A 57,671-nucleotide genomic window follows, 5' to 3' on the forward strand; every position below is an offset into this window, starting at 1 on the left:
GTAAGAAGATATACGGGAGGCGTAAGGAGACGGTAGAGCGCAGCTTTGCGGATGCGAAGGAGCTTCACGGTCACCGCTATGCCCGGATGCGTGGAATAGGTAAAGTATTTGAGCAGTGCCTTCTTTCGGCAGCAGTGCAGAATATGAAGAAGATAGCCCTTGTGCTGTCATATTTGCTTATATATTTCAGAGAAATGATTGAAATATGGGTTATTAGTGATGAAAACCAGCTTTCGGCTGCAATATAAATCGGAAAAACAGAATTATGAGGCAAGAAAATAAGAAACGCCGTACTTCTCAAGAAATACGGCGTTTGTCATCAATCTGAGGCTCCCCGAGGGGAGCCTCTCTCTTTAAAATCTGTAATTCACTTCCATGCCAACGGTTCTTGGTTCACCCATATAGTTGAACGCTGTGCCTGAACCGCCGTCGCGCATCCATGTAAAGTATTCCTTGTCTCCAAGGTTCCTCACGAACAGATACACTTCGTATCCCTTCTGCGATTCATATCCGATTTTTGCATTCATTATTTCGTATGCATCAACGGATTTTTCAGATGTGTTTGCCTTTGTATAATAGGTTCTGCCTGTGTGCCTGATATCGAATATGCCCACAAGCCCTGTGGAATGTCTGTATGATACTCCCGCCGTACCTGTGAATTTCGGAGCGCCTATCATATATTTGCCGTCATAGTTCACTGAATCGACGACAAAATCATCATATTTCGCTTCCATGAGACCCGCTGTGGCGAAGATATCCAGTCCCTTTGCAACCCGCGCAGCAATATCCGCCTCTATACCTGTGGTGTGTGCTTTACCCGCGTTTTTAACTGCGAAGATGGTGGATGAATAAAGCACCTCAAGCACCTGCATGTCATCGTAATCGGTGTGGAAGATATTCGCGTTGAACATCACTCTGTTGTCGAAAAATTTGGATTTCATACCAATTTCATAGTTCATAGATTTTGTTTCGTCGAAAGATGCATGGTCTTTGTCGGCAGTTGTATAGTTGAAACCGCCGGGTGTGTAGCCCTGCGACACCAGCGCGTAAAAGTTAATGTTAGAAGAGGGGCTGTATGTCAGAGACATCTTGCCCAGAGCGGCAGACCAGTCCTTGTCAACTGTGTAGCTGTCGTCCGACATCACTGTTCCGCCTGCTGACATGATAAGTCTGTAGTCCATCTCCCTTTCGGTTCTTTCATATCTGCCGCCCAGAGTCAGTGCTAATTTGTCGGAAAAGAGCGGAAGCGTTGTTTCTGCGAAAGCGGCAGCGGTGGTTGAATCCGTAACGGGTTTCCAGTTATATTTGTAGGTTGTCACAATATAGTCGTACATGCTGGACATCTCGTTCACGTCCATTTTGCTTTTATCGTAATACAGCCCGCCGAGCCATTTTATGCGGCTTTTATCCGATGAGGTGAAGCGTAACTCCTGAGAAAACGTCGGCAATTCAAAATCCTGCTGTCCCATTATGTATGCGCCGGACTGATAACCCATAAGGATAACTTCATCAGTATCCACATTTTTGTACGAGCTGACGGATGTTATGTTCACACTGTCCAGAGCAAAATCCATATTGAGCTGTAACGTGTCGGTTTTTGATGTTGTGTCGTCATATCTGCTTTTGTCGAACCCGCTGTAAATATCGTATGTGGGGGTGTCGGAAAAAACAGTGGGAGTGCTGACACCCTTCGCGTCGTTGTGGGTGTATTTCAGCATTATGTCGCTTTTTTGTGTGGGGGTTGCCCGCAGTTTTGCGGAATAGTAGTATTTTTCCGATTGATCGACATGCTTGGTTCCGCCGGGAGTCTTGTCTTCTATATATCCGTCGGTTTGTTCATATCCGCCTGAAAGTCCGAAATACAGCTTATCCTTCTGTATTGGACCTGAAACGGCAAACTTTGTCCTGAAAGTGTCGCGTTCCTCAACGGTGAACCCGATATTTCCTGTGTAGATATTCGACGGCTTTTTGGTGACGACGTTGATGGCACCGCTCATGGCGTTTTTGCCGTAAAGGGTTCCCTGCGGTCCTCTGAGAACTTCAATGCGTTCGATGTCCTCGAACGTGAAGTTATAACCGAAGTTGCTGTCGCTGGGCAGTCCGTCGACGTTCATAACCATAGGGCTTGCCGCCAGAAACTCGTTGGATGTCATACCTCTGGAAACTATCCATGTCTGGTTCAGACCCCAGTTGGTATCTATCATGACGTTCGGGACATATCTGCCCAGATCAGCCATATTGTTCATCCCTGCGTCCTGAACGAACGTATCAGTCATAACGTTCATCGGTGCGGCGACCTTCTGTGCGTCCTCCGCCCTTTTTTCCGCAGTAACCGTAATTGTCTCAAGCTGCAGATCATCTGCAAAACAAACGCTTGATAACAGCGTCAAAATGGCCATGACGCCAATAATCCGAAAATGCCTCATAGTTCTAACCTCCTGAATATTAGGCATTTTCATCGTACATTTTCCGTTATGTTTTCTCTGCTCTCAAACGGATTGAAAGTTGTTTTAAACGGAGTACCTTATTCGGCTTTGTGTTATGTCGCTTTTGACATGGAACAGCATCTGCCCGGGGGTAACGTTGAAGTGTTTTTTGAAGGCCTTTATGAAGTGGCTGACGTTGGTATAGCCCACCGTCCACGCTATTTCGCTTACGGAGTATTCGCCTGTTTCAAGCATCATCTTTGCTTTTGCCATGCGCTCTGTCTGGATGAAACCGTATACCGTTACGCCGAATACTTCTTTGAAGCCTGCTTTGAGTTTGAAATCGTTTATGCCTGAAAGCCTTGCCAGCTCGCTTATGCTTGGCGGAGTATCAAGATGTTCGGTGATATACCCGCAAAGGTCGCGTAATTTGTCCACTTCTCCCGGCTGTAGAACGGATTTTTTTATCTGTTCACAACCTGTCAGGAAAAAATCTGAAAAAACGCTGCTGAGTATCTCGAAAACCTTTGATTTTATGAAAAGCTCCCTCTTGGGAGATGCCAGCGAACAGCCGAGTATTGACCTTGCCGCGCCAAGCATGAGAGGTGATGCCGGAACTGATATTTCGTAAAAACTGTCGTTGTCGCCGAAATAGTCCAGCATATCTTCCCTAACAAGGTGCATTTCGTCTTTGAAATGCACTCTGGCAAAGTTGCGGTCGAACGCTATGCTTACAGCCTGCGTCGGCTTGCCTTTGGTTTTTATGGTTCTGCCGGAAGTGTTGTTGGATTTTGAAATGATAAGAGAGTTGCTCTTTTTATTCTCTGTCATAATCTCTTTTCCGTTCTTGTGAAAAAAGGATATCAGATCCGATTCCAGAGTTATGCCGAAACCGATGGGACACTCGCTGACATCGTATTCCATGACCATTTCGACTTCCGAAGGGATGTCTATAATGTAGACATAAAGCCCGCTTTGTATCTGCAGCTGTTCGACATATTTGCTTAAACCGAACATTCTGAAAATGTGATTGCTGACATTGATACTGTCGTATTCCCCCGCGCTGTTTCTGAGCCTGTAAACAGCCACGTCCTTTTCTGTCACAATATTCATAACGGGGAAAGTTTCCTGCATCCTCACATCCTCCCGCACAGCGTAATAATTTGATAATAATTATCATACGATACTGCTGTCCGTGTCAAGAAAATAATGATATTGACTATCAAAATCACTTGATATTATAATCCGTATACAAGGGAGGCGTTTTATGGCTTGTTCTTCTTGCAGTGTTGTTATGGATATCGGCTCAAACGGTGCCGTGTCAGTTCAGACCATACCTGAACCGATACTCAAACATGAAAATCTCGGACAGTATATAGAGACAGTGTACGTTCAGCCGGGGGTGATACTCTATGTTCTGCGCATCCCCGCAGAAAAGGCGGTGGACATCAGCTTTGACGTGCGCGGCGGGCTTCTGACATTTGAGTGCTGGCTGAAAGGCAAACTGGAATACAGATTTAAGACCGAAAGCGGCGGAATGGGATTCGACCATGCGCAGGCGGGGTATGTCATGGCTGGTACGGCAGCTGTGGAGACGGGGTTTCTGCATAAACCTGCCGGAATGGCTGTTGAAATGGTTAAGCTGTCTTTTGAGCCGTCTGTGTTTGAAATGATACTCGAAAGGGTGTACGGGCTTAAGATACAGGATGCACCGGAGGTATTCTCTGTTATAACAGACAGCCGCAACAGATTTGTAAAACTGCCTCAGACGGCTTCTGTCGAGGCGGCGGCGAAGAGCATAGCCGAGTGCAGGCACATGAAGCCGTTGAGAAATCCTGTGATAGCCAACCTTGCCAACGGGCTTATATACACTATTCTTTCGGATATCCTTCTGCGCCGCAGTGCAGGTTCTTTCGGTATACAGCCGGGGGATCTGGAAAAGTTTTACAGCATAAAATCTATGATAGACGAAAACCTGTGCGAGCCGCTCTCTCATTGCCAGATAGCAAAACGGGCCGGCATCAACGAGTTTAAACTGAAAAACGGCTTTAAAGAGGTGTTCGGCACCACCGTTAACGGATATATGACCCAGCAGAGGATGAATAATGCACGGAAAATGCTGGAATCCGGCGGAACCAGCGTCAGTGAGGCGGCATGGAGCATCGGATATACCAACGTCAGCCACTTCATTTCCGTATTCCGCAAATATTTCGGCGTAACACCGGGCAAGTTTCTTATGGACATAAAGCTCAAACTGGGCAGTCATGCCGTCGGTACTTCCGTTTAGCATTATTTCTGCTCCCTTTGCAGGTAGAATTGAGGCGGCGGGAAAATATACTCTGCTTCATTGAACAAACGGAGGTTCAGATGAGCAGATTATTTTTAGCAGTCTTCCTGCTGATAGCCGTTTCTGCGGCGGCGGAAGAGGTGGTTCTCGACCCCATAGAGGTGACCGCCAATAAGATGTCGCAGGACGTGCAGTCCGTGCCGGCGGGGATAACTGTATTTACTGATCAGGGTATTGCGGACAAGGGCATCACCCAGACCAAGGATGTCTTTGAGCGCACACCGAACATGTATCTCACCAAAATGGGGCCGCTCGGTTATGAGAATATGGCGTCTGTGAGAGGCATCACATCGTTTATGACGGGCAGTCCCGTTTTAAGCTTCTATGTGGACGACGTTTACTATCCCGGGTTTGATATAAACCTGCTGGACGTTGAGCGCATAGAGGTTCTGCGCGGTCCGCAGGGTACCATATACGGCAGAAATTCCGAGGCTGGCGTTATCAACATCATCACAAAACAACCATCAAACGAATGGAGCGGCTCACTCGGCGCTTCATACGGCAGTTACAACACCTACGAAACGAATTTCAGCGGCAACGGGGCGCTTGTAAAAGACAGGCTTTTTGTCCGCACCGCTTTGAAATACACATCGACAGACGGCTATTTTGAGAATAAATATGACGGTTCGGACGACGTTGACAAGGCAACTGCATTCGACGGCAAGCTTGCCCTTACGCTTGTTCCAGACAGTGCATGGAAGATAGGGCTGAAAATCGACGGGCAGAAATACGACAGCAACTATGCCGAGTTCAGCACTTTCGACAGCGTTAAGGACGGCGATTTCGATGTTGACGTGAACGAGCCTGGCAGTGTTGAGCGGGACGCATACGGAATATCGCTGAAAGCTGACCGTGACGGAAAGGGCGGGAAATTCACGTCCATTACCAGTTTCAGGAACGAGAAATATGACAGCCTTAACGATCTCGACTTTACTTCGTATGACATGATGGAGCTTTCCACCTATAAAAAGACCGATTCATTCAGTCAGGAATTCAGATATGTGTCAGGAGGCACTGCATCTCCCGTCAGATTCACATCCGGTCTGTATTTCTATAAGGAGAAAGAGGAACAGGTGGTCGGTTTCGATATGATAGCCTACAGCGTTCTTTCCATGAGATACGGCGATACGGACACCACAGGCGCGGCTGTGTACGGACAGGCTGACTATACAGTCGGGAAATTCGTTTTGACGGCGGGTCTTCGATATGAGAATACACAGAAGGATTTTGACTACCGCTGGTCGGGCGGAAATATGATCGGCTACACCGACACAGACGGCTCCACAGACAAGTCATTTGACGCGGTTCTTCCCAAGGCGTCCGTAACCTATAACTTCACAGATAATTTCAGGGCGTTCGTCAGTGCATCCAGAGGTTTCAGAAGCGGTGGCTTTAACCTGAACTCCGACGTTGGCAGGGAATATGATTCCGAGTTCACATGGAACTATGAAGCGGGTGTTAAGGCGGAACTTCTGAACAGGAAGATGATGGTCAGCGCGTCCGTGTTCCACATAGACTGGACGGATATGCAGGTTGAACTTCCTTCCTATCCTGACTTTGTGATAGAGAATGCGGCGGAAGCGAAAAGTCAGGGCTTTGAGGCGGAGATAAGATATCTCCCTGTCGGCTGGGCGGAAGTTTATGCCGGCGTGGGTTTTGTGGACGCGGAGTTTGAGGACTATGAAACCACTTCGGGTGACTATTCCGGTAACAAGGTTCCGAACGTTCCGGCAAATACCTTTAACGTCGGAACAACTTTAAGGTTTCTTAACAACTGGTTTGTGAACACCGAAATGACGGGTGCCGGAAAGATAGAGTATGACTCAGAGAATTCTATGCACCAGAACTCATATCAGGTGGTCAACGCCAAGATAGGCTATGAGACGGAACGTTTCGACGTGTATCTTTGGGCGAAAAACCTGTTCGATGAGGCATACGCAACAAGAGCTTTCGAGATGAGCGGCGAATGGTATGCAAGGGCAGGCGACCCTCGAACCATCGGCGTGAATATGAACTACAGATTCTGATAAATCATATGTGCGCCGCACTCTTTGTGGCGCACTTTTTCTATGCATTATTATTTTCATTATTGCATATTCGGTTTTTTAATAAAACATCACAGCAGTATCAGCCATATAAGAAATAATCCATTATTTAAAAGTATATTACACCGATTTCCGCGGCAAAAAGCATGTTGACACCTGTGCAAGTCTGAAAGATATTAGAAAATACAACGGTTTAAGGCAGGGCTTTGATTTATTTTCTAAACATAGGAACGAGGAAAATTCAATGCCGTGCGGAAATAAACAGAGCAAACAGACAGAGTTCAAAGAGAATAATAGTCAGATAATACAGTCACATGTGGAGGCGGTGAACAAGTGCCGCAGCCATGAATGTCGTGCCAAGGTCTTTCCTCTGCTCTATCAGATGAGCAGCGTCATAGCGGAAAGCTCCGACCTTTCACACACTCTCATAATCCTCCGCCGCATAATGAAACGCGAAATGAAGATGGTCTGCGGGATGATATGCCTTTGCCACCAGCGCACCGGAAGAATCTTTATACACGACAGCTTCGGATTGACGGAAGCGGAGGAGTCAAAGGTATATATGACATGGGCGAGGGCATCACGGGTAAGGTTGCCGAGACCGGAAAGCCTATCATGCTGTCCCGCGTGAGCGACGAGCCGACTTTTCTCCACAGAACCCGCGAACTTAAATACGGCATAGATCAGGAGCTCTCCTTTATCTGCGTTCCCATAAAGCGCGGGCAGAAGGTGCTTGGCACTATAAGCGCGGAGCGGATATACGACAGCGCAAAACTTCTTGAACAGGATGTCGAACTGCTCTCCACCTTCGCAGGGGTCATAGCCCCTGTGGTTGATCTGTACCTCATGGAGAACGTCGACAAGCCTATGCTGGAGCGGGAGAACAAGCGCCTTAACGACGCTCTTAAAAAGCGGTTCAGACCGTCCAACATCATAGGCAATTCAAAAGCCATGACAGAGGTTTATAACTATATAGGCAAGATAGCTGCCACAAAGACCACCGTGCTTATTCTGGGCGAAAGCGGAGTAGGCAAAGAGCTTGTGGCAGGCGCGATACATTATAACAGTCCCCTTTCGGAAGGTCCGTTCGTTAAATTCAACTGTGCGGCGCTTCCTGAAAATATCATAGAGAGCGAGCTTTTCGGTCACGAAAAGGGTTCGTTCACAGGCGCCGTTGCGCCCCGTATCGGGCGTTTTGAAGAGGCACATGGCGGCACAATTTTTCTGGACGAGGTGGGCGAGCTTTCGCTTGCCATGCAGGCGAAACTGCTTCGTGTTTTACAGGAAAAGACGTTTGAACGGGTGGGAAGCAACAAGCCTGTTAAGGTGGATATACGCATCATAGCCGCCACAAACCGCAATCTGTCGGATATGGTGACAAACGGCACCTTCCGCGAAGACCTGTATTACAGGCTGAACATCTTTCCCATCACAATACCGCCGCTGCGGGACAGGGACAGCGACATAATCATCCTTGCCGATCACTTTGTGGCACACTATTCAAAAGAGCAGAAGAAAAAGGTGAAACGCATCTCCACACCTGCCATAAACATGCTGATGAGCTACCACTGGCCGGGCAACGTGAGGGAGCTTGAAAACGCCATCGAGCGGGCGGTGATACTTTCGGAGGATGAGGTCATACACGGTTATAACCTTCCGCCTTCGCTTCAGAAACCGGTGCTTTCGGACACGGCTTCTCAGGGCGGGCTTGAGGCAAAACTTGCCGCGGTTGAGTATGAGATGCTTGTGGAAGCGCTCAAAACCCACAACGGAAATATATCCGAAGCCGCCGAAGAACTTGGCGTGACACGCAGGATATTCGGTCTGCGGCTTGCCAAATACAAAATAGATTACAGGACGTTCCGCTGAGATACGGGTCTTTCAACTACTGCAATCTGCCGCCGTGGGTCATTGCGTCGAGGCATTTCAATGAAAATCCTCAGACAATAGAGATTCAGGGGGTAAGGGAGAATAACCGCTTCCTGTTTGCGAAGCTGAACGCAATCCCGCACAGGGAGGAGAGGGCGCAGTTCTTTATGGATTATATGTCGGTGAGGTTTCACCTGCACCACTGGGAGGAGCAGAACACCGATGCCGCCAGAATGAGTATCCGCAACAGTTATATGCGCTTTCTGAAAGGCTGGATGATAGATTCAAACTCCATCGCCGGAGCCGTTCTCAAACACTGGGTTGAAAGACGTATCGGCATCAGCCCAACATACCACAATGCCTGCATAAACGATGTGAACTCGGACGAATATTACCGCTATATGGTGGATGCGATGAACGGAAGCGTTCACACCAGCGCCATAGATTCCCAGCTCGACCTGCTGTACGAATACTGTCAGTTCGAGCTGAGAAAGTTTCGCCCCCGTCCTGAGCTCTTTACGTTGTTCAGGGGAACCCACGATGCGGAAGAATATGAAATTCTGGAAGAGCTCGGCGGACGGGAGCAAATCGTACGTCTTAATAATTTAGTTTCTTTCACAGACCAGTCCGAACGCGCATGGGAGTTTGGACGCACGGTCTGGCGGACGCTTGTTCCGCCCTCAAAGATATTTTATTTCAGCGGGCTTCTGCCCGGAAGCATCCTTAAGGGCGAAAACGAGTATATGATAATCGGCGGCGAATACCGCGTTAAAAGTATGCGTTAATGAGACTGCCGCGCTGCGCTCGCAGAGACGAATAATTGTCTTCGCGAGGAGCTTCAGCGACGACGCGATCTCATACTATTTTTTTTAAGCAGGTCGTCACATCCGGCGCACTCAACCCTTCTGGGCATAGTTGGCAGCGGAACTTCATATTTCGGGGTTCTTGTACTGCGGCTTTTCAGCCCTTCAATATAATCCGCCGGAAGCCCTTTTTCCTGCGCGCCTGCAATGATGATATCCATATACGGTCTGGAGGGGGGCAGCTCCACTCCGAGCATATTCTTTTTATACATAAGTGGGTAATGGCTGTTTCCGTTTACGTCTGTCACAACGACCGGATAGTGGAAATACTGTCCCGCCCCGTCAAGCCGCACATCCTGATATGCATCCATTTCAAGCCCTTCGTATGAGGACATTCTGTAAACGACGCCCCAGACGTCCTGTTTTTTGTCCGGCACAAGTGTTTCCTGCGCGCCGTCCCATATGTGGGTATAGCCGAAGAACGCCAGCCTGTGTCCTGTCAGCTTTGCAACGGCAACGAACTCCGGCGCGAAGCATCTGGTTTTGATGTATTTTTCAAACATATCTGCGCCATAGGCGAAATATAGCCTACAGTCTCTGGAATAGTTGTCAACCACAGCAGCCTCCTTTGCGTCTGCTTCCGCCGCCGCACGAACTGAGCGGAACGGACGGAGCGCATGAAGAACAGGCGGAGTTTCCGCCGTCTTTCGGAACCACAATGACGCGGATTCCGTTTTTACTGAGTGTTTTTGAATGTACTGTAACGTTCAGTTTTTCCGCATCACTCTCCAGCCATCTCGGGACGTGTTCGCATATTATCTCAAGGCTTTTGTATCCGCCCCTCATGAGAAACGGCAGAAGTATCTCCCTTGAGTTCAGCTTCGTGTATGTTTTAAGTGTTTCCACAAGATTTATGTGGTATTTTCCGGCACATTCACTGCCTTGCAGTAGGGGCTCGGGAGCGACTGCCATAGATTCCAGCAGTTCTCTTTCCTCTTCCGAGGCGACGTATCCGAGAACGTCATAAACGTTCCCTTCGGAGCGCCATGTTTTTATGCCGACGCTTTCAAGTATGGCGTTCATAACGCCTGTCATATCCTCGGCGATCAGTACCGAGCAGCCGCCGAACATACCGACGGTATCTTTAATGATGGACTGGAGCTGTTCAAGGTCTTCCGCCTCGTTCACATCCATAGAGAGGTCTGCAACCTCCGTCCATTCGTCCTCAATCTGATCATAGAGCCTTACGCTCCCTTTCTGTTTCAGCCCCGTAATGGTGTTTTCGGGGTCAACGTATGCCGCAAGACGCATGGGTCACCTCGCATTATATGCCGTGTTTCTTACCCTTGATGGATTCAATGTCGATGCGTATCACCGCTGTGCCTTTAAGGCTGTTGAGAGGGTACTCGAACTTTTTGTCGGTGAAGAGCGCGACTATCATATCCAGCGCTTTTATTTTTTCCGCCTCGTCTTCAACGAAAACTGCGTTTCCAAGCCCGATGACGGTTCTGTGTTTTGCTTCAAAATCGCACGCCTTATCGCTTTCAACCACTCCGTTGTCAATTGAAACGCTGAAGCAGACGAGGCTGTTCTTTTTCATTATTTCTATTTTCGTTCCTGCAAGAGCAGAGTGGAAATATACTGCTACGCCGTCGTAAGCATAAAAGACTGGAACGGTGAACGGTATGTTGTTGTCCGCAAGGGCTAGGTTCATCACCTGTCCTTTTTTAAGTATCTCGGCTATCTCCGCCGTGTCGGTTATCTCGCGCTGTTTTCTTCTCATTGGTCCGTGGTTAGGGTGCATAACAATTCCTCCGAATAATAATTTAAAAAAGAGCGGCATCCGGGGTGAAAAGGGATGCCGCAAAGCAAACCTTACCACATGGCGAGAATCCACTCTCTGTCCTTCTTATACTCCATGTCGGTGAAAAGTACATTAGCCATCTCTTCCGCAAGCCAGACAGCGCCGTTGTAACCCACTTTGGGGTGGCGGTAGTAACCTGCTCTGTCGTATACGGGGAAGCCCACTCTTACCATCGGAATGTTGTTATCCACAGGTATGTAGCGTCCTTTTGAGTGACCGAGGATGAGGTCAACCTCAAGTCCTTTGTTCTTTATTCTGTCTTCAAGCTCCCAGAGGTCGGCGTTTGTAATGACCTCCATGTCAAATTCCGCGTGTTCCTTGATAGCGAGCAGACGCGGGTCTTTGGCATAGTTGGGGTTCTCGTCGCCTATCAGCAGAAGTACGGGTTTCATTGAAAGGTCGAGGCAGAACTCCGCAAGACCGATGGCAAGATCCGGATGTCCGTAGATTGCCACTTTTTTGTCGGCGAAGAACATGTGCGCGAGATCCTGAAGCGCGTCGATAGCTTTTCCGCGTTCGCGCACCAGAGATTCGGGGATAGGTTTTCCGGTGAGCTTTGAAACGTTTTTAAGGAACGTGTCCGTGTTTCTTATACCGATAGGTGTAGGACCTATGATTGTGGGTATTTCAAACTTGTCGCGGAGATACTCGGCGGCTTTTCCGCCTTCGTATTTGTTCAGCGCGATTGTGCCTATGGCGTTCGCAGTACCCTGCATATCTTCAATTGTTGTTGTGCCGTGGGAGACAGCGCTCTTGTCGGGCATAAGGGGAGAGTCGAAATTCTCTATCTCGAAAAGGACGGTGGCATCCACATCCATCATTTTAAGCAGGTGTTTCAGTTCGGCAACATCGCCAGGATCGACCCAGCCTGTGATGAGGTTCAGCTTGCCGTTGCACTCGTCAGTTTTAGTTGCGAAGTGTTTTACGAAAGCTGTGACAGCAGCGTCATAACCTGATGTCTGGGAGCCTTTGAAACTGGGGGTGTGTACAGGGAGGAGATGAACTTCCCTGTCGGCGTATTTTGTTGCCAGAAGACCTTTTTTAAGTTTTCTGATAACGCCTTCCACGTCGTCACCGATGATCTCTGTTGAACAGGTGGTGATGATCGGTACGACCTTGACATGGGGATAACGTTCAAGGAGAACGTCAACCGCTCCCTCGACACGGTGTACCGCACCGAGAACCGCCGCGTCTTCGTGGAGTGAAGAGGATGCGATGTCAAAGTTTTCGTTAAGGTGCTGTGAGAACAGCAGACGGACGAACATGACACAGCCCTGACCGCCGTGAACTATTGCCGTACAGTCTTCAATGCCTATGCTGGCATATTGCGCGCCCGCCGGCTGGCAGGTGACCATAGGGTTGATTATACCTGCTCTTTTTTTGCTTTTTATTTCACATGACATAATTAGCTCCTAATTACGCTTCCTCCCTCCTTTAGCAAAGGAGGGTCGGGGTGGATTTGATTGATTATTTAATGTAAATCCCCCTTAATCCCCCTTTTATAAAGGGGGAAATAAGGGTATTTTTAATACAGTTTCACCGTAAGTTCTTCGTTGAGTGAGCCATGGATGGTGACGTAGTCTATACGTTCTTTAAGCCCGTCCATCATCACTGCGATGTCCTCTTTGCCCATCTCATTCACCCACGGAAACTTGGTCTTAAAACCGTCCGCAAGGCATTTTGCGTCCACCCAGTAGCATTTCAGCTCAGGTGTGCTTATGTCGGGCTGTTCACCCAGAAGCATTGTTTTAGTGATACCCAGAATACCGTTGTTCTGGTTTTCCCTGTCCCATGCTCTTGAGTGAAACTGCCAGAGGCATCTCTGCATGATATAGTTTTCAAGAATTGCAATTCTTTCTTTCATTTCCATTTCAGTCTCCTCAAACAACCGCATCAGCTTTAGGTTCAGGCGCAGGGAAGTCATATTTCTTACCGCGGAGAGGTGTGACGATGTCCATCTTTCCTGTGTACATGTTCTCGGTGTGCAGTTCTTCTCTGGGAACGCCGGGATCGGAAAGCATTGTGCGGGTTTTGAAACCTGTGTCGGTGTCAAAGTCGTCCTTGCTGATGTCTATGGCAGCGAGGTTCATAACGGGCGAATAGATAGCGTTGTAAAGGTCGCGGGCAAGTCTGACCCAGCCCTCGAAACCTTTATAAGGTCCGTTATGGTATGCATGTATGTTCAGGTAAGGTATGCCTATCTTTTTGGCGACCTCACCGGGGCGCATGCCCGTCAGGATGCAGTCGGGTTTAAGCATCTTCATAGCTTCAAGAGCTTCAAGCTCGTTGGGATCGTCGATGGCAAGCGCGCCTTCGGAGCATCTTGCTATACCTTTTTCAAAGTCGCCCTGATGTCCGAATTTTGAATAGACGGAAACGACCTTAACGCCCATCTCCTCTTCGATAACGTGCGCCCAGTGCCACAGCTTTGATCCGCCCGGCCACAGGCATATCTTTTTGCCTTTAAGGCGTTTTGCGTACCAGTCGAGTTCGGGTTTCCATCTTGCCACTTCTTCGTCGATGATTGCTTTGGCTTTTTCAACGCAGTCGTCGCCGAAGAACATAGCCACTTTCATGAGAGATTCAGCAAGCAGGTCAAAACCGAAACCGTCGATGTCCAGACGGGGGGTGCCGTAACGCACTCTCAGCTCATTGCAGATATATTCTGCGGAGCGTGCGCATTCCAGAACGTTCAGGTCTGCTCTGTGCATTGCGCGCAGATCGTCGTATGAACCGTTTCCTGTGAACATTGAGATGACCTGTATGCCCATTCTGTTGAAAAAGTCGGTCATTATCTCGCAGTCGCCCTGAATGTTGTAATCGCCTACATAGTTGATGGTGTATTTGCTTTTTATAACAGGCTCGACAGTGCCGACCTTGTTGTTTATCCATGCGATGTTGATCTTGTGGTGACCGCCTGTCTGGCTGGTTCCGCCGAAGCCGGGCGCGTTACATACGAATATGTCGACGCCTGGGCGTTCTTTCATAACCTGTTTGGCAATGGCGTCCATGTCGTCGCCGATCAGCGCGGAAGCGCATGTCTGATACAGGGTCATTCTGTTGATGTTAGGAAACGCATCAAAAGCTTCATGAATGTTCTGTTTCAGCATCTTTTCCGCGCCGAAGACAACGTGTTTCTCTTTCATATCGGTTGCGAACGTGTATTTAAGCTGATAATTGTCATTATCGCTTATGTACCTTTTTGTCTGCCAAGTGTCGTATGTGCAGCCCATGGGTCCGTGGCTCATGTGGATGACGTCCTTCATGGGTGTGCCTATAACGTGTTTTGCGCCGCAGTATGCGCATCCTCTCTCTGTGATGGTGCCTGGAACCGTGTTCAGGTTGCCGAGGGGAAGGGCGGAGGTGATATCTTCGCCAGGTCCTTTTATTACTGCGTGTTTCTCTCTGTCGGGCAGCATCTTGCTGCATTCAAAAGTATGATAAGGCATGTTCAACCTCCCTTAGTCGATGAGACCGTATTTTGCCACCATCAGCTCAAGTTCGCTCATGGGAAGGGGTGTGGGGATAACGAACATTTCGTTCTCTATTATCTTTTTAGCAAGGGTTGCGTATTCTTTTGCCTGATTACATTCGGCATCGAACTCAACCACTGATTTTTTGTTGAATTCCGCTTTCTGAACAACGTTGTCTCTGGGAACGAAGTGGATCATCTGTGTGCCGAGAGCTTTTGTGAACTCCTGCATAAGCTCAAGCTCACCGTCAACTTTACGGCTGTTGCATATGATGCCGCCGAGGCGAACGCCTGATTGTTCAGCGTATTTCAGAAGACCTTTCGCAATGTTGTTAGCCGCGTAGATAGCCATCATTTCGCCGGAGCAGACGATGTAAACCTCTTCTGCTTTTCCGTCTCTGATGGGCATTGCGAAACCGCCGCAAACAACGTCACCCAGAACGTCGAAGTATACGAAGTCAAGGTCGTCGGTGTATGCGCCAAGCTCTTCCATAAGGTCGATGGCAGTGATAACGCCTCTTCCTGCGCAGCCTACGCCGGGTTCGGGACCGCCGGATTCAACGCAGCGGATGTCTTTGAAACCGCTTCTGACAACGTTGTCCACAGTGATTTTGTCTTCACCTATGTCGCGTAGAAGATCCATAAGAGTGTCCTGAGGCATACCGCCGAGGATAAGTCTTGTTGAATCCGCTTTGGGGTCGCATCCGTGGATGAATACCTTTTTACCGTAAAAATGCGCCATAGCGGCTGCTGTGTTCTGCTGAGTTGTGGATTTGCCGATCCCGCCTTTTCCGTAGAATGCAATTTTTCTGCTCATTGCCGTCTCCTTTGATTTTTTACCGATTTGTAATTTGTTATCGGTCTTATGTTTTACGGGAGTATAAAAAGCAGTATGTGTGCCACAAAACGCAAACAAAACAGGACTGTTTTGGTATGCAATAACGCTTTAGGCTTGCATGTCAAAGGGTTGAAAAATTTTGAAAATTGTAATGTTTATTACAAATCAGATGAGTATCGAAGTGTTTTGTTGTAATGTTTATTCCATTTCGGTACATTCTCTGTTTTTTCTGTACATAAATGTACAAAATCAGGTTTAACGGAGAAGTACCTCAACCAGAGGTGCCGCAAGTACGTTCACCGCACCCACCAGCACCATTGTAAGCCCTGAAATAGCGCCGACCTCGCTGTCTATCTGGTGCGCTTTAGCAGTTCCTACGGCATGCGCTCCCATGCCGAAGAGACTGCCTTTCGCTATTGTTGACTGCAGGGGGAGCGATTTGAGCAGTAACTCGCCTATGGTTGCGCCGAAAAGTCCTGTTATTATCACGAACACTGCTGTAAGACCGGGTATTCCGCCTAACTCGCCGGAAACTATCAGCGCAAAGGGTGTGCTGAGAGACCGAGGCAAAAGACTTATGCGGAGCTGGTCGCTCAGTCCGAACATGTTAGCGAGGAACCAGCTTGAAAGCATGGCTGTCACACTGCCCACAAGTACGCCGCCCATGAGTATCAGCCAGTGTTTTTTTATCAGCTCGCGCTGTTCGTATATGGGAATCGCGAACGCAACTGTCGCGGGGGCGAGCATTGCGAGCATCCAGTGGGTACTGCTGATGTATTCCTTGTATGGTACTCTGAAAGCCAGTACCACTATTATGAGCAGTATCGGGGCTATCATAAGAGGTGACGACCACCACGCATGAAAGCGGCGGTTGACCAGCTTTCCCGCATGATAAAGTGCAATGGTGAGCGCAGACCAGAATATCAGGTGCACAATGTTCATGAGTTCTCCTTAGCCTTGCCTGCGGGCGAGATAACGGTAGACCATATCCACGAACAGAGCAGTTACCGCCATCACTATCGCGGTGCTCAGAAGTATCACGGCAACTATCTTAAGCCCCAGCGTGCCGAAAAGTTCAGGGTGATCAAGGACAACAGGAACCGCCGGAACGAAGAACAGGAGCATTTCGCCCAGAAACCATTTTGCGCCGAGCCGCACGCTGTGGACACTGATCTGTTTTGTGACAAGCAGTGCCACAACGAGGAACAGTCCGATGATACTTCCCGGAACGCTGATGCCCGTCGCTTTTGCGGCGGCGGTGCCTATGAGCCAGAAGAGCATGATTATGCCTATCTGTGTCAGCATATTTGTGCGGCAGTGCCTGCGAAGTACTATTGAACCTGTTCTGAACATCTTTTTACCTCTGTTTTTGTGAATACTCTTGAAATATAGTACCCGATGATATATTCGTAAAATGAATTGTAAGAATATAAATAAGTCATAAAAGGAATATATATGGAGCTTAGGAATATCAGGGCGTTTGTTGAAGTGGTCAGACAGGGCGGATTTTCAAATGCGGCAAAGCGGGTCTTTGCAACTCAGTCTACCGTGAGCAAGGCTGTGAAACAGCTTGAAGACGAGCTTGGGGTTCTGCTTCTGGACAGGATAGGGCATAGCGTTAAGATGACGCAGGCGGGCGAGGTGGTGTTCAGACGCGGGTGCGCCATGCTTGATCATGTTGTTGAGATGCAGTCGGAGCTTGAGGAGCTGCGCGGAATGAAGCGCGGCACACTGCGTATGGGTTTTCCGCTTCTGGGGAGCAACACTCTGTTTGCGGATATCTTTGCCGTGTTTCGTCAGAAGTATCCCCATATTGAGATACAGATGGTTGAGCAGGGCGGCAAACGACTTGAAGAGATGCTTCTTGCCGGTGAGCTTGACCTTGCGGCGTCACTTCTGCCTGTGGACAGCGAAGAGCTGGACTGGCAGGAGGTCAGGAGCGAACCTATGGATCTGCTGGTAGCGAACGATCACCCGCTGGCGGATGAGAAAATTGTTGGTTTTTCAGACCTTAAAGAGTATCCGTTCATACTGTATGCCCACGGGTTTGCGCTGAACCCTATGATACTGGAAGCCTGCAAGGGTAAGGGTTTTACACCTGTTATAGCGGCGCAGTCCAGCCAGATAGAGTTCATCATAGGGCTTGTTGCGGCAAAGCTGGGGATCGCTCTTCTGCCAAGGATGATAGCTGCCCAGCATCCTCACCCTAAGACAAGGCTTGTTCCTGTCGGTGATCCTTCAATTTTCTGGCGTATGTCGCTGATGTGGCGCAAGGGTGCCTATCTGCCGCCTGCGGCACGCGCATGGCTGGAGCTTACGAAGGCTCATTGGGGATAGAAAGATAACATGAATTTGATATATCTATAGATAAAATATGACTATAAAATAGTGTGTTATATTTTAAAGCAAGAAAATCATAGGTTATAACCTATTGATATATTTCGCTCATATGTTAATAATGCCTACCATTAATAGTTGCAGATAAACATTAAATATTTTTTATTAAGCAGTATCCGTATCGAAAAGTCCGCGGTTTTCGGGCATATGCGATAGAGAAACATAATATAAATTCTTGACAAATGGTTGAAATAAATATAACTAAACACAAAGATAGTTTTTTAATATAAGTAATTCTGAACATATGCTTTTTTAGTTAAAAAGCACAATAATTTATTTGTTTTTTTATTGGTAATCCACTTTTCAGAGGACTTTTATGTCTAACTTATTGTCTGTTGACCCTGTCAGCCGTATTGAGGGACACATGAGTGTCAGCACGGCTGTTGAAGGAGGAAGGGTCTCCAAGGTTCGTATTTCCGGTAATATGTACCGCGGACTTGAAAGACTCCTTTTGAACCGCCATCCTGTGGATTCGGCGCGCATTGCCCAAAGGGTCTGCGGAGTCTGCCACGAGGTACACGGAATCTCCTCCATTACTGCGTTGGAGCAGATATACAGAGTTGTGCCTCCGCACAACGGGCAGGTTCTGAGGGATATGATCCTTGGACTGCACATCGTTACCGACCACCTTCTCCACTTCTACAATCTTTGTTCCCCCGACTACATAGACTACTCAGCCGCCGCCGGATATTCCGGAAGGGATGCCGAAATGAAGAATATATCCGACTGGATAAGCTCTTCCGGCACGAAGTTTGTCATCAACAAAACTCCGGGGGACTATATAAAGGACAAAGGCACCGCAAGGCGCTTTGCCCTGCATTATTTTCAGGCGCTTAAGATACGCGCGGAGGCAGCTTCCGGTCTGGCACTCATCGGCGGGAAGGTTCCATTTATCCATGCGCTTCTGCCGGGCGGAATCACGACCGAGATAACTCCAGATACGCTCATGAGATACTACCGTGTTCTAACCGAAACGACGGATTTTGTGAACAATGCTTTCATCCCCGACGTTATGGAGCTTGCGGAGCGCTATCCGGAATATTTCAAGATCGGCGGAGCATACGACACTTTCTATGCCCACGACTCACTTAAATATAAGAAAGGATACCTTTTTACATCCGGCGTTATCATCGACGGCGAAAAACGTAAATTTGACTATAAGATGGTGAAGGAACTTCTCAATTCTTCATATTACAATCCCGACGGCAGTCCTAACGAATCTGCTAAGGGCGCATACAGCTGGATAAAGTCCCCTCGCTATAACGGATATCCCCTTGAAACGGGACCCATAGCCCGCGCGGCTCTGTCTAACGATGCAGGTTTCAGACAGCTTATCGCCAGATACGGTCAGACGTCTATCCGCTCATCTGTTATGACAAGGCTTCTTGCCCGCGCATACGAATCGCGCAGAATATGCAACTATCTGTTTGAGCGTTCGGAGGATTTTGTTATCGGTAAACCCACGATAGCACATGTTGACCTGCAAAAGAAGCTCACGGGCGAAGGCATAGGTTTTTCACTTGCCGCCCGCGGCGCGCTCATACACCACATCAAGGCGTATGACGGAAGGGTCACTGATTATAAAATGATAGTGCCGTCCACATGGAACTTCGGTCCCACGGCGGCAGGCAAACACGGCGTTGCGGAGAAGGCGGTTCTGGGAACCCCTGTCCGTTTCGGCGGCGACAGCGGCTCAATAGAGGTCGGCAGGGTCATAAGAAGTTTCGACCCCTGCACGGCATGTTCTGTTCATTGAGGTGCGAAAGATGCTGAGCAGAAGAGATTTCATCAAAAGATGCAGAGATATATCGGTAGCGGTCATAGGAGCGGAGGTTTTCGCCACGGACATAGCCGAAGGCTTCATGAGGATAGCGGCTTCAAAGCGTCCCCAGATAGTTTTCGTTCAGGGGCAGAGCTGTACCGGCTGTTCCATCTCAATGACATACGGCAATGAATCGGATTTCATAGATTTTGTGACTAGGTTGGTCAGGGTGCAGGTGCATCCGAACCTTTCCTTCAGTCAGGGTCACGGCTACATACAAATGCTTGAAGAGGTTACATCCGCAGGCGGTCATATCCTTGTGCTTGAGGGGAGCATCCCCCAGCGCATGAAAAAGGCATGCCTTCTGGGTGAGGAACCCCTTTATGATGCTCTGAAAAAACACCTTCAGAAAGCTTATGCCGTTGTTGCCTGCGGAACCTGCGCGGTTTCCGGCGGAATACCCGCATCCGGCAGAAACGAGACCGGAGCCATTGACATCGACCAGTATATGCGCCAGTGCGGCATAAGCAAACCGCTGATAAAAATCCCCGGCTGTCCGGCACACCCCGACAGGCTCATGGGAACGGTGGCATATATTCTGGGCAGCGGGAAGATGCCTCCCATGAAGGACGGCGTACCCCAGCAGTATTTCGGCAACCTCATCCACAACAACTGCGGACGTTTTCAGTATTTCTCGCAGGATATCTACCTTAAAGATTTTGAGATTGATAAACACTCCTGCCTTCTGAAAAAAGGATGCAGAGGCACCATCACAAAATCCGACTGCCCCACAAGGCGGTGGAACGGAGGCGTGAGCGTCTGCGTTGAAAGCAACGCCCCCTGCGTCGGCTGTACGCATAACGGATGGCCTTTCAAAGAGAATATCTATTACGAATCGCGGAACATTGAAGACCTTCCGTGGACAGACTTCAAAAAGAACGTACTGGGGATGGGTAAGAAATGATAAATTTTGATAAAAAATACCGCTTATCTCTCAAACATAAGATGGCAATAGCAACCGTTCTGATCATTGCGTTCACCATCTTAGGCACCATCGTCTTTGAAAATATCAAACTCAGGATGATCGAAAAATCCCTTAACAGATATATGAACTACCTTAAGGACATGATATACATGTCCACCTTTGACGCCCTTAAAAAAGGGAACATGATGACGTTCAACAATCTTATTGAGGAGATCGGCAAATATGAGGACGTTACCGAGTTTTCACTGATAAAGCCAGACGGAACAATCAGCTATTCGTCGCAGAGTAATAGGGTTAACACAAAAGTGGACACTGCGATCCTTACAGATAAAGAGGATATGCATCCGGAAGGTGACAACAACGTATATCTTTTCCCTGTAAAAACCATCGGTTACTGCATGCGCTGTCACACGGAATGGCAGGAAGGCGGAATCAACTCATATTATTATGTTAAACTCAGCAGGAAATCGCTGAACAACGTTCAGAGCATGTCTATGATATCGGACATCTTCGTGGTAATAAGCGGCTGTCTGATGATATTTGTCATATATTTTCTTGTGTCCAAGCTTGTCATACGAAACGTGGGCAGACTTCAGGACACCATTGTGCAGGCGGCGGAAAATCTTGACCTCAGCCTTGAATCTGACATTAAGACCAACGACGAGATGGGTGAGATATCCGACAGATATAATAAGTTTATGCACGTTATCGGAAACGACATACTGCACACATTCAGATCCATTTCAAACATGATGGAACAGGCGCTTCCGCTGACGCTGACCACCATGCAGATAAAAGAGATGAACACAGAGACCATGAGGCTTGCCGGAGAGGTTGCAGCTGCCAGTGAGGAGATAAGCGCCACTGTACGGGATTCTGCGGAGAACATCAGCGATTCATCGGTTAAGGCGGAGCAGACACTTGAAATGTCGAAGAAAGGACTTGAGGTTATGCTTGAAACCACGGCTATATCAACTGAGGTCGGCAATATTGTCAGCCTTCTTGCTGGGGAGATGAACGAGCTTCTCGGTTCCTCCAAAGAGGTTGGGGATATCGTCATGGTTATTACCGATATCACGGAACAGACAAACCTGCTTGCGCTCAATGCGGCAATTGAAGCGGCGAGGGCGGGTGAAGCGGGACGCGGATTCTCTGTTGTTGCGGACGAGGTTCGCAAGCTTGCAGAGAAGACCAACGAGTCTGCATCCAATATATCAAGCGTTGTTAAAGCTATGCAGACCAAAGTGCAGAGCGCGGTTGACAACGCAGACGACGTTATGAAAAAGGTCAGAGTTCAGCTTGAAAGAGTTAACGATGCCAACGATAAATTCATGACAATACAGTCTTCTGTTGAAGACCTCAGCTCCAACATGACGCACATATCATCTTCCGTCCAGCAGCAGTCTGCGGCAATGACCCAGATAGCGGCGAATATTGACGAGGTTGCCCGCATGAGCGATGCCAACTCCGGCAGCATAGATGCTATGGTGGGCGGCGTTGAGACCGTTGTGGGACTTCTTGACGAATCAGAGAAAGAACTTAAAAAATTCACTCTCCAGTCCGTCGTCCTGCCCGTGATACACGCTAAGGTCAGCCATGTGCTTATGACCAAGAACATATATCACGGAGCGATGTATAAAAAACCGGTAAGCCTTGATAGCTACGATAACTGCGCTTTCACGGAGTTTTACAGAGGACGTGGCAGGGAGGTATTCGGAAACGACCCTGACTACAGAGAGATTGAGACGGTTCACCGCTCTCAGCATGACACTGCGGAAAAAATTCGGATCAGAATAGCCAAGGGCGAAACTGTTACGGATGAACTTGATATCCTTCAAGGTCATACGGAGAAGCTGGTTTCTCTTATGAATGGATTGATTGAGAGATATATGTAAAGAACTTTAAGGGCAATCGGAAAAGACACCGGTTGCCTTTTTTTTATTAATTATTCGTTTTATCCAGATTTTTAAGCAGCTTGTGGAGTGTTTGGCGTGTTATGCCGAGAATTTTTGCGGCATCGGTTATGTTGCCTTTGCTGTGGTTTAAGGCTGAAGAGATCAGAATGGATTCCATCTTTTTTATGGTGGGGAAATCTCCTGCATAATAAAACGGTTCGGATAGATTTTCTTTGGTACCTGTGCGTGGGTTTATATCGTGTCTGCGCATGAAGGATATCATGTCGCGGCTGTTGAGTTTTCTGCCGCGCGTAACCATGGCGAGGTCATTCATTATCGCCTGAAGCTGGCGAACGTTTCCCGGAAAACTGTAGTTTCTTAATATATCACCTATCCCCTGCGGCAGTGCCGCCGACATCAGACATCCTGATTCAAGAAGTGCCTTGTTGTAAAAATTCAGCGCCAGAAGCTCTATGTCGTCCTTCCTGTCGCGCAGAGGCGGGATGGTTATACAGTGGGTCGATATACGGAAAAGAAGGTCTTTTCTGAATTTTCCGGCTTTGACGTTGTTTTTAAGGTTAACACTCGTTGCGGCTATGATGCGCACGTTGGCTTTGACGTTGCGGTCTGTTCCCAGAGGCATGTAGACCTTTTCCTGTAAAAGTCTCAAAAGTTTTATCTGTGCCGATTCGTTCAGGTCGCCTATCTCGTCCAGAAACAATGTTCCGTTCTCAGCTTCAGCAACAAGCCCTCTGCGAGGTTTTTCAGCCCCGGTGAAGGCTCCTTTTGTATGACCGAAGAGAGTGTCGGTGAACATGTTGTCGTCCAGACCGGAGATGTTTACGGCGACGTAGGAACCTTTCTGTCCGCTTGCCTTATGAACCGCTTCCGCAAAAAGTTCTTTGCCTGTTCCTGTTTCTCCCGTGATAAGAACGGGGAAGGTACTTTCAGAGACGAAGTTCAGATATCTGAATATTTCGAGCATTTTGCTGTTGCACGTTATTATATTGCTGAAGAAAGAATTATGTTCGATTCTGCCTGTGGATGGTATTTGAAGTTCTGAGCTGTATCTCTTGTATACCTCAAGGGCGCGGAGTATTACTTCGGCAAAAGCGTCCTTTTCAACGGGCTTGACAACGAAACTCACCGCTCCTTTTTGGAGGCAGCGCACGGCGGATTCGGTCTCGTTCTTCTCAATCATCATCACAACCGAAGATTGCGGAAAACTTTGCGAGATGATTTCAAGTATTTCTTCACCATTTTGATGCGGCATATTCATATCGAGAAGAATGATGGCAGGATCAATTTTATCGGAGTCTTTCAGAAATTCTCGCGTATCATTGAAAGCTACTATGTCTGTTGCCCCTAACTGTCTGAGGCTACGGACATACATATCGGTCAGTTCTTTTTCATCATCAATTATAACAACTTGTGAGATCATGTAAAGTCACGACAGAGGAAATTAGCTGCTCCTCATCCCCCTATTTTTATTGAATTTATCTTTTCCGGTCTATAAAAGCTAAATCGTATTTGCCGATCATTTAATAAATATTAATAAGATAAACTTGCTCCCATTTTCACCCGCACATACAGCACCGGTGTCAGAAAAAGCAGTTTTTATCTGAACTGCAATCCGATTAACTACCAAACAATATGCCAATATTAGAGAAACGTTACTGGCTGTCAGTTTAGTTTACTTTATTAATCGTCTGAAATGCGGTGTAAACAAAGTTTTTAGATAATTCTGTTATTTCAAACTCTGCATAAACAGGTCACACATCGTGCTAAAAATGGTGATAGGTTTTTTAGAATATTTCTTACTATTTCAAACGCTATTGCATAATTAAACAGCAGTGCTTTGTCTGTTACCTGTTTTTTTTTTGTGATTTCTTTTCAGTATTTTTTTTTGTAAGTATGCGTTTTTGTTTTTGAAACTGTTAAATGGCTTATAAATAATAAAAAATTTGTTATTATTTCCGGAGACGTGTAAAATTTTTCTGTTTGTGTCATGTTCTGAGTTCTCCGCGTGAGGGCATTTTTAAGGCAAATATCGGAACCTGTTTTCAGTGTATATCATTCTTTATTAGTAGAAATCTGTGTTATACGCAACGAATTATTTGGTGAACGAAGTTATGTGTAATTGTAAATTTTTTTTACACACTACAAATTAATCAGTATTGTCTGATGATTATAAAATTATTGTAATGTTTTCTTACACAGTTGTACGTTTTGAAAACCCATGACACCCGATAAACAATGAAAATGCGTTTGGCACTGTTATTGCAAGAAATTATGGATATGAAATGGATGGTTTTGTTAATGAGCCTTGAACCGGATTTGTCAACAGGGTGAAGCACACAGTAATCAGTTTTTGATAATAATTTAATTTTGCCCTGCGGTTCTTACCGACCCTGCGATTTTTCTTTTACCTGCTTGTGTCAAGGATCACAGAGAAAACGCTCCGGTATTATTTGCTTATTGATGAAACGCACGATAACGGAGCATTATTGATGAGTCTGTTTGACAGAAAAAAACTTGCCTTACTTATCATTCTGATCATTGTTCAGGCGGCAGTGATCTGCCTTGATACCTTGCATATCCGCCTTCTTGCCAGTATTCCGGTTCTTTTAATGACAGTTTTCATGCTGCGCGCAGTTGCAAGGGATGCGCTCGCAAATGTGAAAACTGACCGCGAAAATAATCTGGTGGGGCAGCTTGAGGTTATAAACAAAGGTCTCGTGCCTGTCAGTTCAATAGTGGCTGATTATTCTTCCATAATAACGGTTTTTCAGGAGCAGATGAAAAAGGTTATCGCTGACAGTGAAGAAGCCAATAATATCATTTCCGGTAATTTCGGCAGAATAGCGGAAAAAGCCACGGAACAATCAGACGATGCCGGACGCGCTCTGGACAGTTTTACATCCGCCAAAACAGGGAAAATGGGCGGTAATTTTGTGGATATCAGCCGTAAGGCTCTCATTTCAGTCATAAGGGAACTTGAGCATACAGGAGAGTATGCGGCGGAAACAAACAGCCAGCTTTCAGGTGTTATAGACGAGATACAGGGAATAAAGGAGATTGTCTCCAATGTTGAATATATAGCCGACCAGACAAACCTTCTTGCATTGAACGCTGCCATCGAGGCGGCGCGGGCAGGTGAACACGGCAGAGGCTTTGCCGTTGTTGCCGACGAGATACGCAAACTCTCAGAAAAATCCAACAAATTTGCATGTGAGATACGCATGGCTGTGGATGACATCGCCGGAAAGATAAACCACATACACGACAAATCAGTTGAGGATGCTGAAAATATAAAAAACACGTCCGCAAGATCCCATGAAGATGTTGAGAATGCGCTGAACATTCTGGATAAAGCCATCGAAAATGCCAATTCCATAATGGCAGGACTCAAACAAAGTTCAATAAAACTGGCTGAAGATATCAACGACATGGTGGTTTCCATGCAGTATCAGGATATCAACAGACAGCGTCTTGAACATGTCATAGACCCTATGGATATCATGAAGAACGATCTCGGAAGGATATCGGTGGGGTTGCGCGATGTTTCAAAAATGGATTTCAGCTCGGATCTTAAGAGTCTGAGCGATCATGTGAGAATGCTTTATACAATGGAATCGGAGAGAAAGGTCATGACCGAAAGGTCGGCGGGGCGTGCGGGAGTTATATCTGCCGCATCAAGAGACGATAACGTCGAACTATTTTAAGTCTGCGGGGGGATCAGAAGTGAATATAGAAACAACAGTTAACGAAGGCAAAACAGTTATCGATATCTCAGGAAACCTGACAGTCAGCTATGTGGTTGAACTGCATTCCCGTATCAGAGAAGCGCTTCGGGAGTCCGACACTTTGGAGATAAGGATAGGGAAGGTGGACAATGCCGACCTTACGCTTCTGCAGCTGCTCTGTTCCGCACACAGGGCTGCTATGTCCAGAGACAAACGCTTTGATGTCACAGGCAATAAGAACGAGCTTCTAAGCATGGACTGTTTCGCCGGATTCACCAGAGAAAAAGGCTGTGTGATTGATAAATACAACAACTGCGCACTGGTTAAGGAGAGATCAAATGTCTAAAACAATTCTGTCTGTTGATGATTCCGCCAGCATCCGCCAGATGGTGAAATTCACCCTTGTCAAAGAAGGTTACAACGTCGTGGAGGCGTGTGACGGAAAAGACGCTCTGGCAAAGACCGCAGGCGTGAAATGCGACATGGTTATAACCGATCTTAACATGCCGAACATGGACGGCATATCACTCATAAAGGAACTTCGGCAGAAGCCGGAGTTTCGTTTCGTTCCCATAATAATGCTTACAACCGAATCACAGGATTCCAAAAAACAGGAGGGCAAATCCGCCGGCGCAACCGGATGGATAGTTAAGCCGTTCAAACCCGAACAGCTTGTTTCAGTAGCAAAAAAGGTTCTGGGGTAAGATATGTCATTGGATTCCAACCAGCAGGTATTCATAAATGAAGCTACGGAGCTTTTGCAGGAGCTAGAGGAATCGCTTCTGGAGCTTGAGAACACTCCGGACAGTTCAGACCTGATAGCCCGCGTGTTCCGTGCCATGCACACTATAAAAGGTTCCGGCGCAATGTTCGGTTTCGACAACATCGCGTCGCTGGTTCACAGCATCGAAACGGCATACGATATGGTGCGCAACAACATCATGGATGTAACAAAGCCGATGCTGGATTATTCGCTGAAAGCTTGCGACATAATCCGCGAGATGCTCGCAGACCCTGATATAAAAGCTGATTCTCCGCTGGCGGTGGAAATAACAGATTATTTCAGCCGCGCGGCTAACATACAGAATCAGAAACTGCCTGATGTGCAGCCGGAGAGGGATAGCACCGCCCGGGGGGAGCTGCACACCTTCAGGATAACTTTCAAACCTTCTTTAAATATATTCATGAACGGAACCAACCCTGCTCTGCTTCTGAAAGAACTGCGGGAGATGGGTTCTGCAACGATAATCACTCACGTTTCCGACGTTCCTCCGATAGACGATATCGAGCCGGAGAAATGTTATCTGTCGTGGGATATTATCCTTACAACCGATAAAAACGAGAACGATATCCGTGACGTTTTCATATTTGTCGAAGATGACGCGGTGATAGATATCAAAGCTGTGGACGAAGCATTTGACGACCGCGAAAAGAAACTGGGCGAGATACTTCTTGAACGCGGATGCCTCACGGAAAGTCAGCTTAGCGAAGTTCTGAACGAAAAGAAACGACTGGGCGAGATAATGGTGGAAAAGGGGCTTGTCTCTGCTGAGGCTGTTGATACGGCTCTGATGGAACAGGCGCATGTTAAAAGCGTTCAGGAGAAAAAGGCACATGCTTCGGAGACGGCGTCCTCCATAAGGGTGCCTTCGGAGAGACTTGACTCTCTGGTCGACCTTGTGGGTGAGCTTGTGACAGTACAGGCAAGATTAAGTCAGATTGCGGCACAAAGGAACGATGCGGATATGCTTAAGGTGGCGGAAGAGGTTGAACGCCTCGTCTGGGAACTCAGAGACAATACCATGAGCATCAGGATGCTTGAGATAGGATCCACGTTCAACAGGTTTAAAAGACTGGTACGCGACCTGTCCATAGAATTGGGCAAAGAGATAGAGCTCGTTACATTCGGTGACGAGACAGAGATAGATAAGACTGTTATAGAAAAGCTTGGCGACCCTCTGGTGCATCTTATCAGAAACAGCATCGACCACGGCATTGAAAAGCCGGAAGAGAGGATTGCGGCAGGTAAGCCAGCCAAGGGGCATATCACCCTTCAGGCGAGCCATTCAGGCGACAGCGTGCTTATTGAAATAACGGACGACGGCAGAGGAATAAACAGGAAAGCCGTGCTTGAAAAAGCAAAGTCGAAGGGTCTTGTGGCTGAAAATGCCGAACTTTCCGACAGAGAAATATATGAACTGTTATTCGCTTCGGGTTTTTCAACGGCGGCGACAGTTTCCAGCGTTTCCGGAAGGGGCGTGGGGATGGATGTCGTGCGGAGAAACATCGAGGCTTTGCGGGGCACGATTGAGATAAACAGCTCGGAGGGAGTGGGAACGACAATCGTTCTTAAACTCCCGCTGACGCTGGCGATCATCGACGGACTCCTTGTGACCATCGGCGGACAGTTTTTCATACTGCCGCTTTCCATTGTCAACGAGTGCATCGAATTCAACCGCTCAGAGAACAAAAGCGGTTCGGGGCGCAAGATTATCATGGTGCGCAACGAGCTTGTTCCTTATGTGCCTCTTCGCAGTTTCTTCAATATCAAAGGAGAGGAACCCGACATACAGCAGATCGTTATCATCAGCGTTGACGGCAGACGCGTCGGATTTGTTGTGGACAGTGTGGTGGGCGACCACCAGACGGTTATAAAATCTCTGGGTAAGGCGTTTAAGGATATTGACTGCATATCCGGCGCATCGGTTCTGGGCGACGGTTCTGTGGCTCTGATAATAGACATTATGAAAATCTACAATGATATAGGTTAAAAGGAGGGTTTTATGTTTAAAAATCTTAAGATCGGCGTAAAGCTGATGCTCGGGTTCGGTCTTGTCATTGCTCTTACGCTTATCGTGGGGCTGGTGGCATACAACGGACTTAATGTTGTTCTTAACGGCGCAAAATATTCAGATGCGCTGGCAACTATGGCAACCACTCTGAAAGATACCAGAATTCAGGAGAAAAACTACATAATAAGGCATGACGAGAGTGCAGCCGAGAAAGTTTCATCCGGCATAGCGGATATCAGAAAACTTGCGGAGGAAACGAAGGTATTTGGCAGTGACCAACAGGATGCTATTATAGAAGCCATAGCCAAAAGCTCTGACGACTATCTGGCAGCCTTCACAGAATATGTTAAGGTTCAGAAAGAACTTGATAAGAATTTAGAAGTAATGTCGCAGGATGCCTCAAAGGTTCTGGAAAAACTTAAAACTCTGGATGTCGATGCGAAAGTAACCACAGATATGTGGGTAATCCGTGCTCTGGTGAGGGAGATTTACTATAATAATCAGCTTGAAAAAGCGTCAGAGGTCAACACAATATTTGACGATATTGAGCGAAGACTTGCCGGAATTAATGATAAATCTGTTCTGGATTCCATGGCTTCCTACAGAAACGGACTTGTTGGAGTGATTGACGTTAAAAAGCTTCAGGTGACTCTTGATGAAAAGATGGTTAATGCAGCACGCGAAGCGGTAGACACAACAAACAAGGAGAACGCCGCCAGCACACAAGAGATGCTTGCCGCGTTTAAATCCGTTACTACCATGATAATTATTATAATCTTTGGTGCCGTGATAATCGGTATTATTGCCGCAATAGTCATAACAAAAGGCATCACAGGACCCGTTTCAAAAGGCGTAGGCTTTGCCATAGAACTTTCCGGCGGAAATCTTGATGCGAAACTGGATATAGACCAGAAAGACGAGGTCGGTCAGCTTGCCGAGGCACTTAAAAACATGGTGGATAAGCTTAGAAGCATCATAACCGATGTGCGCGTATCGGCGGACAACGTTGCCATAGGAAGCCGAGAACTTTCAAGCGCCGCACAGGATATGTCTCAGGGCGCCACAGAACAGGCGGCAAGCGCGGAAGAAGCCTCTGCATCTATGGAAGAGATGGCATCCAACATCAACCAGAATGCGGACAATGCGCTCCAGACTGAAAAGATAGCGCTGAAAGCGTCCGGCGATGCGAAAGAGGGCGGCGATGCGGTTCAGAAGACCGTAAAAGCTATGAAGGATATAGCAGACAAGATATCCATCATAGAAGAGATAGCCCGCCAGACAAACCTGTTGGCGCTTAACGCGGCTATTGAAGCGGCACGCGCAGGGGAACACGGAAAGGGATTCGCGGTTGTGGCATCAGAGGTTCGCAAACTTGCTGAACGCAGTCAGGAAGCTGCCCGTGAAATCAGCGACCTTTCCTCATCCAGCGTAGACATCGCAGAGAAGGCAGGCGGACTGCTCATGCAGATACTTCCGGACATCCAGAAGACTTCGGAACTTGTTCAGGAGATAACAGCATCCAGTGCGGAAATGCGCACCGGCGGCGAGCAGATAAACACGGCTATCCAGCAGCTTGATCAGGTAATCCAGAAAAATGCGGGCGCATCAGAAGAGATGGCGGCGACTGCGGAAGAACTTTCCAGCCAGTCAGAAGCGCTCCAGCAGGCTGTTTCGTTCTTTAAAATGAAATCAGACAGCACTGCAAAGAGTGTTCAGGCACCGAAAACAGCTAAAAAAGCGTCGTCCGCACCCGTAAAGCATTTTGAAAAACCTGTTTTTCCGCACCACGGCAAGAAAAACGGAGGAAAAGATGGCGAGGGTATTAACCTTGACATGACCGACGGTAAAAAAGACCGCCTCGACACAGATTTTGAAAGCTTCTAAGGGCGGTGTGCAATGGAAGATAAAACTAATGGAAATGACAATATAAGTCAGGTGCTTACGTTTAAACTTGCGGAAGAGGTATACGGCGTGGATATCATGTCCGTCCGCGAGGTGCTGGACTTTTCCAGCGTTACCAAAGTGCCTCACACTCCGGATTTCATGGTGGGTGTTATAAATCTCCGCGGGAACGTTGTTCCCGTTGTGGATCTGAAAAAGAAATTCCGTCTGGGCGATACGGAAAGAACAGTAAACACCTGTATCATCATCGTTGAAGTGGTGATAGACGACGAATCCACCGTACTCGGCGCACTTGCCGATTCCGTTCAGGAGGTCGTCGAGTTTGAACACGAAACCATTGAGGATGCGCCGCGTATAGGCACGCATCTCAACACTGCCTTCATCGCCGGAATGGCGAAGAAGGACAACGGTTTTGTAATAATTCTCGATGTGAACGCCGTTTTCTCCATGACGGAGATAGGAACTTACACCGGCGTTGCGGCAGAGCTTGCTGCGGGACAATAGAACGGAAATGGATACCACTGTATATTCTGATGCAGACATCTACGGACAGAAACTGACATCCGCTGAATTCGCCAGAATACAGTTGTTCATTCATGATAACTGCGGAATAAAACTCCCCGTCACCAAAAAGAGTATGGTGGAGGGGAGGCTCCGCAAACGGCTTAAAACACTTGGTATCGGCTCGTATACAGAGTATCTGTCGCTGGTGTTTGAAAGCTCCGATACGGCAGGCGAAGACGAAAAACTGAGGCTTATTGATGCCATCACGACCAATAAGACGGATTTTTTTCGGGAACCGAATCATTTTGTCTATCTGACGGAAAAACTGCTTCCGCTCCTCACTGCGGACGGTGCCGGAACAAAGCGCTGTCTGAACGTCTGGAGCAGTGCGTGTTCCACAGGAGAAGAACCCTATACCCTTGCGATGGTTCTTGCAGAATTTTTCGGTATCGACGGCAATTTCCGCGTATATGCAAGCGATATAAACTGTACTGTGCTTGAACGGGCTGTCAGCGGAATATATCGTATGGAGAAGATAGCGGCTGTGCCTGCCGCGTTTAAAATGAAGTATCTCATGCGTTCAAAAACCGACAGAACTCTGGCGCGCATAAGACCTGAACTTCGCGAAAAGGTTTCTTTCGGTCGCCTGAACCTGATGGACGATGTTTACCGTCTGCCTGTTCAGATGGATGTCTCATTTTGTCGCAATGTCATCATATATTTCGACACTGAGACCCAGCAGAATATCATTAACAGGATATGCGCCGCCACAGCACCTGGCGGCTATGTGTTCCTGGGTCATTCGGAATCGGTACACGGCATGCAGATTGCCGCCAGACCTGTTGCCCCTACTATACTTAAAAGGATATGAAATGCTTTACAGCATAGGCTGTGTCTACCTGAAACCGGGTGAAATCTATTTCAGCGACGTCCCCGCCGTAGTCAATACGGTTCTGGGTTCATGCGTAAGCGTTACCATGTATGTTCCGCGTCTGCGTGCGGGCATAATAAGTCATTGTGTTTTACCCACCGCTCTGGGCAATATCAGACGCAATGAGGAAGCAATGAAATATGTGGACTGCGCTCTTTTATATATGCATAAAAAAATGACACTTGCCGGAGCAGATAAGCGCGAAACAGAAGTTAAGATGTTTGGCGGAAGTACCATGTTCGGTATCGAAAACGGAGAGAACAGTATCGGCTCTAAGAACATTTCGGCTGCAGTCTCTCTGATTCGTGGTCTTGGTTATTGTATTGTGAAAAGCGATACCGGAGGCAGTTTTACAAGAAATCTTTCATTCAATATTGCGAGCGGAGTAGTTAATATCAAAAGAACAACCAATCTTTCAGACGATTCTTACAACGGTTCAATAGATTGTAGGGGACTGGCTGTTTTTCCTTAATGATTCCATGGTTTTGTCACATTATAAATATTGATGATGTCAAATTTTCAACACATTCTTTAAAAGCGTTATACTTTAAAAAAATAACGCACGAATAACCGGACAGGTTACGCGGCTAAGATTTTATCAAATAAGCAAAATATCTTATTGCATTTTTATGACATGTCCACTATAACCGTTGTGTATAATCTTATATAACGGGTGAGAATATGAAACTATTTGACATGGGAAAATCCCTGCTGAGACATGCAGGCACATTGCTTGTGGTCATGGCTCTCTCTGTTCTGCTTTACAGCTGCGGTTCCAGCAGCGGCAGCAGCAACGACGACGGAGGTGATATACCTCTTTCAAGCCCCAAAAACTTTGTTATTACTCCTAAAAACGCATCTCTTGACATCGCATGGACAAAACTTGTGTCTGTTCTGGATGTCGACGCAACGTATGAAGTGTACATCGGTACAACTGCCGACAATACACAGAAACTCGATCTTACCCCCACAATTGCGGGTAATCTTGTTTCCTGCACAGTTTCTGCACTTGCTGATGGAACATCTCTGGTAAACGGTCAGACATATTACATCAGACTGCGAGCCATATATGAAGGTGTGGGTTCAGCTGAACTCAGCGATGCTGTTGAAGGCATGCCTGTTCCGGCTCCCTCGGCACCTGTAATCTCTTCTCATCTGGGGTATGAGAATATGCTTGAGGTGACCTGGGATGACGTTCAGTATGCTGTTAACTACAAAGTGTACTGGAAAGCAGGTTCAACTGAAACAACTCCCGACGATGATGCCGAAGTTGAGATAGTGACAAATCCCAGAGCACTCATTAAAGATGTAACAAACGGTTCCGCTTATCGTGTCTGGATACAGGCAATGAACAACGCGGGCGAATCTGGTTACGACTTTGAAGATATCACTCCTGCGGCAGCTACAGTGGTTCCAGCTGCACCCAGCGCCACAGGTTTCACATCCGTAAGCAGCAGCAAAACCCTGACAGTAAGCTGGACAGCTGTTGCAAACGCAAGAAGCTATGTTCTGAGATATTCAACAAACAGCGGTTTTTCTAAAGCTGCAAATTATGAAGAAATTGCTGTTGACGCCCAGAGCGGTACGGTTACTCAGATGGTTACCGGTCTTACAAACGGCACCACTTACTACTTTGCTGTTCAGGCAGTCAATAGTGTTGGCAGTTCTGCGTTCACGACTATAGGTTCAGCTGTTCCCGCTTCAAAAGCGGCTTCAAATCCCATAGATTTCTCAGATATCGACTTTGAACTGGGTACTGCAAACTCTGAATACATCTTTGCAGAAGACGTTCCCGCAAGTGCGTTCTTCCCCACCGGAAGATCAAGCGACCGCCTCACCAGATTCAAAGAAACAGCTATCGGCAATATGTTCTGTGACGGTACAGCATGGTACGTTGCCGACAAATATGAAGACGTTGACTTCGTTTTCCTTAACGGCGGTTATATTGAAGGTCCTATAGCTGAGGGTAAAGTTACTGTCGGCTCCATTATGCGTATCATCCCCTCTGAGTCGCTTGAAGATACTCTTACTGTAATATCTCTTACAGGCGAACAGGTTATCGATCTCTTCCGCAGAGCAGCGGCAGTTGTCCACACAGGACGCGGAAGCAAGAACACAGGCGCATTTGCTATGGTATCATCTCCCGTTAACTATACTATCCAGTATAAAACATGGGATGATACGACATGGGACGGTACAACAGCGCTTACTTCAACTGAATCAAGCGAATATCAGTATGGCTGGATAAAAGAGGACACGCTGAAAATAAACGGCGTTGATATCGACACCACCAAAACATACAGAATAGCAACAACATCATATCTTGCTGACGGAAACGAAGGCTATATAACATTCCTTAACGGTACCAACAGAGTTGATCACACAGAATACCTCTGGGAAGCAGTTTCAAACTACATCTATGAGATGGGTTCTGTGACCCCTTACCTTGACGGACGTATGTCTCTGATAGGCGGTGTACCGCTTCAGGCTCCCGGCTGGAAAAAAGGCGCACTCGACTGGGTTGCTCCTTACGACCAGACAAACTATATGTAGCAAATCCTTTTCAGCCCTCTGCGTATGCGCGCAGGGGGCTGATTCTTTTTACAGACTAAAAGAGCCGTTTATAAAAGGGAGAGTTTTCACTATGGAGCATCTCCCCTTTTTAAATGCAGTTTTGAGGGGGTAAATATGAAGAGACTGTTAATTGTTACTCTGTTATTGTTTTCATTCGCTGTTTATGCAGACGATACTGCCGTTTCCACAGACGAACCCGTTTATAACCTTGAGATAAACAAGGAGGGAAAGAGGGAGAGCACGGCGGACAAGGGCAATGTGATTACTCAGGATGAAATGGAGCGTGACAACGCCCATGACCTTTGGGAAGCCGTTCGCTACACACCGGGTATTATACTTTCCGGCGGCGGAAGCCGGAACGAATCATCTTTCACAGTCAGAGGTTTCGGTTCCGACAGCGTGCCGATATTCGTTGACGGGGTTATTCTGGCAAACCCGTATAAAGGCGAAGGCGACGCGGCAAGGATACTCACCGGAGACCTTGAGAGCGTTACAATTCAGAAAGGATACAGTTCCATGCTGCTCGGCGCGAACACTCTGGGCGGCGCTATCCTTATGGAGACAGCAAAACCAAAAAAAGAGTTTGAGGCGAGACTCGACACAACAGTTGAGTTTGACAGCATATACAAACGCGCAGCAAATTATTATCTGGGCAGTATCGGAACAAAACAGGACAAGTTCTATTTCAAAGGCACTGTTCAGCACAGGGATGTCGATCACTTCAGACTTTCCGACGACTTTGAACCCACATCCGTCAACCCGCAGGGCAAAGGCGAAAGGCTTTTCTCCGATTCAAAGGATTCAAAATACACTCTGGTTGCAGGTATAACCCCTTCCTCAAATCTTGATATCTGGGCAACATACATCTATCAGGACGCGGACAAAGGCGTTTCTCCGCCTGAGACCACCATCGCCGGCGCATCAATCTGGGACTGGCCTGTGTGGAAACGCAGAAGCTATTCTCTTGCCAGCTCATACCATTCAGGCAAGTTTTCACTGGATACCCTGATACATTACGACAAATACGACAACACTCTGCACGAGTATTACAACATGGCGTCATACAATGCAGGCGTTCATAAACCGGCTTCCGATTACGATGAGTATTCCGCAGGCGGTCGTGTTACCGCAGGCTGGACGTTCAATCCTGAAAATAAGATAGAGTTTGCGGCAACCTATAAAAGGGAGCAGCACAACAGCCTTACAAAGGACATCAAGGATATGTCCATTAAAGAGGATACGTACTCCATCGGTACGGAATATACCTACATTCCTGTGAAAAAGCTTACTATCGTAGGCGGTATCGGGTACGACACCCTGCATCCCGTGAGCTACTGGAGCAAATCCGACGACTTTGCACAGTTCATAGGTTCGGAGGAATTCACAGTTGATACAGACAGTGAATGGCTCATAAAAGGTCAGCTCGGTGTGTTCTATGAGATGGTGGACAATCACGAACTGCGTCTTACATACGCTCGTAAAAACCACTTCCCCAACATGTCTCAGAGATACTCCACCAGATTCGGTTCAGAGCTTCCTAACCCCCGGCTCCAACCGGAGATAGCTGACCATTATGAGCTTGGATATAAAGGCGATTTCGGAAGACTGAAACTGAACACCGCTCTTTATTACAGCGTGCTTAAAGATAAGATAACCACCATCGAGATACCCGATCCGACCTATCCCACCACGTCTGTGGATTATTCGCTGAACATCGACGAGGTGACGTTCTACGGGTATGAACTTTCTGCCGACGCATCTTTGAACAGATATGTTTCCGGCGGACTTGCTTTTTCAATAAATAAGTATGAAATAGGCAAAAGCGCGGATAAGACCGTTGATGTTATGAACTACTATCCTGAGATAACAACCAGCGGATACCTTGTCATAGCACCTTTCAGAGATTTTACTCTTACTCCCAGAGTGGAATATATAGACTCAAGATATGCAGACGTTGAGGGTAATGAGAAGCTCAGCAGTTACGTTCTTTTGGGACTTAAAGCGACGTACGACATCAATAAAAATTTCGCGGTTTCGGTTGGCGCAAGCAACATACTTGATGAGAACTACGAAATTCAGGAATACTATCCGCTGGCGGGAAGAACATTCTACGCGACACTCTCTGCCAGATACTGATTGAAGCAGCCGCCGCGAAGAGTTTTCGCGGCGGTTTTAAATCCTTTCAAATATAAACAGATTAATCAGCCCTGAAGTTTGTACATAACGGGTACGACAACGGAAATCTGCCTGTCTGCGTTATGCTTTATAGGGAAAACAGAGCGGACGAGCTTCATCGCCTCGTTATCCAGAACATCGTAACCGCTGGAAGAGACTATCTCTGAGTTTACAAGAGTGCCGCTCGGAGATATGACGAGCTTCATCTTAACTATCCCCTCCATTCCTCTGCGTCTTGCCATCATAGGGTAGGTTTTGTTCTTTTCCAGTCTGGAACTGAGTGTGGACTGGTATGCGGAGTAGTCGAAAGAGGGCTTTGCTGCCGCTGTTGCAACAGGTGTTGCCGCCGGAGCGGATACCGGAGCTGATGCGACAGGAGCGGGTGCGGGAGCGGCAGATTCAGCGGGTTCCTGCACAGGGGGTGCCGCAGGAACGGCGGTCTCTGCAACTGCCGCTGAGTTAACGGATTCAAACACTTTATTTTCAACAGGTTTCGGTTTCGCAATCTGTTTCTGAACCGGTTTCGGCACGACGGGAGCGGGTGCTTCCGTTTTTTGCTGCTGAACGGGTTCAGGCGCTGGGGGCATAACTTCCTCAACGGGCGGAGGCGGAGCGATTTCCTTGAAATAAGCGGACAGGTCTATGACCTGGGTTTCCGGTTTAGGCGTAAGTCCCGGTATTGTTGATGCGTAGAACAGCGCGCCCAAAAGAAGACCGTGAATGGCTAATGACTGAACTGCCGCCTTTCTCATGTCTTATTCCTTCTCTGTTTCGAGATTAACGTTTTTAAAGCCCGCCAGTTTCAGCATATTCATGATATCGACGAAGTTCTGTATCACAGAGTTTCTGTCGGCTCTGAGAACGACGGGACTCTCTTTGTCCAGAACGGAGATCGTTTCCGAAAGTCCCTGAAGGGAATAGGTTTTTCCCTCGTAGTAATATTCCCCGTCTTTTGAAACGTCTATTGTTATCCCCTGTTTCGCGCTTTCCGTCTGCGACGCTTTCGGAAGCTCTACGGGAATTGAACCCTTCGCTATGAAGGTCGCCGTTGCCAGCACTATCGTAAGAAGCACCAGCATGATGTCGATAAAGGGAACAACGTTTATGGTATCAAAGCTTTTGTCTTTCATTTTGAGCCTCTTTCGCGAGCATCAGCACATTGACCCTTCTGTGGAGCAGGTTATAAAGCACGATGGACGGTATCGCCACCAGAAGTCCCGCCGCAGTTGCCTTAAGCGCCAGTGCAAGCCCTGCCATGATATCGTTGACGTTCGTTGTGCCTCCGGTTCCCATGGAGTAGAACGTCTGCATGATACCGAGAACAGTTCCAAGAAGACCGATGTACGGCGCGTTGCTGCCTATGGTGGCTACTATATGCAGACGCCCTGTCAGAGCTGATTCCAGTTCCTGTGTGGTCTGGTATGACTCAACGTCGGTGCTTTTGTAAAAGCGGTATCTTTCTATAGCGACGGCAATTGCCACTATGCTTAACACAACGAGTAATCCTATTATTCCGTAGTCAACAAGGTGTCCGAGCATATTCATTATATCATCTCCGAAATAAGCGATAACGATATTCGATATCAGATATTAATGCAGTAGTCAACTCAAAATTAAAAATACAATGAACACTTGACAAAAAAAGAGAATACGGTAAGTATTGCCTGAAATTGAATATCAATATCCGGTGATTTATTAAATGAAGTTTATTGTTTTGCTGACGGCGGTTATCCTTCTCGGGTGCTGTTCACTCTTTCTGGGATACACCGAAATTTCCGTTTCAGATATTTTCAATATGTCGGACAGACAGTCCCTTGTTATGGTCGCAAGCCGCATCCCGCGGATGGCTGCTGTCATAATAGCGGGCGCTTCCATGAGCATCTGCGGGGTCATCATGCAGCAGATGACCCACAACAGGTTCGTTTCGCCCACGACAGCGGGTACAATGGATGCGGCGGCACTGGGAATCATGCTTTCCATGCTGATTTTCCCCGACGGCGGCACATATCAGCGTCTTTCCATATCCCTCGGTGTGACGCTTGCGGCTTCTGCGGTTTTCATGACCATCGCCGAACGCATAAAATTTAAAAATCTGGTGTTCGTTCCGCTTCTGGGGATAATTTTCGGCAACATTCTGGACTCGGTGACCACCTTCATAGGTCTTCAGTTCAATGTGGTGCACAGCATGGCTTCGTGGCTCCACGGCGACTTTTCATCGGTGATGCAGGGACGCTATGAGATAATGTACATCAGCATACCCCTTCTGGCGGCTGCATATATCTACGCAGACAGGTTTACCCTTATGGGGATGGGAAAGAGCTTTGCGGTGAATCTGGGCATGAACTACAGCACGATGTTCCGTCTGGGGCTGGTGATAGTCTCATGCGTAACGGCGGTGATAGTGCTTACGGTGGGGATGATACCCTTCGTCGGACTTATCGTACCGAACATCGTCAGTATACTTTACGGCGACAACCTGCGGAAAACACTGCCGATAACGGCGCTTTCGGGGTCTCTGTTCCTGCTGGTGTGCGACATGCTCGGCAGAACCATAATGGCTCCTTATGAGATATCCGTCAGCGTAATGGTGGGTATAATCGGCGGCGTTACTTTTCTTTATCTGATACTGGGGAGGCGGGTTAATGCGGGATAGTGTAAAACTCGCCGTACTTTCTGCTATAGCTGTCTGCTGTATTCTTCTTTTCATGTTTTACGATGCTGGAAGCGACCTTTCATTCATACTGCCGGAACGAGGCGCAAAAATTGCGGCTATGGTGCTTACGGGGGTTGCAGTGGCGTATTCGTCGGTGATTTTTCAGACGATAACTTTCAACCGCATACTGACACCTTCTGTGATGGGGTTTGACTCTGTATATCTGTTCTTGCAGACTACGGCGCTTTTCCTTTTCGGCGGCGGCGGGCTTATGATGGTCAACGAGACTTTCAATTTCTCTGTTTCGGCTTTGTCTTTGATGCTGTTCATATTCTTTCTGTACAAACTGGTATTCGTGCGCAAGGGCAACGTCTTTTTCCTGATGCTTGTGGGTGTAGTGATGTGGACACTTTTCAGAAGCCTGACCGTGTTCATGCAGATGCTCATAGATCCCAACGAATATGCAGTTGTTCAGGACGCTATGTTCGCAAGCTTCAATAACGTCCGTGCGGATCTCATCGGTGTTTCGGCTGTGATTATTGCCGTGGTGGTTATATTCTGCGTGCCGATGCTCAGAAAGCTGGACGTTATGCTTCTCGGCAGGGAACACGCTATAAATCTTGGCATATCCTACGATCCGCTGGTGAAAAAGGTACTGATTATAATCACTCTTCTGGTGGCCGTACCCACAGCGCTGGTGGGGCAGATGACCTTTCTGGGCATAATAGTCAGCAACCTTGCATATGAAACCATGAAAACCTACAGACACGCATACGTCATAACGTGTGCCTCTCTGATATCCGTAATAGCTATAATAGGCGGGCAGTTCATTCTGGAGAGGGTTTTCTACTTTAATATAACCATTTCGGTGATAATAAATTTCGCCGGAGGAATCTACTTCATCTACCTTCTTACAAGGGAGAGCAAAAGATGCTGAAAACAGATAACATTTCAAAATATTACGACGAAAAGGCAGTTGTCGAGGGCGTGAGCGTTGAGATACCTAAAGGAAGAATAACGTCTTTTATCGGTTCAAACGGAGCAGGAAAAAGTACTCTGCTCTCTATAATAAGCCGGCTTATTAAACAGTCAGGCGGCAACGTTTATCTGGAAGGAACGCCCATAACAGATATTGCGGACAGCGAGCTTGCAAAGCGGGTTTCAATTCTGAAACAGTCCAGTCATGTCAATATACGCCTCACCGTGCGCGAGCTGGTTTCTTTCGGAAGATTTCCGTACAGCGGCGGGCGGCTTACGAAAGAGGACGAGGAAACGGTTTCTCGTGCCATCGGTTATATGGATCTTGAGAGTTCGGAGAACAAATACATAGATACCCTGAGCGGGGGACAGCGCCAGAGGGCGTTCATTGCCATGATAATTGCACAGGACACTGACTACGTCCTTTTGGACGAGCCTCTGAACAATCTGGACATGAAACATTCGGTGCAGATAATGAAGACCCTGCGCAGGCTCACCGACGAACTTGGTAAGACGGTTGTGCTTGTTATCCACGATATAAACTTCGCATCCTGCTATTCGGATTATATTGCGGCGCTCAAAGACGGAAAACTCGCCGGATTCGGCACTGTGGATGAGATGATTGAGGGTGGAATCCTGAGAGATGTCTTCGGAATGGAATTTGACGTTCGTGAGATGAACGGCAGCAGGATATGCCTTTATTACACATGATGAGGTGAAAAATGAAAAAACTGTTTATTACAGCTCTGCTTCTGCTTCTGCTGAGTGCGCAGGCACTTTTTGCGGCGGATTACACACTGATGATCAGAGGAAAGATCTCAACGCAGTTTCCGCAGAACCCTAAAAAAGTTGTTGTGATGGATTACAGCTCTCTGGACACTATGCAGGAGCTGGGGCTATCGTCCGTTGTGGCGGCTGTGCCGAAGGGAAATATGCCGGACTATCTGTCTGCTTTTAACGATAAAAAATACGCGGACGTCGGCGGTGTGATGGATTTTGATATCGAAAAGATATACAGGCTGGCACCCGACCTGATAATAATCAGCAACAGACAGGTGCGGATGCAGGAGAAGCTTTCAAAGATAGCCCCCACCGTTAACATCAACATCGACAGCACAAGATACGTCGATTCCTTTAAAGCAAACACCCTGCTTCTCGGCAGAATATGGAACAGAGAGGCGCAGGCGAAACAGCTTGTCGGTAAATTCGATGCAGAAGCGGACAGACTGCGCGCGGACATAGCGAAAGAGCAGGGCAGAGGACTTATCACCATGTTCAACGCAGGCAAGTTCAGCGCATACGGAAGCGGTTCCAGATTCGGCATAATACACGACGTCTTCGGTGTTAAGCAGGCAGACGGACATATCCAGATATCCACCCACGGAAAAAGCGTTAACAGCGAATACATAGCAAAACTGAACCCTGATTATCTGTTCATCATAAACAGAGATTCTGTTGTCGGCGGAAAAACGGCTTCAAAAAGCGACATCGAAAACAGACTGATACGCACCACGAATGCGTTTAAATCAAAAAGAATAGCATACCTCCCCGCAGACTACTGGTATCTCGCCAACGGCGGTGCAAAGTCCATGATGCTTATGCTGAAAGACATCCGCAGCGTTGTCGGAAAGGTTTCCGCATAACGTAAAGTTTCAGGAATAATCCATGTAAATTTAAGGAAAGTTCCATTCCCATGTTTAAAACAATTTGATATACTTCGCCGCAAGTTGATACTGATTATCAATACCGAATCGTTTTTGGAGGAAAGATGAAGCCTAGGAATTTATTCAGACGCGGAAGTTTTATACTCGCCGTGTCTATGGCGCTCGGTTCGCTTACGGCGGCACATGCCGAGGAAGCTGTTGAGATCAAGCCCGTCGTCGTTACGGCGACAGGATACGAACAGTATATCGCGGATGCTCCGGCAAGCATCAGCGTGATAACGAAAGAGGACATAGCAAAGGAACCCGCCGCGAGTGTCACAGACCTGCTTAAAAGGGTTGAGGGCGTGAGCATCACAGGTTCTTCGCCCAACGACACTGATATCGTTGTCAGAGGTATGCCGGGCGAGTATACCCTCATTCTGGTGGATGGTAAACGCCAGAACACCAGAGAAACCATGAACAGAGGCACAGGCGGTGTTCAGGCGAACATGATCCCGCCTCTGGAGGCTATTGAACGTATTGAGATTGTAAGAGGTCCCATGTCTGCCGTGTACGGTTCCGAAGCCATGGGCGGTGTTATAAACATAATCACCAAAAAGGTTCCCGATGAGTGGCACGGTTCGCTCACTCTGGGGACAATACAGCCCAAGGACGGAGATATCGGAACTACATTCAACAGACAGTTCTGGATAGGCGGTCCCATTGTAAAAGATAAGATCGGGTTCCAGCTTTACGGTCAGATGAACGACCGCAACGAGGATGATGTTTATTATCCCGGCTCTGCCACAAGCGGAAGCAACGGAAAAGAGGATGAGAACATTACTGCGAAATTCACTATCACGCCCAATAAAAATAACGAGATAAACGTTGAGGGCGGATACGATACGCTGACATACACCGGAACAGGCGGCAAATCGCTCGCCGATACCGCTTCCGACACCAAAACCGAACACACCAGAAAACACTGGTCTGTCAGTCACGACGGTAAATACGGCAATGCTTCAACAAGCATCGCTCTTTTTCAGGAGATAGCTGATCAGGAGAACTGGACGAACGGCGTTAAAAGCTCAACAAAACCGGAGCTGACAAACACCACGCTTGATGCCGGACTCTCCTATATGTTCACAAAACACTCTCTGCGTACGGGCGGTCAGGTAGCTAAAGCCGAGATCGAAGGCATCGGAAATCAGGATTCTATTTCGGGACACCCGGAGAATACTGACGATGTTTCCATTGATTCATATGCCCTTTATCTGGAAGACGAGTATTTTGTTACGGATAAATTTGCCATAACAGCCGGAGTTCGTATGGACGACGACGAGAGATATGGTTCAAACTGGACTCCCAGACTTTACACAGTTTATAAGCTGACAGACAGATGGACGCTCAGAGGCGGCGTTGCGATGGGCTTTAAAGCTCCCACGATCCGCCAGACCACAGAAGGATATTGCATGACCACAGGCGGCGGAGCTCAGGTTGCCGGAACTCTTTGCGGTAATCCCGACCTAGACCCTGAAAAAAGCATCACAGAAGAGGCAGGGATCAGATATGATGCCCCCGGCGGCATCAGCTTCGGATTCACTGTCTATAACAACGACATTAAGGACAAAGTATCCAGTTATGCAACAGATACTATGGATCCGCTGGTTCCCAGCAGATACCTCTACGAGTATGAAAACATAGACGACGTGAACCTTAAAGGCGTAGAAGTATCTTTCAGCATGCCTTTCACAAAAACGCTGGATTTCAAAGCGAACTATACCTACACCGACTCAGAACGCAGCGGCGGTGAACCCGCATACGACGGAAGCTCTCTGGACGGAAAACCTCTGGACAAAACGCCGGAACACATGTTCAACGCTCAGCTCGACTGGCAGGCGGCAAAACCCCTTCTGCTTTACACAAGAGCAAATGTTGTAAGCAAGCAATACTGGTCGGCGTTCAGAAACGGCGCCATGCGCTCAAGAGTACGCCCCGGAACGGAAACGTTTGATATCGGCGGTGTTTACGATGTGAACAAAGCGCTCTCGTTCAAACTTGCGGTGCTTAACATCTTTGATAAAAAGGTTTCAGTAGACAACCGTTCACGCACAGGCGGACTTGACGGCAACTGGATGGTTGACGAAGGTCTTACCGTTGCGGCGGATATGACTGTAAGATTCTGATGATATAATGAGACCGCCGTGTCAACAGCGACGCGGCGGTCTCATATTTTTGGAGTATAAATGAAATATGCTGTTCTTCTTTGTGTTCTTTTGACCGTTTACAGTGCGTGGGGGGAACCCGTGTTTGAGAAAGCAAAATATACCGACGGGCGTCAGTCACCGTTTTACACTTTTTATTACGATAAAGCTGTTTCTGCAGACGGCAGAAGAACATACAGAATAATAACCGGAGTGCCGAAAGCAAAGGCTCCCGAAAAGGGGTACAGAGCTGTTTATGCCGTTGACGGCAATGCCGTTATACACCACATAACGGACGCACAGCTTGAAAAGCTGGCGGAGAACGACCCGCCTGTGATAGTGGCGATTGGTTACGACGCGGACGTACTTTTCGATATGCCTTCCAGAACATACGATTTCACACCGTCAAAAGACGGCAAACCCTTTAAGGACGAGCTTGACCCTTCGCGCGTTGGCGGCGGAGCAAGCCAATTCATAGACTTTATAGAAAGAACGGTTTTCCCCCTGTCGGAGACAAAGACGCACATCGACAGGGACAGAAGGACGCTTTTCGGTCATTCATACGGAGGACTGTTCGTTCTTTCTGCCCTGTCGGAGCGTCCCCGACTTTTCAGCCGCTATGTCAGCGCCGACCCGTCGCTTTGGTGGCAGGAGGGTGCGTTCTTTAAAAAGATAATGCAGACAAAGGATGTATCAGGCATCAGCCTTCTTATGATGAAGGGAGCCTCCGCCGAAGGGTATTTGCCGGCGAAAGGCGACATCGAAAAGGTGAGGATGAGAAAGAAACTCTACGCAAATGCTCCGAAAGACGCCGCGCTTGATGTTGTCAGAAAGCTTTCCGCAGAGGGCATGAAGACACAGTACAGAGAATACGGATATCTCTCTCACGGTTCGCTGTTCCCCGTTTCGCTGGATGCGGCACTGTTCGCAGATAAGGAGTAGGTCATGGAAGTTTCATACAGCGATCTGGTAAACTATTTTTCAAAAGTTTCATATAAAGTTATGGGTGTTCATCACCACACCAAGGGTGCGGGCTGTTCGCACAGTCAGATGACAGCTCCTTTTCCTGTGATGGTGTTCCCGCTGTCGGGTAAAGCGAAATTCACCTTTAACGGCACGCCGTATATCATTTCACCCGGAACTGTCGTCCACGGCGGCGCGAATATGACACTTGATAAGGTTGTGCTGGGAAAGACCAGATGGGAATACATCATCGTCTTTTATGAAGCTGTTACACCTGAGCCTGAAAACATGCGCATGGCTGATCTGCATTTTGAGCTTTCAACAGGTAACAGCCCCAGACTGACTGAACTGCTCTGGCGGCTCTGGCGTGCTTATACCCATCCGGATTCTCTTTCGCTTTTCCGCACAGAGATGCTTTTTCGCTGTGTTCTGGAGGAACTGTTCGTTTCTGCCGGAGGCAGACAGAGCGGAGATGCTAAAGAACTTTTCGATCAGGTCTCGCTTTACATTCAGGAGCATTATACCGAACCGCTTTCCGTAAGGGAGCTTGCGGAGCAGTACGGTGTGAACGAGAACAGGCTTTTCTATATTTTCAACAAATTTGCCGGTATAGGTCCCGGGGACTATCTGACAACTTACAGACTGAACAGGGCGCGTGATCTGCTTATCACAAGCGATGCAAACGTCAGTGAAGTTGCGAAAAGCGCCGGATACCCCGATCCTCTGTATTTCAGCCGCATGTTCAGAAAACGCTTCGGCTCATCACCGAGCGTCGTTCGCGAAAGATACAGACAGGATCAGTCCTGTCAGCAGTTTTGCCGTACGACAGGCTGAATCAGCCGCCGGACGTGAGTTTTTCCATGCGGTCTATGGCGAGCAGATGGTCAAGTTCCGCGCTCAGGTTATCCGCCAGCGCTTTTTTTACGGCAGCCTGCGCCTTTGCGTATGCCGCTTCGCTTATCACACCAGCCGCGTATCTGTCGGCATTTATTCGTAACTGCTCTTTGTAAAGTTCAAGCGACTCGCGGGCAACGTCTTTCATCTGTGCAGTCTGCTGAATGGAGTTATATGTCTTTATGACGTCCGTTTCGGTCTGTTCACGCACACGCAGAAGGTTTTGTGAAGCCTGAGCCGCCTGTGAATCCATGGATATCCTGTTGCCCTTCTTTTTGCCCCAGTCCAGAATGTTCCAGTCCAGTTTCAAGCCGACCACGGTTATGTTGTCGTTCAGATATGATACTCCGTCGGTGTATATTTCTGCCGCGAACAGGGTAACATCCGGTATATATTCATAAACAGCCGCTTTCTGTCCGTGGCGGGCTTTTTCAAGTGTCTGTTTTGCAGACATGATGTCTGTGTTGGAAGCGGAAGCCTTTTCAATATATTGTTGACGCGTCAGTGTCTCCGCTCTGTCAGCCGGTATTTCAGCAGGGATAATAACTGTTCCCGCAGGCTGTCCGGTCAGAGTGTTCAGGTCTGCGTTGTAGTTTTCATAGCTGTTCTGTGCCGCCATCAGGTTCTGTCTGCTTTGCAGAAGCGCCGCTTTCGCCTCTATAACCGAAACTTCAAGCACACTGCCGGAGCTTACTCCGTCCAGCGCTTCCTTAAGGGCTAATTGTGCCCCTCTCTGCGCCGCGTGTGCCGCATCCTCCTGCGCATATGCTATCAGAAGTCCGTAATAAAGGCTTTTCACTGCGTATGCTATCTCATCCTGTGCTTTTTTCATATCGGCTTCGGATATCTTTCTGTCAGCTTTTGCCGCGCCGACGTTCTCTTTTATTTTAAGGAGCTGTGTCAGTGGCTGGGCTATTATGCCGTATGCCATTGCGGTTGCTCCGGAGGTCTTTACGTCATAGTCCGATGCGGGCAGTGAAAACCCTGCCACCGAACCAAGATCACCTGCGGGAATTACAGCCAGATTGTCCTGCAATGTGTCCGAATATGAACCTGATATCTTAACCTGCGGAAAATAGTCCGCCTTTGCGCCTGTAACTTTGCCATCAGCCTCGTCTATGCGAGCCTGTGCTATCTTTATGACGCGGCTGTTGTCCATTGCTGATTTAAGCGCCTGCTCCAGCGTCATGTTCACTGTTTCCGCATGCGCTGTGGAAACGATGAAGAACAATGCGAGAACTGCAACTGCCGGGCTTTTAACGCGTTTGCCCATGACGATGACATAAAGCACCGGAACAACCAGCAGTGTGAAGAACATGGAAAATATCAGCCCCACCGCCATAACGCTTGCGAGGGGACTCCAGAGTGTCGAGCCTGAAAGTATCATAGGTATAACGCCTACCGCCGCCGCCATGGTCGTAAGGAAGATGGGGCGCAGTCTGCGCTGTCCCGCTTCCATTGCGGCAAGCTCAATGGGGTGTCCTTCCGCTATCTTCTCTTTTATGTAATCCACCAGTATGATGGAGTTTCTGACAACTATACCGCTCAGGCTTATGACCCCCATGAAAGCGGTGAACCCGAACGGATTGCCAGTTATGAACAGACCAAACATCGCACCAAGAATGGAGAGCGGTATGGACGACATGACTATGAGGGGTTCGCTGAAATTGCGGAATTGAACCAGCAAGACGATGAATATCGCCAGAAGGCTTATGCCCAAAGCACTTATCATCTGCGGCATTGTCTCTTCCTGATTGGAATTTTCACCGCCGTATGTCACTGTGTAGCCTTCGGGCAGGTTCAGTTTTTCTATCTTCGGTCGTATCTCGTTCAGCATTGATGATGCGTAATGTCCCTTTTTGATGAAGGCGTTGACGGTTATCGTCCGCACGCCGTTGCGCCGCACGAGACGGCTTGTCTGCCATTGGGGTTTGATGTCGGCAAAAGCCTTGACCGCTATGCCTTTTCCCGTTACTGACGATGCGACGTATGAGTCCTCTATGTCGCCGAAGTTTTTGCGCTTATCTTCCGGCAGTCTGAATATGATGGGAATACTTCTGTCGCCTTCGTGGTATATGCTGATGGTCTGCCCGTCCAGCGCCGCATCCAATGTGCCTGACACTCCGTAGTTCGTAATTCCCAATCGATTAGCCAGCTCATTATTAACCTCAACGTCCACCATTCCGGAGTCGTTGAAATAGTTGGTGTGGATGTCTCTGCTGTAAGGCACCTCGCGCATGATAGCCATAACGTCGTTTGCCGCTTTTTTGAGGGTAGGGATGTCATAGCCTGATATCCGCACCTCTATGGGGGCTTCCATCTGCTGACCCTGCTGGAGTTCCTTCACAAGAACCAGTGCTTCGGGTGTCTCTTTGCCAAGCTTGGAGCTCAGTGAGCCGACCAGTTTTTTAGTCGCCTCAACAGATTCGGTGTTCACGATTATCTGCGCATAGGCAGTGTCGGGCTGCTGCGGGTTAACATTATAATAGAACCTCGGCGCGCTCTGACCTATAAAAGATGCGTAGTGCAGAACTCCTTTGGTGTCCTTTAAAGTGTTTTCTATGTGAGCAACTGTCGTGTCGGTGCTGTCGGTCTTTGTCCCCTGCGGCATCCAGATGTCTATGGTGAACTGATTGCGCTCCGCAGAGGGGAAGAATTCCTGCGGGATATGCATGTAAAGGTACAGACCGCAGACGAACGACAGGATACCGATGCCTACGGCAAAGGTTTTGTTTTTCATGAAAAACCGCATGTTATGCCCGTATGCCGTTTGCAGGAAGTCCAGCAGGCTGAATTTTTTCACTTTAGTTTCGCTATGCAGCCCTTTTTTGATAAAAAATCGGCAGATTATCGGCGTAAGCAGTGTCGCAACGATGAACGATGTGGAAAGGGCAATGGTAACTGTCAGCGGAAGCGCCCTGATGAACTCGCCCACGGAGCCTGTGAGTATCAGCATGGGGAGAAACGCGCAGATGATCGTCACGGTGGCTGTCAGGACGGGGATCAGCACCTCGCCCACGGCACGCCATCCGACCTCTTCGCCTGTTACCTTTCTGTCCAGCAGATCGACGTAGTTGTCTGCAATAACAATCGCATCGTCAACCACAATTCCAAGCACCAGAATCAGCGATGCTATGGACACCTGATGCAGCTCTATGCCGAAAAAGTTCATCACGGCAAGGGTAGCAAGGAGCGTGACGGGAATTGCCAGAGCCGCGATCACCGCCACCCTTATCGGGAGCAGAATAATTGTGACTATTATTACCGATGCTATCGCCAGCAGAAATTCATGGGTGAGCGATTCCATCCTGTCGGAAACCACCTGCGGCTGGTTAGCTATCATGTCGAGTTTTATGTCAGGCGGCAGTATATTGTTAATCCTTGTGAAAACGCCAGAAAGACTCTCGCCGAGCTGTACTATGTTGTTTCCTTTCTGCATCTCAACTGAAATTATGATACTCGGCTTTCCGTCGTAACGAACCTTGAAGTCGGAATCTTCATATGTTCTTGTCACATCGGCGATATCCCGCACATATAGCGGCTGTCCCGTCTGTGAAACGTTTATCAGTGTATTCCGTATGTCGTCCAGCGATGAGTATTCGCCTGTGGTCTTGACAGGTATGGACGTTGTATCCGTGTCCAGAGTTCCCGCACCGCCGGTGACATTTCGCGCCTGTATGGTCTGAATCATTCCTGCCGGGGTGACGGAGAACTGAGCCATCCTTTTCAGATCGCCCTTAATCTGTATCTGTTCCTCTTTTTCGCCGTAAAGCGCCAGTTTGCCCACTTCGCGCACGGTACGCATCTCGTCCTCTATCCTTTCGGCGTAGTCCTTAAGCTGTGTGTATGTGTAGTTATCACCATGCACCGCGAGAAGCATCGCCACTGTGTCGCCGAAGTCAGAAACCACCATGACACCGCGAACGCCTCTGGGAAGTTCTGTGTACGAAGTTTCGTTCATTTCGTGGCGCAGTTTTGCCCAGAAAAGGTCTGCATCCTTCACACTGTCTTCGAGTTCAACGTTTATTATCGCTATGCCGGGTCTGCTGGTGGAATAAGTCCTGCTTTTGTATACTTCCTGATATTTGAAGATATGCCTTTCAAGCACCTTTGTGACCTGTTTTTCCACCTCTTCTGTGGTTGCGCCCGGATAGGACGCCATTACAAGTCCTGTGCGGATAGTTATTGAAGGGTCTTCCGTCTTCGGCATGGTGAAGAAGGCATGAAGCCCGACGGCAAGCATAAGAAGCGCCATGAAAATGGCGACTGCGGGGTATTTCTGCGAAGCTTTTACAAGATTCATGAGAAAACCCCTATTTGACAGGGCTGACATCCAGCCCGTCAGAAAGTTTGTTCTGTCCGGCGGTGACTATCAATTCGTCGCCTTTCAGTCCCGATCTTATTATTGTTTGCTGTCCGTATACGGAGCCTGTTTCAACCTGTTTGGAGTATGCTTTCTTTTTATCGGGGAAATAGACGTATACGATGGTTGCGCCCTGCGGGTCTCGCAGAACTGATTCAACAGGCACCGTCAGCGCCTTTACCGGCTGTTTAGTATCTATTGATATCTCCGCAACCATTCCCAGACGGATCGCATGATCCGGGTTCGGCACGGTTATTCTTGTCATGTAGGTTCTGGTGGCGGGATCAGCAGAAACGTTTATCACCCTTACGGTTCCGGTGAATTTTCTGTCGGGCATGGCGGGGACGGAAACGTCAGCCGTCTGCCCTGTGGCGGCGAAGCGGATGTCTGTTTCAGCTATGCCCGCGTTGACCTCCACCGGGTCGAGGGGGGATATCTCGAATACGGGATAGCCTGCCTGTATGGTTTCGCCGGCTTCACAGAGGCGCTTTGTCACAAATCCGCTGACGGGCGCTTTTAACACAGTGTCGTTCAGAGCTTTTTCCGCGAGCTTAACATATGCCGCTGCCTGTTCGTATCCTGCCTTAGCCTGTGCCTTGTCTTCGGGCTGTGCGCCTGTCTGAGCCATTTCATACTGTTGCTTTGCTGATTCGTATGCCGCTTTGAATTTTTCAAAATCGTTAGGGGCGAGGCTCTTATTGTCATATAGCATTTTCATGCGTCTGTATTCGTCCGACGCTCTGTCATATGCTATTTTTGCCTGTTCGAGCTGTTCCGCACGGGCAGGGGATTTCGCCTTCATGTAGGCGGCGTTCGCCATGTCAGCCGACGCCTTGGCTTTGTCCAGATTGCTTCTGTAGTCTGTGTTGTCAAGCTCCGCAAGCACCTGACCCGCCTGAACGTAGTCACCCTCTCTGGGGATGGATTTGACGACCCGTCCGCTGACGAGGAACGAAACCTTTGACGGGTTGTCCTGCGCCGTGATAACGCCGGATGCTGTTATTTTATATGTATCGTCGATGCGCTTTACCTGTGAAACCTTAACGGGTATCGGTTCGCGTTTCGGCTGTTCCTCTTTGCCTTTGCAGCCGACAAGTGAAATAATGAAAATTGCAATTAAAAAATATCCGATATTCTTCATTTGCCGCTCCCTGTGAATCCTTTAATAAGTGTGTCTATAGCTAAGTTTATCAATTTATCCGGTTGTTCCCACGGGAAATTGCGATTTTGTATAAGGTTTGAAACTATGCCGTGCATGGAACTCCACATAACCTGAACGCCTGCTTCAGGTTCTCCGGATATCTGCGAAGCTATGTTAAGCACTGTTCCGTATGCCCTCATTCCGTTTGTTCCGCTTTCCAGAAAACGGAAAAAAGATTTTTCGCTGCGCGGGGTCATGAAGGCAATTGTGTAACTGTCCTGATTTTCCAGACCGAATTTTGCATAGGTTAGCATGCACCTTTTAAGATTCTCTTCCGGCGTATTGTTTTCGTCAACTGCGGCGGCGATCAATCCGGCAACCTGAGCGAATATTTCGTCGCATACACAGAAGATGATCTCGTCTTTACTTTTGAAATATGTGTATATCGCGGTGGGGGAGTAATCTATCTCCGCCGCTATGCGACGCATGGAAAGACTGGCTATACCGTCTTTCAGAATGGTTTTGCGGGCAACGGACAATATCTTTTCCCTTAGCGGCTTATTTACGTTCTGCTTTCTTTTTTTCGCATACATATCAGAACCTCACTTGGTTAACACTGTTAAGTTAACAGTGTTAAGTTAGCTCGTAAAGAAAAAACCGTCAATAGGGAAATAGGAAAAAAATCAGTTAACGGCGGGAAGTATTATCTCGAAATCAGCGCCCAGAGAGGTGTTAGTGACAGTTATTGTTCCGTTCATGTGGTTATGAATGATAAGCTTTGCCAGATAGAGTCCCAGACCTGTACCTTTTCCTTCTTCTTTTGTGGTGAAGTACGGATTGAATATATGTGGTTTGACCTCTTCTTTTATACCGCCTCCGGTGTCCTCGATGTTTATGGTCACATGGGTTCCGGTCTTGTTTATCCTGACATGGATATATCCTTCGGTCTGGTAGCCGGCATTTATCCGCTCCTCTATGGCGAATATGGAGTTATACACCAGATTGGTTATAACCTGTTTAAACTCTCCTCTGAACCCTTTCACAACTGTTTCGTTGTTATGTGAGCTTGGTATATCTGCAATGCTTGCGTTTTCGATGACTCTGGTGGGACTTGAATATGATACGAAAGGTTTAATGTTTTTCGCCAGCATCTGTATCTCCACCAGACGCAGAAGGCTGATTACCTCGTTGCTTACGTCGAATTCGCTCTCTTTGTCGTCAGGTTTAAAGAACGTTCTGAAATCGTCAATGGTTGACGACAGATAGTCCAGAGTGTTCATCTGTTTTTCTTCAAACTCGGCTATCTCTTCTTCAGTCAGTGTGTTTTCGCGGAAACTGTCGGCTATGTTCTGGGTGCGCAGACCGATTATATTAAGCGGCTGACGCCACTGGTGGGCGATGGCGTTTATCATCATGCCCATATCCGCAAGTTTCTTTTGCTCAAAGATTATTTCCTGCTGTTTGCGAACGAAGGCGACTTCTTCCTCAACTCTGTTTTTAAGTTTATTGTTAAGCTCTTTCAGTTCATTTTCCAGCTTTTTTATCTTGGTTATATCCTTAGAAACGTTAAGAAGAACCCTTTTGCCTTTATATTCGTGTATGCTGGCGGACATGATCCCGTGAACTATTGTTCCGTTTTTGCTTATAAAATCAGCTTCAAAATTGTGGCAATACCCGTATTTTTTGACGGTTTCGATAAGATACTGTCTTGCCTCAGGATTTTTCCAGATGTTGAGATCGAGTGAGGATTTGCCGATAACCTCTTCGGGAGTGTAGCCCATTATCGCAGTAAATCCGTTATTGATTTGTATGTAAATGCCGGTTTCTATGTCGTTAAGGTTAATAGCATCCTGACTGGTTTTGAAGGCATTTATGAACATCTCTTCGTTCTGGCGAGCCAGCTCTTTGGATTTTTGCAGTTCTTCTACCTTTTTTGAAAGTGCCGCTGTTTTTTCATCGACCGCTTTCAAAAGAGTTCTTTCAAGCTGCGTCTTCTCAGAGATGTCGAATATGTAGTTGACCGAGAACTCAACGTCGTTGATTTTGTGATAGCCGGAGATGATTTCAACTTCGATCTCTGCACCGTTTTTATTTCTGTGTCTGGTGGTGAACCTGTTCACCATTTTGGTGCGCAGGTACCTTATGAATTCCCCGACCTCTTCTGTGGAGTGTGCCGAATCAATGAAACTGACATGCTTGCCTTTAAGCTCATCTTCGGTATAGCCCAGATAGTTGGTTACGGCATCATTGATTTTGAGAATACAACCGCTGGCATCCACCCAGAAAACAGGAAGATATGGGTTAGATTGAAGAGCTTCAAAATACAGTTTACGGAACTCGTCGTTGTTCTCTATTCTGTTTTTCACAAATCACTCTGTATGGATGAATATATGAGTATTATATATCAAATTCACAAATATCACAACAAAGCGATTTTTATGTTATTACTCATCGTGTCTGTTCAAATTTTGATACTCTCTCAGTGGGATAGAAAGCGTGCAAAAGTTCTGAGGCGTAAGGTGTTATTCTGTTTTTCGGGTCTTCCGTGTATCTTTCAAACCAGAGACCTGCGACTTTATTTTTACCCTCATGCACTTTTTTGCTGTTTCTGTCCGCGTATCTTTCGCATAGTTCAGCAAGGCAGGGAAGCTTTTCATATTCAGCCTTAACAGCTTCTTTTCTGGTTTCAACCACTTCTGAGCAGTCTGCGGAAAGGATGCTTTTAATATTTTCAGGCTCAAAATAGACGAACATGCCTATGTTGTCGGGATTCTTTTCATCGCATGACGCAAGCCTGTCCGCCCACTGCCTTTCTGAAAGAAGTTCCTCCGGCATCATATAGCGCATTACGCCTGCCGGAATCTGCTTAACGTCGTTTTCATCTATCCTGATATCCTCCAGTTCACGGGCGTTGCCTCTGAAATGGAGCGGATAAACGCTTCTTCTCTGGGGTTTACCTATGGCGTCCAGATCGTCGCAGAGCTGTTCTATGCTGTTGATATTCTCTTTTGTTATGAAAATCCGCTGTTCAACGTTCAGTCCCAAAGCGAAAGCAGCCCTCTGTGCGCCGAGCAGATATTCCAGATCGCCTTTGCGTCTGTTCATTGCGTCGTGGAACTGTGCGGTTCCGCTCATTGAGAAGATTACCTTCTTAAGTCCAAGTTCCTTGCGCTGCGCCAGCCAGTCGAACATCTCCGCTTCGTTTCTCATTTTCATGCCGCCCATGAGCAGGCTGTCAGAGAGTTTTCCGCATTTTCTGGTCATTTCCAGATACCATTTGTACTGGTCTATAGTCAGGTCATAGTTGCTGGCAAGCTCAAAACCTATAGCCATTCCGTTCTGATTGCCCCATTTTACATATTTTTCAACTGTTTGTGTGTAGTCTTCCCATTGAAGACCTGGCTGTGACTGGTCGCCCTGAAGGCAATATCTGCACCTGTGGGCGCATTTTGTAACTCTTCCCCAGACAGTTATCCTTTTAATATTTGTCATGTTAATTTTCCCCCGTTGTCGTACATCTTGCCGCCGTTTCATTGCCGCGTCAAGTACCTGCGGATATTCAATAACGCCGCAATAATGTGACTGTCGGAATACAGCCGCAAAATGGCATTTGAACAATAACGCATATAATTGCAGTCCTTTTCCTGTTGAATATTCTACATAATACATATATCTTGTTGACTGAAAAGTTAAAGGACGGGCAATATGTTCTCAATGAAAACGGTATACGGACTTAAAGCATTACAATTTCTGGCATCAAAGGGTGCCGGCGAGCATGTTCTCATCTCCGAGATAGCCGAGCACGAAAAGATACCGAAAAAATTCCTTGAGACCATCCTGCTCACCCTGAAAAACGAAGGACTGCTCACCAGCAAAATAGGAAAAGGCGGCGGTTATCAGCTTGCTTTTCCTCCGTCGTCCGTTACTATGGAACGTATAGTTTCAGCTCTGGAAGGTCCTCTGGCACTTGTCCCCTGTGTTTATGAGGAGACAGGTTCCAAGTGCGAATACTGCGACGACAGCTCTATCTGCGGTGTCCGCCTTGTCATGTCCGAGCTTACGGACGAATTCATCGCCTCTCTGCGCGGCAAAACTCTGCAGGATATGCAGACCATGACCGACGAGGCGATCCAGAACTCAAACGGTCTGATAAACTACACTATTTGATTGATCTCATGAACGCTTTCAGATATTTCATGCTGTCTGCATCTTTAACTGCCACCCAATAGTTGCCCGTATCTTTCAGAAAATAATAATTGTCCATGCCCATTCCCTGAACCTGAGTAACGCCGATTCCATTGATATTCATCCTTTTCATATCGCTGAATACTTTGCTCTGGGGCATTCTAACGTCCATATCTTTATAAAGCTGCTGTGCTTTCAGATTGTTTTCCGAGAAAGACGCCCAGACATAGACGCTTCCGTCGGCACATTTGTATTCCGCGGAATACGCATCTTTCGCATCTATCTGTTTTCTGTGGAGATAGGCTATCTCCGTAAGCGCTGTTCTGCCTGATCTTTCTGCTATTATTGAACATCCTGCAACGGAAGGTATTTCAGGGTCTTTCTGTGCCGCCTGCGCAGCCCATGCGTATAACATCATCATAATTGCAATAAATGAAATTTTTATGGTCATTTTTCCTCCTAAACATTTGTTTTATGCAGATATGACACCGACTCAATGCAATAGTTCACTGCACCTTGACAGCACAGACGGCTATATATATTATCTATAAATGCTATCAAAATTCTGATATTTTATTGGTGATCAGATGATCTATTTCGACAACAACGCAACAACTCCTCTTGCAAAAGAGGTAAAGGAAGAAATGGCGTCCTGCTTCGACATATTCGGCAACCCTTCCAGCCTCCACATAGAGGGGCAAAGATCCCGACAGGTAATAGACAAGGCAAGAAAACGGGTGGCTGACTTCATAGGCGCCCGTCCCGAAGAAATAGTTTTTACAGGGAGCGGAACCGAGGCTGACAACATAGCCGTTTCAGGCTTTGCGTTCTCAGAACCGGAGGGTGCTTTCATCACAACAGCGATAGAACACTCCGCAATCCTTAAGCCTGTTTGCAGGCTTGAGGATGAAGGGCGCACCGTGATAAAGCTTCTGCCTGATGACAACGGAAGCATCAACCCTGAACACGCCATGGGAGCTATCCGAAGCGTAGACAAAGGACTTCTTACCATAATGACGGCGAACAACGAAACGGGAGTTATTCAGCCTATAAAGGAACTCGCTGCTGCGGCAAAGGCACAGGGGCTTCTGGTGCATACCGATGCTGTTCAGGCGGCGGGAAAGATTCCGCTGAACGTTGACGAACTTGGGGTTGATATGCTGAGCATCTCTGCCCATAAATTCCACGGCCCCAAGGGCATAGGCGCTCTTTATATCAGAGGCGGCGTAAAGCTTTCCCCAGTCCATCTCGGCGGAACGCAGGAACACGCAATGCGCCCCGGAACCGAGAACATAATCGCCATAGCCGGAATCGGAATGG

The 57,671-nt window shown here is 47.7% G+C and carries 48 protein-coding genes and 1 pseudogene (1 of these 49 running past the window's edge); 28 read left to right on the forward strand and 21 right to left on the reverse strand.

The features are described from left to right. Positions 1 to 248: transposase (locus LRY47_RS01780; RefSeq protein WP_295221947.1), on the forward strand; the 248-nt coding region annotated here is incomplete at its 5' end. Positions 249 to 353: 105 nt separating this feature from the next. Here the strand turns inward: LRY47_RS01780 and LRY47_RS01785 are convergent. Together LRY47_RS01785 and LRY47_RS01790 are read right to left on the reverse strand one after the other, a co-directional pair. Continuing rightward, positions 354 to 2,426: a TonB-dependent receptor gene (locus LRY47_RS01785; protein WP_295221949.1), complete on the reverse strand. Its 2,073-nt coding sequence runs from the start codon at positions 2,424 to 2,426 to the stop codon at positions 354 to 356. An 84-nt stretch (positions 2,427 to 2,510) separates the two neighbouring features. Then, positions 2,511 to 3,560, reverse strand: a complete 1,050-nt coding sequence (locus LRY47_RS01790) for an AraC family transcriptional regulator (RefSeq protein WP_295221950.1) — start codon at positions 3,558 to 3,560, stop codon at positions 2,511 to 2,513. Positions 3,561 to 3,693: 133 nt separating this feature from the next. Between LRY47_RS01790 and LRY47_RS01795 the strand changes: the two genes are divergently transcribed. The 4 genes and pseudogenes from LRY47_RS01795 (at position 3,694) to LRY47_RS01815 (ending at position 9,472) form a co-directional block, all read left to right on the forward strand. After that, positions 3,694 to 4,713, forward strand: coding sequence for an AraC family transcriptional regulator (locus LRY47_RS01795; protein WP_295221953.1), 1,020 nt, complete (start codon positions 3,694 to 3,696; stop codon positions 4,711 to 4,713). Positions 4,714 to 4,793: 80 nt separating this feature from the next. Next, positions 4,794 to 6,800, forward strand: coding sequence for a TonB-dependent receptor (locus LRY47_RS01800; protein WP_295221955.1), 2,007 nt, complete (start codon positions 4,794 to 4,796; stop codon positions 6,798 to 6,800). A 334-nt stretch (positions 6,801 to 7,134) separates the two neighbouring features. Continuing rightward, a pseudogene (locus LRY47_RS01810) lies at positions 7,135 to 8,687 on the forward strand (sigma 54-interacting transcriptional regulator). After that, on the forward strand, positions 8,684 to 9,472 hold the full coding sequence (locus LRY47_RS01815) for an NAD(+)--dinitrogen-reductase ADP-D-ribosyltransferase (RefSeq protein ID WP_295222193.1): 789 nt from the start codon (positions 8,684 to 8,686) through the stop codon (positions 9,470 to 9,472). The pseudogene LRY47_RS01810 and the gene LRY47_RS01815 overlap by 4 nt, the downstream one beginning before the upstream one ends. Before the next feature lie 53 nt (positions 9,473 to 9,525). On the opposite strand, the gene LRY47_RS01820 is transcribed toward LRY47_RS01815, so the two are convergent. The 9 genes from LRY47_RS01820 to LRY47_RS01860 all read right to left on the reverse strand — a co-directional run bounded on the left by LRY47_RS01820 (position 9,526) and on the right by LRY47_RS01860 (position 17,017). Further along, positions 9,526 to 10,107: a gamma-glutamylcyclotransferase gene (locus LRY47_RS01820; RefSeq protein ID WP_295221962.1), complete on the reverse strand. Its 582-nt coding sequence runs from the start codon at positions 10,105 to 10,107 to the stop codon at positions 9,526 to 9,528. After that, entirely contained in the window at positions 10,100 to 10,801 is a 702-nt protein-coding gene (gene anfO / locus LRY47_RS01825; protein ID WP_295221965.1) for a Fe-only nitrogenase accessory protein AnfO, read from the reverse strand. The genes LRY47_RS01820 and anfO overlap by 8 nt, the downstream gene beginning before the upstream one ends. A 13-nt stretch (positions 10,802 to 10,814) precedes the next feature. After that, positions 10,815 to 11,294: a pyridoxamine 5'-phosphate oxidase family protein gene (locus LRY47_RS01830; protein ID WP_295221968.1), complete on the reverse strand. Its 480-nt coding sequence runs from the start codon at positions 11,292 to 11,294 to the stop codon at positions 10,815 to 10,817. A 71-nt stretch (positions 11,295 to 11,365) separates the two neighbouring features. Continuing rightward, a complete protein-coding gene (anfK, locus tag LRY47_RS01835) occupies positions 11,366 to 12,757 on the reverse strand; it encodes a Fe-only nitrogenase subunit beta (RefSeq protein ID WP_295221971.1) in 1,392 nt (463 codons plus the stop codon). Positions 12,758 to 12,879: 122 nt separating this feature from the next. Further along, entirely contained in the window at positions 12,880 to 13,224 is a 345-nt protein-coding gene (gene anfG / locus LRY47_RS01840) for a Fe-only nitrogenase subunit delta (RefSeq protein WP_295221973.1), read from the reverse strand. Positions 13,225 to 13,234: 10 nt separating this feature from the next. Continuing rightward, positions 13,235 to 14,803 (reverse strand): nitrogenase iron-iron protein, alpha chain, encoded by a 1,569-nt coding sequence (anfD, locus tag LRY47_RS01845; RefSeq protein WP_295221976.1) that lies wholly within the window; start codon positions 14,801 to 14,803, stop codon positions 13,235 to 13,237. Positions 14,804 to 14,815: 12 nt separating this feature from the next. Further along, positions 14,816 to 15,643 (reverse strand): nitrogenase iron protein, encoded by an 828-nt coding sequence (gene nifH, locus LRY47_RS01850; protein WP_295221979.1) that lies wholly within the window; start codon positions 15,641 to 15,643, stop codon positions 14,816 to 14,818. Between the two features lie 276 nt (positions 15,644 to 15,919). After that, on the reverse strand, positions 15,920 to 16,606 hold the full coding sequence (locus LRY47_RS01855) for an LrgB family protein (RefSeq protein WP_295221982.1): 687 nt from the start codon (positions 16,604 to 16,606) through the stop codon (positions 15,920 to 15,922). Between the two features lie 9 nt (positions 16,607 to 16,615). After that, positions 16,616 to 17,017, reverse strand: coding sequence for a CidA/LrgA family protein (locus LRY47_RS01860; protein WP_295221985.1), 402 nt, complete (start codon positions 17,015 to 17,017; stop codon positions 16,616 to 16,618). 102 nt (positions 17,018 to 17,119) lie between these two features. Between LRY47_RS01860 and LRY47_RS01865 the strand changes: the two genes are divergently transcribed. The 4 genes from LRY47_RS01865 (at position 17,120) to LRY47_RS01880 (ending at position 22,703) form a co-directional block, all read left to right on the forward strand. Then, positions 17,120 to 18,001 carry a LysR family transcriptional regulator gene (locus LRY47_RS01865; protein WP_295221986.1) on the forward strand — a complete coding sequence of 294 codons (882 nt, stop codon included), beginning with the start codon at positions 17,120 to 17,122 and terminating at the stop codon, positions 17,999 to 18,001. 376 nt (positions 18,002 to 18,377) lie between these two features. Continuing rightward, a complete protein-coding gene (locus LRY47_RS01870; protein WP_295221988.1) occupies positions 18,378 to 19,817 on the forward strand; it encodes a nickel-dependent hydrogenase large subunit in 1,440 nt (479 codons plus the stop codon). 10 nt (positions 19,818 to 19,827) lie between these two features. Continuing rightward, positions 19,828 to 20,787 carry a hyaluronate lyase gene (locus LRY47_RS01875; protein WP_295221989.1) on the forward strand — a complete coding sequence of 320 codons (960 nt, stop codon included), beginning with the start codon at positions 19,828 to 19,830 and terminating at the stop codon, positions 20,785 to 20,787. A gap of 41 nt (positions 20,788 to 20,828) precedes the next feature. Continuing rightward, positions 20,829 to 22,703: a methyl-accepting chemotaxis protein gene (locus LRY47_RS01880; protein WP_295221992.1), complete on the forward strand. Its 1,875-nt coding sequence runs from the start codon at positions 20,829 to 20,831 to the stop codon at positions 22,701 to 22,703. A gap of 46 nt (positions 22,704 to 22,749) precedes the next feature. Here LRY47_RS01880 and LRY47_RS01885 read toward each other — a convergent pair whose 3' ends face one another. Beyond that, on the reverse strand, positions 22,750 to 24,144 hold the full coding sequence (locus tag LRY47_RS01885) for a sigma-54 dependent transcriptional regulator (RefSeq protein WP_295221994.1): 1,395 nt from the start codon (positions 24,142 to 24,144) through the stop codon (positions 22,750 to 22,752). A gap of 1,069 nt (positions 24,145 to 25,213) precedes the next feature. Here LRY47_RS01885 and LRY47_RS01890 point away from each other — a divergent pair. From LRY47_RS01890 to LRY47_RS01935, 10 genes are all read left to right on the forward strand, one after another. Continuing rightward, positions 25,214 to 26,428: a methyl-accepting chemotaxis protein gene (locus tag LRY47_RS01890; RefSeq protein ID WP_295221996.1), complete on the forward strand. Its 1,215-nt coding sequence runs from the start codon at positions 25,214 to 25,216 to the stop codon at positions 26,426 to 26,428. Positions 26,429 to 26,447: 19 nt separating this feature from the next. Then, positions 26,448 to 26,795, forward strand: coding sequence for an STAS domain-containing protein (locus LRY47_RS01895; protein WP_295221999.1), 348 nt, complete (start codon positions 26,448 to 26,450; stop codon positions 26,793 to 26,795). Beyond that, positions 26,788 to 27,153, forward strand: a complete 366-nt coding sequence (locus LRY47_RS01900; protein ID WP_295222000.1) for a response regulator — start codon at positions 26,788 to 26,790, stop codon at positions 27,151 to 27,153. The genes LRY47_RS01895 and LRY47_RS01900 overlap by 8 nt, the downstream gene beginning before the upstream one ends. 3 nt (positions 27,154 to 27,156) lie before the next feature. Next, a complete protein-coding gene (locus tag LRY47_RS01905; protein WP_295222003.1) occupies positions 27,157 to 29,220 on the forward strand; it encodes a chemotaxis protein CheA in 2,064 nt (687 codons plus the stop codon). A 12-nt stretch (positions 29,221 to 29,232) separates the two neighbouring features. Further along, positions 29,233 to 31,125, forward strand: a complete 1,893-nt coding sequence (locus LRY47_RS01910) for a methyl-accepting chemotaxis protein (RefSeq protein ID WP_295222004.1) — start codon at positions 29,233 to 29,235, stop codon at positions 31,123 to 31,125. A gap of 12 nt (positions 31,126 to 31,137) precedes the next feature. Further along, positions 31,138 to 31,647, forward strand: coding sequence for a chemotaxis protein CheW (locus tag LRY47_RS01915; RefSeq protein WP_295222005.1), 510 nt, complete (start codon positions 31,138 to 31,140; stop codon positions 31,645 to 31,647). Between the two features lie 7 nt (positions 31,648 to 31,654). Further along, positions 31,655 to 32,518 carry a CheR family methyltransferase gene (locus LRY47_RS01920; RefSeq protein ID WP_295222008.1) on the forward strand — a complete coding sequence of 288 codons (864 nt, stop codon included), beginning with the start codon at positions 31,655 to 31,657 and terminating at the stop codon, positions 32,516 to 32,518. A gap of 1 nt (position 32,519) precedes the next feature. Continuing rightward, positions 32,520 to 33,050 carry a chemotaxis protein CheD gene (locus LRY47_RS01925; RefSeq protein WP_295222012.1) on the forward strand — a complete coding sequence of 177 codons (531 nt, stop codon included), beginning with the start codon at positions 32,520 to 32,522 and terminating at the stop codon, positions 33,048 to 33,050. Positions 33,051 to 33,259: 209 nt separating this feature from the next. Further along, positions 33,260 to 35,131 (forward strand): 5'-nucleotidase C-terminal domain-containing protein, encoded by a 1,872-nt coding sequence (locus tag LRY47_RS01930; protein WP_295222014.1) that lies wholly within the window; start codon positions 33,260 to 33,262, stop codon positions 35,129 to 35,131. Between the two features lie 135 nt (positions 35,132 to 35,266). Then, positions 35,267 to 37,288, forward strand: a complete 2,022-nt coding sequence (locus tag LRY47_RS01935) for a TonB-dependent receptor (protein WP_295222016.1) — start codon at positions 35,267 to 35,269, stop codon at positions 37,286 to 37,288. 65 nt (positions 37,289 to 37,353) lie between these two features. On the opposite strand, the gene LRY47_RS01940 is transcribed toward LRY47_RS01935, so the two are convergent. The 3 genes from LRY47_RS01940 to exbB are packed head-to-tail and all read right to left on the reverse strand — an operon-like array spanning position 37,354 to position 38,872. After that, on the reverse strand, positions 37,354 to 38,079 hold the full coding sequence (locus LRY47_RS01940; protein ID WP_295222018.1) for an energy transducer TonB: 726 nt from the start codon (positions 38,077 to 38,079) through the stop codon (positions 37,354 to 37,356). Positions 38,080 to 38,082: 3 nt separating this feature from the next. Further along, positions 38,083 to 38,457 carry a biopolymer transporter ExbD gene (locus tag LRY47_RS01945; protein WP_295222021.1) on the reverse strand — a complete coding sequence of 125 codons (375 nt, stop codon included), beginning with the start codon at positions 38,455 to 38,457 and terminating at the stop codon, positions 38,083 to 38,085. Then, positions 38,438 to 38,872, reverse strand: a complete 435-nt coding sequence (gene exbB, locus LRY47_RS01950) for a TonB-system energizer ExbB (RefSeq protein WP_295222023.1) — start codon at positions 38,870 to 38,872, stop codon at positions 38,438 to 38,440. The genes LRY47_RS01945 and exbB overlap by 20 nt, the downstream gene beginning before the upstream one ends. A gap of 154 nt (positions 38,873 to 39,026) precedes the next feature. On the opposite strand from exbB, the gene LRY47_RS01955 reads away from it, so the two are divergent. The 7 genes from LRY47_RS01955 (at position 39,027) to LRY47_RS01985 (ending at position 46,602) form a co-directional block, all read left to right on the forward strand. Next, a complete protein-coding gene (locus LRY47_RS01955) occupies positions 39,027 to 39,980 on the forward strand; it encodes an iron chelate uptake ABC transporter family permease subunit (RefSeq protein WP_295222025.1) in 954 nt (317 codons plus the stop codon). Next, positions 39,970 to 40,917, forward strand: coding sequence for an iron chelate uptake ABC transporter family permease subunit (locus LRY47_RS01960; protein ID WP_295222026.1), 948 nt, complete (start codon positions 39,970 to 39,972; stop codon positions 40,915 to 40,917). The genes LRY47_RS01955 and LRY47_RS01960 overlap by 11 nt, the downstream gene beginning before the upstream one ends. After that, entirely contained in the window at positions 40,911 to 41,669 is a 759-nt protein-coding gene (locus LRY47_RS01965; protein WP_295222028.1) for an ATP-binding cassette domain-containing protein, read from the forward strand. Before LRY47_RS01960 ends, LRY47_RS01965 begins: the two co-directional genes overlap by 7 nt. A gap of 11 nt (positions 41,670 to 41,680) precedes the next feature. Further along, entirely contained in the window at positions 41,681 to 42,601 is a 921-nt protein-coding gene (locus tag LRY47_RS01970; RefSeq protein ID WP_295222030.1) for a siderophore ABC transporter substrate-binding protein, read from the forward strand. Positions 42,602 to 42,726: 125 nt separating this feature from the next. Continuing rightward, a complete protein-coding gene (locus tag LRY47_RS01975) occupies positions 42,727 to 44,787 on the forward strand; it encodes a TonB-dependent receptor (protein WP_295222032.1) in 2,061 nt (686 codons plus the stop codon). Between the two features lie 120 nt (positions 44,788 to 44,907). Beyond that, positions 44,908 to 45,747: an alpha/beta hydrolase-fold protein gene (locus LRY47_RS01980; RefSeq protein ID WP_295222033.1), complete on the forward strand. Its 840-nt coding sequence runs from the start codon at positions 44,908 to 44,910 to the stop codon at positions 45,745 to 45,747. A 3-nt stretch (positions 45,748 to 45,750) separates the two neighbouring features. Next, positions 45,751 to 46,602: an AraC family transcriptional regulator gene (locus tag LRY47_RS01985; protein WP_295222036.1), complete on the forward strand. Its 852-nt coding sequence runs from the start codon at positions 45,751 to 45,753 to the stop codon at positions 46,600 to 46,602. Position 46,603: 1 nt separating this feature from the next. On the opposite strand, the gene LRY47_RS01990 is transcribed toward LRY47_RS01985, so the two are convergent. The 5 genes from LRY47_RS01990 to LRY47_RS02010 form a co-directional block, all read right to left on the reverse strand. Next, the gene (locus LRY47_RS01990) at positions 46,604 to 50,965 is read right to left on the reverse strand and encodes an efflux RND transporter permease subunit (protein WP_295222038.1); all 4,362 of its coding nucleotides are present in this window, start codon (positions 50,963 to 50,965) and stop codon (positions 46,604 to 46,606) included. A gap of 10 nt (positions 50,966 to 50,975) precedes the next feature. Next, positions 50,976 to 52,166, reverse strand: coding sequence for an efflux RND transporter periplasmic adaptor subunit (locus LRY47_RS01995; RefSeq protein ID WP_295222041.1), 1,191 nt, complete (start codon positions 52,164 to 52,166; stop codon positions 50,976 to 50,978). After that, positions 52,163 to 52,759, reverse strand: a complete 597-nt coding sequence (locus LRY47_RS02000) for a TetR/AcrR family transcriptional regulator (RefSeq protein WP_295222044.1) — start codon at positions 52,757 to 52,759, stop codon at positions 52,163 to 52,165. The genes LRY47_RS01995 and LRY47_RS02000 overlap by 4 nt, the downstream gene beginning before the upstream one ends. A gap of 90 nt (positions 52,760 to 52,849) precedes the next feature. Next, positions 52,850 to 54,532, reverse strand: coding sequence for a PAS domain S-box protein (locus tag LRY47_RS02005; protein ID WP_295222046.1), 1,683 nt, complete (start codon positions 54,530 to 54,532; stop codon positions 52,850 to 52,852). 82 nt (positions 54,533 to 54,614) lie between these two features. Next, the gene (locus tag LRY47_RS02010; RefSeq protein WP_295222048.1) at positions 54,615 to 55,658 is read right to left on the reverse strand and encodes a hypothetical protein; all 1,044 of its coding nucleotides are present in this window, start codon (positions 55,656 to 55,658) and stop codon (positions 54,615 to 54,617) included. A gap of 222 nt (positions 55,659 to 55,880) precedes the next feature. Here LRY47_RS02010 and LRY47_RS02015 point away from each other — a divergent pair, with 222 nt between their 5' ends. Continuing rightward, on the forward strand, positions 55,881 to 56,333 hold the full coding sequence (locus LRY47_RS02015) for an Rrf2 family transcriptional regulator (protein ID WP_295222050.1): 453 nt from the start codon (positions 55,881 to 55,883) through the stop codon (positions 56,331 to 56,333). On the opposite strand, the gene LRY47_RS02020 is transcribed toward LRY47_RS02015, so the two are convergent. Further along, positions 56,326 to 56,802, reverse strand: coding sequence for a hypothetical protein (locus tag LRY47_RS02020; protein ID WP_295222051.1), 477 nt, complete (start codon positions 56,800 to 56,802; stop codon positions 56,326 to 56,328). The genes LRY47_RS02015 and LRY47_RS02020 overlap by 8 nt on opposite strands. A gap of 136 nt (positions 56,803 to 56,938) precedes the next feature. Here LRY47_RS02020 and LRY47_RS02025 point away from each other — a divergent pair, with 136 nt between their 5' ends. Beyond that, positions 56,939 to 57,671, forward strand: partial view of a cysteine desulfurase family protein gene (locus LRY47_RS02025; protein ID WP_295222055.1) — the 5' portion only. Its footprint extends 392 nt past the window's final position; 733 of the gene's 1,125 nt are visible here — the first part of the coding sequence; the start codon lies at positions 56,939 to 56,941; its stop codon lies off the right edge, out of view.

This window comes from Seleniivibrio sp. (assembly GCF_021209385.1).
In the GTDB taxonomy this organism is placed as follows: Bacteria; Chrysiogenota; Deferribacteres; order Deferribacterales; family Geovibrionaceae; genus Seleniivibrio.

What these genes read in the sequence shown, in the direction of transcription:
- LRY47_RS01785 (WP_295221949.1), bottom strand. Translation starts at nt 2,426, where the DNA reads ATGAGGCATTTTCGGATTATTGGCGTCATGGCCATTTTGACGCTGTTA.
- LRY47_RS01790 (WP_295221950.1), bottom strand. Translation starts at nt 3,560, where the DNA reads ATGCAGGAAACTTTCCCCGTTATGAATATTGTGACAGAAAAGGACGTG.
- LRY47_RS01795 (WP_295221953.1), top strand. Translation starts at nt 3,694, where the DNA reads ATGGCTTGTTCTTCTTGCAGTGTTGTTATGGATATCGGCTCAAACGGT.
- LRY47_RS01800 (WP_295221955.1), top strand. Translation starts at nt 4,794, where the DNA reads ATGAGCAGATTATTTTTAGCAGTCTTCCTGCTGATAGCCGTTTCTGCG.
- anfO (WP_295221965.1), bottom strand. Translation starts at nt 10,801, where the DNA reads ATGCGTCTTGCGGCATACGTTGACCCCGAAAACACCATTACGGGGCTG.
- LRY47_RS01830 (WP_295221968.1), bottom strand. Translation starts at nt 11,294, where the DNA reads ATGCACCCTAACCACGGACCAATGAGAAGAAAACAGCGCGAGATAACC.
- anfK (WP_295221971.1), bottom strand. Translation starts at nt 12,757, where the DNA reads ATGTCATGTGAAATAAAAAGCAAAAAAAGAGCAGGTATAATCAACCCT.
- anfG (WP_295221973.1), bottom strand. Translation starts at nt 13,224, where the DNA reads ATGGAAATGAAAGAAAGAATTGCAATTCTTGAAAACTATATCATGCAG.
- anfD (WP_295221976.1), bottom strand. Translation starts at nt 14,803, where the DNA reads ATGCCTTATCATACTTTTGAATGCAGCAAGATGCTGCCCGACAGAGAG.
- nifH (WP_295221979.1), bottom strand. Translation starts at nt 15,643, where the DNA reads ATGAGCAGAAAAATTGCATTCTACGGAAAAGGCGGGATCGGCAAATCC.
- LRY47_RS01855 (WP_295221982.1), bottom strand. Translation starts at nt 16,606, where the DNA reads ATGAACATTGTGCACCTGATATTCTGGTCTGCGCTCACCATTGCACTT.
- LRY47_RS01860 (WP_295221985.1), bottom strand. Translation starts at nt 17,017, where the DNA reads ATGTTCAGAACAGGTTCAATAGTACTTCGCAGGCACTGCCGCACAAAT.
- LRY47_RS01865 (WP_295221986.1), top strand. Translation starts at nt 17,120, where the DNA reads ATGGAGCTTAGGAATATCAGGGCGTTTGTTGAAGTGGTCAGACAGGGC.
- LRY47_RS01870 (WP_295221988.1), top strand. Translation starts at nt 18,378, where the DNA reads ATGTCTAACTTATTGTCTGTTGACCCTGTCAGCCGTATTGAGGGACAC.
- LRY47_RS01875 (WP_295221989.1), top strand. Translation starts at nt 19,828, where the DNA reads ATGCTGAGCAGAAGAGATTTCATCAAAAGATGCAGAGATATATCGGTA.
- LRY47_RS01880 (WP_295221992.1), top strand. Translation starts at nt 20,829, where the DNA reads ATGGCAATAGCAACCGTTCTGATCATTGCGTTCACCATCTTAGGCACC.
- LRY47_RS01885 (WP_295221994.1), bottom strand. Translation starts at nt 24,144, where the DNA reads ATGATCTCACAAGTTGTTATAATTGATGATGAAAAAGAACTGACCGAT.
- LRY47_RS01890 (WP_295221996.1), top strand. Translation starts at nt 25,214, where the DNA reads ATGAGTCTGTTTGACAGAAAAAAACTTGCCTTACTTATCATTCTGATC.
- LRY47_RS01900 (WP_295222000.1), top strand. Translation starts at nt 26,788, where the DNA reads ATGTCTAAAACAATTCTGTCTGTTGATGATTCCGCCAGCATCCGCCAG.
- LRY47_RS01905 (WP_295222003.1), top strand. Translation starts at nt 27,157, where the DNA reads ATGTCATTGGATTCCAACCAGCAGGTATTCATAAATGAAGCTACGGAG.
- LRY47_RS01910 (WP_295222004.1), top strand. Translation starts at nt 29,233, where the DNA reads ATGTTTAAAAATCTTAAGATCGGCGTAAAGCTGATGCTCGGGTTCGGT.
- LRY47_RS01915 (WP_295222005.1), top strand. Translation starts at nt 31,138, where the DNA reads ATGGAAGATAAAACTAATGGAAATGACAATATAAGTCAGGTGCTTACG.
- LRY47_RS01920 (WP_295222008.1), top strand. Translation starts at nt 31,655, where the DNA reads ATGGATACCACTGTATATTCTGATGCAGACATCTACGGACAGAAACTG.
- LRY47_RS01925 (WP_295222012.1), top strand. Translation starts at nt 32,520, where the DNA reads ATGCTTTACAGCATAGGCTGTGTCTACCTGAAACCGGGTGAAATCTAT.
- LRY47_RS01930 (WP_295222014.1), top strand. Translation starts at nt 33,260, where the DNA reads ATGAAACTATTTGACATGGGAAAATCCCTGCTGAGACATGCAGGCACA.
- LRY47_RS01935 (WP_295222016.1), top strand. Translation starts at nt 35,267, where the DNA reads ATGAAGAGACTGTTAATTGTTACTCTGTTATTGTTTTCATTCGCTGTT.
- LRY47_RS01940 (WP_295222018.1), bottom strand. Translation starts at nt 38,079, where the DNA reads ATGAGAAAGGCGGCAGTTCAGTCATTAGCCATTCACGGTCTTCTTTTG.
- LRY47_RS01945 (WP_295222021.1), bottom strand. Translation starts at nt 38,457, where the DNA reads ATGAAAGACAAAAGCTTTGATACCATAAACGTTGTTCCCTTTATCGAC.
- exbB (WP_295222023.1), bottom strand. Translation starts at nt 38,872, where the DNA reads ATGAATATGCTCGGACACCTTGTTGACTACGGAATAATAGGATTACTC.
- LRY47_RS01955 (WP_295222025.1), top strand. Translation starts at nt 39,027, where the DNA reads ATGAAGTTTATTGTTTTGCTGACGGCGGTTATCCTTCTCGGGTGCTGT.
- LRY47_RS01960 (WP_295222026.1), top strand. Translation starts at nt 39,970, where the DNA reads ATGCGGGATAGTGTAAAACTCGCCGTACTTTCTGCTATAGCTGTCTGC.
- LRY47_RS01965 (WP_295222028.1), top strand. Translation starts at nt 40,911, where the DNA reads ATGCTGAAAACAGATAACATTTCAAAATATTACGACGAAAAGGCAGTT.
- LRY47_RS01970 (WP_295222030.1), top strand. Translation starts at nt 41,681, where the DNA reads ATGAAAAAACTGTTTATTACAGCTCTGCTTCTGCTTCTGCTGAGTGCG.
- LRY47_RS01975 (WP_295222032.1), top strand. Translation starts at nt 42,727, where the DNA reads ATGAAGCCTAGGAATTTATTCAGACGCGGAAGTTTTATACTCGCCGTG.
- LRY47_RS01985 (WP_295222036.1), top strand. Translation starts at nt 45,751, where the DNA reads ATGGAAGTTTCATACAGCGATCTGGTAAACTATTTTTCAAAAGTTTCA.
- LRY47_RS01990 (WP_295222038.1), bottom strand. Translation starts at nt 50,965, where the DNA reads ATGAATCTTGTAAAAGCTTCGCAGAAATACCCCGCAGTCGCCATTTTC.
- LRY47_RS01995 (WP_295222041.1), bottom strand. Translation starts at nt 52,166, where the DNA reads ATGAAGAATATCGGATATTTTTTAATTGCAATTTTCATTATTTCACTT.
- LRY47_RS02000 (WP_295222044.1), bottom strand. Translation starts at nt 52,759, where the DNA reads ATGTATGCGAAAAAAAGAAAGCAGAACGTAAATAAGCCGCTAAGGGAA.
- LRY47_RS02010 (WP_295222048.1), bottom strand. Translation starts at nt 55,658, where the DNA reads ATGACAAATATTAAAAGGATAACTGTCTGGGGAAGAGTTACAAAATGC.
- LRY47_RS02015 (WP_295222050.1), top strand. Translation starts at nt 55,881, where the DNA reads ATGAAAACGGTATACGGACTTAAAGCATTACAATTTCTGGCATCAAAG.
- LRY47_RS02020 (WP_295222051.1), bottom strand. Translation starts at nt 56,802, where the DNA reads ATGACCATAAAAATTTCATTTATTGCAATTATGATGATGTTATACGCA.